The 44,113-nt window shown below is 68.1% G+C and carries 30 protein-coding genes; 21 read left to right on the top strand and 9 right to left on the bottom strand.

All coding sequences use genetic code 11. The features are described from left to right. Window positions 1-417 precede the first annotated feature (417 nt). Window positions 418-2,076 carry an arginine--tRNA ligase gene (argS, locus tag ABD901_RS53805; protein WP_345142819.1) on the bottom strand — a complete coding sequence of 553 codons (1,659 nt, stop codon included), beginning with the start codon at window positions 2,074-2,076 and terminating at the stop codon, window positions 418-420. A gap of 571 nt (window positions 2,077-2,647) precedes the next feature. On the opposite strand from argS, the gene ABD901_RS53800 reads away from it, so the two are divergent. The 15 genes from ABD901_RS53800 (at window position 2,648) to ABD901_RS53730 (ending at window position 23,330) form a co-directional block, all read left to right on the top strand. Then, window positions 2,648-3,529: a sulfotransferase family protein gene (locus ABD901_RS53800; protein ID WP_345142816.1), complete on the top strand. Its 882-nt coding sequence runs from the start codon at window positions 2,648-2,650 to the stop codon at window positions 3,527-3,529. 933 nt (window positions 3,530-4,462) lie between these two features. Next, window positions 4,463-6,487, top strand: a complete 2,025-nt coding sequence (locus ABD901_RS53795; protein WP_345142813.1) for a radical SAM/SPASM domain-containing protein — start codon at window positions 4,463-4,465, stop codon at window positions 6,485-6,487. Then, the gene (locus ABD901_RS53790; RefSeq protein WP_345142810.1) at window positions 6,477-7,748 is read left to right on the top strand and encodes a glycosyltransferase; all 1,272 of its coding nucleotides are present in this window, start codon (window positions 6,477-6,479) and stop codon (window positions 7,746-7,748) included. Before ABD901_RS53795 ends, ABD901_RS53790 begins: the two co-directional genes overlap by 11 nt. Before the next feature lie 46 nt (window positions 7,749-7,794). After that, window positions 7,795-8,781, top strand: a complete 987-nt coding sequence (locus ABD901_RS53785; protein WP_345142807.1) for a radical SAM protein — start codon at window positions 7,795-7,797, stop codon at window positions 8,779-8,781. 55 nt (window positions 8,782-8,836) lie between these two features. Beyond that, window positions 8,837-10,423 carry a pyridoxal phosphate-dependent decarboxylase family protein gene (locus ABD901_RS53780; protein WP_345142804.1) on the top strand — a complete coding sequence of 529 codons (1,587 nt, stop codon included), beginning with the start codon at window positions 8,837-8,839 and terminating at the stop codon, window positions 10,421-10,423. 192 nt (window positions 10,424-10,615) lie between these two features. Beyond that, window positions 10,616-11,506 (top strand): NAD-dependent epimerase/dehydratase family protein, encoded by an 891-nt coding sequence (locus ABD901_RS53775; protein WP_345142801.1) that lies wholly within the window; start codon window positions 10,616-10,618, stop codon window positions 11,504-11,506. Continuing rightward, a complete protein-coding gene (locus ABD901_RS53770) occupies window positions 11,503-13,239 on the top strand; it encodes a hypothetical protein (RefSeq protein ID WP_345142798.1) in 1,737 nt (578 codons plus the stop codon). Before ABD901_RS53775 ends, ABD901_RS53770 begins: the two co-directional genes overlap by 4 nt. Before the next feature lie 35 nt (window positions 13,240-13,274). Continuing rightward, window positions 13,275-14,789, top strand: coding sequence for an amidohydrolase family protein (locus tag ABD901_RS53765; protein ID WP_345142795.1), 1,515 nt, complete (start codon window positions 13,275-13,277; stop codon window positions 14,787-14,789). Between the two features lie 11 nt (window positions 14,790-14,800). Beyond that, the gene (locus tag ABD901_RS53760) at window positions 14,801-15,958 is read left to right on the top strand and encodes an N-acetyl sugar amidotransferase (RefSeq protein WP_345142828.1); all 1,158 of its coding nucleotides are present in this window, start codon (window positions 14,801-14,803) and stop codon (window positions 15,956-15,958) included. Next, entirely contained in the window at window positions 15,955-18,021 is a 2,067-nt protein-coding gene (locus ABD901_RS53755; protein WP_345142792.1) for an ATP-binding protein, read from the top strand. The genes ABD901_RS53760 and ABD901_RS53755 overlap by 4 nt, the downstream gene beginning before the upstream one ends. Continuing rightward, complete coding sequence (gene gntD / locus ABD901_RS53750) at window positions 18,018-19,058, top strand: guanitoxin biosynthesis L-enduracididine beta-hydroxylase GntD (protein ID WP_345142789.1); 1,041 nt, start codon at window positions 18,018-18,020, stop codon at window positions 19,056-19,058. The genes ABD901_RS53755 and gntD overlap by 4 nt, the downstream gene beginning before the upstream one ends. Window positions 19,059-19,106: 48 nt before the next feature. Further along, a complete protein-coding gene (locus tag ABD901_RS53745) occupies window positions 19,107-19,895 on the top strand; it encodes an acetoacetate decarboxylase family protein (protein WP_345142786.1) in 789 nt (262 codons plus the stop codon). A 12-nt stretch (window positions 19,896-19,907) separates the two neighbouring features. Then, entirely contained in the window at window positions 19,908-21,023 is a 1,116-nt protein-coding gene (locus ABD901_RS53740; protein ID WP_345142783.1) for a citrate/2-methylcitrate synthase, read from the top strand. Continuing rightward, window positions 21,016-22,143: an aminotransferase class I/II-fold pyridoxal phosphate-dependent enzyme gene (locus ABD901_RS53735; RefSeq protein ID WP_345142780.1), complete on the top strand. Its 1,128-nt coding sequence runs from the start codon at window positions 21,016-21,018 to the stop codon at window positions 22,141-22,143. Before ABD901_RS53740 ends, ABD901_RS53735 begins: the two co-directional genes overlap by 8 nt. 11 nt (window positions 22,144-22,154) lie before the next feature. Further along, the gene (locus ABD901_RS53730) at window positions 22,155-23,330 is read left to right on the top strand and encodes an acyl-CoA dehydrogenase family protein (protein WP_345142778.1); all 1,176 of its coding nucleotides are present in this window, start codon (window positions 22,155-22,157) and stop codon (window positions 23,328-23,330) included. A 361-nt stretch (window positions 23,331-23,691) separates the two neighbouring features. On the opposite strand, the gene ABD901_RS53725 is transcribed toward ABD901_RS53730, so the two are convergent. From ABD901_RS53725 to ABD901_RS53715, 3 genes are all read right to left on the bottom strand, one after another. Further along, entirely contained in the window at window positions 23,692-24,444 is a 753-nt protein-coding gene (locus ABD901_RS53725) for a sulfotransferase (protein ID WP_345142776.1), read from the bottom strand. A 294-nt stretch (window positions 24,445-24,738) separates the two neighbouring features. Then, window positions 24,739-25,500 carry a sulfotransferase family protein gene (locus ABD901_RS53720; RefSeq protein WP_345142773.1) on the bottom strand — a complete coding sequence of 254 codons (762 nt, stop codon included), beginning with the start codon at window positions 25,498-25,500 and terminating at the stop codon, window positions 24,739-24,741. Next, the gene (locus ABD901_RS53715; RefSeq protein WP_345142770.1) at window positions 25,490-26,290 is read right to left on the bottom strand and encodes a hypothetical protein; all 801 of its coding nucleotides are present in this window, start codon (window positions 26,288-26,290) and stop codon (window positions 25,490-25,492) included. Before ABD901_RS53715 ends, ABD901_RS53720 begins: the two co-directional genes overlap by 11 nt. Window positions 26,291-28,020: 1,730 nt before the next feature. Here ABD901_RS53715 and ABD901_RS53710 point away from each other — a divergent pair. From ABD901_RS53710 to ABD901_RS53695, 4 genes are all read left to right on the top strand, one after another. Further along, entirely contained in the window at window positions 28,021-28,464 is a 444-nt protein-coding gene (locus tag ABD901_RS53710) for a MarR family winged helix-turn-helix transcriptional regulator (RefSeq protein WP_345142767.1), read from the top strand. Between the two features lie 473 nt (window positions 28,465-28,937). After that, a complete protein-coding gene (locus tag ABD901_RS53705) occupies window positions 28,938-29,789 on the top strand; it encodes an SAM-dependent methyltransferase (RefSeq protein ID WP_345142764.1) in 852 nt (283 codons plus the stop codon). Window positions 29,790-30,668: 879 nt separating this feature from the next. After that, window positions 30,669-31,868 carry an IS110 family RNA-guided transposase gene (locus ABD901_RS53700; protein ID WP_345142825.1) on the top strand — a complete coding sequence of 400 codons (1,200 nt, stop codon included), beginning with the start codon at window positions 30,669-30,671 and terminating at the stop codon, window positions 31,866-31,868. A gap of 1,469 nt (window positions 31,869-33,337) precedes the next feature. Further along, on the top strand, window positions 33,338-34,339 hold the full coding sequence (locus ABD901_RS53695) for an oxidoreductase (RefSeq protein WP_345142761.1): 1,002 nt from the start codon (window positions 33,338-33,340) through the stop codon (window positions 34,337-34,339). A 39-nt stretch (window positions 34,340-34,378) separates the two neighbouring features. On the opposite strand, the gene ABD901_RS53690 is transcribed toward ABD901_RS53695, so the two are convergent. After that, entirely contained in the window at window positions 34,379-35,053 is a 675-nt protein-coding gene (locus tag ABD901_RS53690) for a hypothetical protein (RefSeq protein ID WP_345142758.1), read from the bottom strand. Window positions 35,054-35,225: 172 nt separating this feature from the next. Here ABD901_RS53690 and ABD901_RS53685 point away from each other — a divergent pair, with 172 nt between their 5' ends. Together ABD901_RS53685 and ABD901_RS53680 are read left to right on the top strand one after the other, a co-directional pair. Then, entirely contained in the window at window positions 35,226-37,529 is a 2,304-nt protein-coding gene (locus ABD901_RS53685; protein ID WP_345142755.1) for a DEAD/DEAH box helicase, read from the top strand. Window positions 37,530-37,737: 208 nt separating this feature from the next. Next, window positions 37,738-38,853, top strand: coding sequence for an AraC-like ligand-binding domain-containing protein (locus tag ABD901_RS53680; RefSeq protein ID WP_345142752.1), 1,116 nt, complete (start codon window positions 37,738-37,740; stop codon window positions 38,851-38,853). A 246-nt stretch (window positions 38,854-39,099) separates the two neighbouring features. Here ABD901_RS53680 and ABD901_RS53675 read toward each other — a convergent pair whose 3' ends face one another. The 4 genes from ABD901_RS53675 to ABD901_RS53660 all read right to left on the bottom strand — a co-directional run bounded on the left by ABD901_RS53675 (window position 39,100) and on the right by ABD901_RS53660 (window position 43,212). Beyond that, on the bottom strand, window positions 39,100-39,681 hold the full coding sequence (locus ABD901_RS53675; protein ID WP_345142749.1) for a hypothetical protein: 582 nt from the start codon (window positions 39,679-39,681) through the stop codon (window positions 39,100-39,102). Window positions 39,682-39,714: 33 nt separating this feature from the next. After that, complete coding sequence (locus tag ABD901_RS53670) at window positions 39,715-40,914, bottom strand: histidine decarboxylase (RefSeq protein WP_345142746.1); 1,200 nt, start codon at window positions 40,912-40,914, stop codon at window positions 39,715-39,717. Beyond that, on the bottom strand, window positions 40,911-41,597 hold the full coding sequence (locus ABD901_RS53665) for a hypothetical protein (RefSeq protein ID WP_345142743.1): 687 nt from the start codon (window positions 41,595-41,597) through the stop codon (window positions 40,911-40,913). Before ABD901_RS53665 ends, ABD901_RS53670 begins: the two co-directional genes overlap by 4 nt. Window positions 41,598-41,829: 232 nt before the next feature. Beyond that, complete coding sequence (locus ABD901_RS53660; protein WP_345142822.1) at window positions 41,830-43,212, bottom strand: APC family permease; 1,383 nt, start codon at window positions 43,210-43,212, stop codon at window positions 41,830-41,832. Between the last annotated feature and the right edge of the window lie 901 nt (window positions 43,213-44,113).

The following is a 44,113-nucleotide window of genomic DNA, read 5'->3' as shown; positions in this document are numbered from 1 at the left end:
GTCGAGACCTGCACGTCGGTCAGGCCCGATGAGCATCGCCGCAGCTGGGACGTCCGGCTTACCTTGGCGGCATCGACGCAAGCGGTTACGCCTGACGACAAACAGACCCACTTCTCAAACACGCTCTGAGACGCTGACAGAAACACGTCGGGGCGCATCATCTTCACCCATGCGCGCCGCCCGAGTCGCGTTCGATGACCACATGGTCGTGCCAAACGCGAACTCGCCGGGCACCGACGTGAGCAGCGTAGGTGGCGCTGATCCAGGTAACCCGGTACACCGGCGGGCCCGCGTCGGGTTGTCCATCGGCCTCGGCTGTGCAGGTGAAGGTGGCCACTGCGGCCGGATGACATTGGCACCGCTAGCAGGGTGCGTGCCGTCACGGGTGGTGACCAGCCCGGCTAGCTATGGCGTTGCCTACATGCGCTCCGGGGCGGAGACACCGAGCAGCCAGAGCCCGTTGACGAACACGATGCGGGCCGCCTCGGCAAGCCACAGCCGGGCGCGGGTCAGATCCGATGCCTGCTCATCAGCGCGCGGCAGTACCCGGCAGCTGTCGTAGAACTTGTGGTACGTAGAAGCCAGGTCCTCCAGGTATCGCGCGACCCGGTGCGGCTCCCGTAGCTCGGCGGCCATTTGTACCACTCCGGGGAACTCGCCGAGGGACCGCAGCAGGTCACGCTCCTTCTCGTGCGACAACAGGCCGGGGTCGTAGTCGTCTCCCCGGGTGATGCCGAGCTCTTTTGCATTGCGCAGTAGGCTCGCGATCCGGGCGTGGGCGTACTGGACGTAGAAGATCGGGTTCTCGTTGGACTGCCGGGTCCACAGATCGAGGTCCAAGTCGATGGTGGAGTCGATCGAGTAGCGAGCCAGCGCGTACCTGGCCGCGTCGACGCCGAGCATGTCGATGATTTCGCGGAGCGTGACCAGCGTGCCGGCGCGCTTCGACATCTTGAGCTGCTCGCCATCCTTGATGAGGTTCACCATCTGGCCGATGATGATCTCGATGTTCTTGTCAGGATCGTCGCCGAAGCAGGCCGCCATGGCACGGAGTCGGCCGACGTACCCGTGGTGGTCGGCGCCGAGGATGATGGCCACCTTGTCGAAACCGCGACGCCGCTTGTCGAGGTAGTAGGCGCAGTCACCCGCGAAGTACCCCCACTGGCCGTTCGACTTGACGATCACCCGGTCCTTGTCGTCGCCGAAGGCGGTGGTCCGTACCCAGGTCGCACCGTCTGCCTTGTAGACGTGTCCCTCTTCGATGAGCCTGGCCAACGCGGCATCCAATTCGCCCCGGGCGTGCAGCGTCTGTTCGTTGAAGAAGACGTCGAACTGAACGCCGAACTCCGCCAGGGTCGACTTCACGTCATCGAACATCAGCCGGACACCCTCGGTCCGGAAGACCTCTAGGGCCTGGTCCTCGGGCAGTTCCAGCGCAGTGGGTTGTTTACCGACGATGGCACTAGCGATGTCGTTGATGTAGCCGCCGACGTACCCGTCCTCAGGAACAGGCTCACCCCTCGCCGAGGCGAGCAACGACATGGCGAAGCGATCGATCTGAGCGCCGGCGTCGTTAAAGTAGTATTCGGTGGTTACATCAGCGCCGGTCGCCCGGAACAGCCGCGTAAGTGCGTCGCCGACCGCCGCCCACCGGACGCCGCCGATGTGGATCGGGCCGGTCGGATTCGCGGAGACATATTCCAGGTTGAGCTTTCCGCCGGCGAGCGACGTGCTGCGGCCATAGTTAGATCCGTCCGAAACCACGACGCGCGCGACCTCGCCGATGGCGCTGACATCCAAGCGGATGTTGAGGAATCCGGGACCGGCGACGTCCACGGCTGCTACACCGGGAAACTCGACCAGCTTCGCCGAAACCGCCTGGGCAAGGGTCCGCGGAGCGACACCAGCGCTCCGCGCCAACTGCATCGCGATCGTAGAGGCGTAATCGCCGTGCTCGGGGTTCCTCGGTCGCTCCACGCCCGCCGCCGCAGGAACCAGGGCCGGGTCAAGGCCAAGACCTGTCAGCGCCGCCCGGGTGGCGGCAAGAACGGCATCAGCGAGCTGTGTCGGAGTCACGGGCAATAATCGTATCCCAGGCGGCCCTGCGCCGGCGGATCGGGCGGCCAACCGGTACGCCGTACCCCTTGGCCTGGCCTGGCGGCCCTCGAGGGTGTGGCCCGTCCCGATGAGAGATCGGACGAAACGGGGGTATGCGCGACCTCTGGTGGTCCAGCGGAGAGACAGAGATGCGGACAGACGCCGCCCGTTGATGAGACGTGCGTCAACGCGGCACGGGGCCGCTGCTCCGTTCATCGCGTCACCGGGCTGTCGTGACGGTCTGACGCCTCCACGGGCCTTGGGGTATCCGTCGGGCGCCGTCACCAAACCCCCTTCACCAAAGCCACCACCCGGCGGCTCTGCCGGCGACCTAGCGCTGGCGCCACCTGTGGAACCGGAGCGGCAGGCGCGGCGCCAACCGGCTGCGTGCGAGTACCGCCAAGGAGCTAACGCCAACTGCACTCCACTTCGCCACCGGGTCCCGTGAACCCAATTTGTGTCGACCCGTGCCGTGGTACGAGACGCTACCTCTGCTGAGATGAAGTCAGCAGAGGTAGCGTCTCGCCATGTGTACGTTCGGGAGTGGAGCATGACCCACGTCGCAGCCGACTCCGGAGCGAATAGATCATTTCTTGCCGGCATCGTCGGAAAGCGCATCCCCTGGGAGCGCTTCGATAAGATGAAGCGGCCCGGCCGGACACCGCACTCGCCGATCTTCGTCGTTGGGTCACCCCGGTCAGGAACGACCCTGGTAGGGCGGGCGATCGGCGCGCACCCGGACGTGGCCAACGTCGAAGAGAGCCTGTTCCTGACGTACTTCCACGACATGATCTTCGACCTGCACCTAGGATTGGGGCGTTGGCCCATCACTCCGCTCGCCCGATTGTCCACCGCAGACATGATCGAACATGTCGGGGCGTTCGCGGACGCGTTGCTCGCAGGATCCGCCAACAGTCAGCGGCATTCGCGGATCGTAGACCACACGCCCTGGTATGGCGCGATGGCCCCGCTCGTGGACGCGCTGTTTCCGGGCTGCGTCTTCGTGCATGTCATACGTCACGGCGTAGCGGTCGTGAAGTCCCTCGAACATTCCTACGCCGCCGGGCGGAGATGGGCCGGCGGCACTGTGGCCGAACGGGCGATGCTCTGGTCCACGATGGTCGAGCGCTGCAGCGAGATCGGCCAGCACGTGGCGTCGACCCGCTTCGTTGCGGTGCATTATGAGCAACTCTGCGACGATCCCACCAGCACCCTGAAGTCCTTGCTGTCGGCCATCGGGCTGGTGTGGGATCCCACCGTGCTGCTGCCGTTGGCCGAGCCGCATGCGACGCCATCGCGGGTGAACTGGCGTGGGCCGGTTGGCGCGGACGATTCGTACCCTGACGGGTGGAGTGCCGCCGAAGTGGCGGCGTTCGCTGCCATCGCCGGCGACAGCATGGCGCGCCTGGGCTACGACTGCCCCCGGACATAGATGCCGATGTAAGCACTGCCGCGACGCGAACCGGCGATACATTTCGGTTGACGGTGTGCGGACGGATCGCGCGTAGGTATCCGGGACAACGGCGACAACGCTGGTGGATGGCGGAAGACCCGTGCGAGGCAGGCGCCGATCCACATGCCGTTCGGTGTGCGCCGCCGCCAGTGCTCGCAGCTGTCGCGTTGTTCGGGCGGCGCAATGACTCGCTACTGTCCGAGGGGCGTCCACAATGACGATGCGCCCGTTCGGCGCGACCAGGGCTCACGGCATCGCCGGACGGCCGGGCGGGTGACAGTTATCGCCCAGGGATTCTGGATCCGAAGGTATGGCGCGGGCGCACCGCCGCGTGCGGTGGTGCTGGCCGCAACGCCGGGGCGTCGGCGGATCGCCGACCGTTCACCATGGACCCGGCTGCCCTATGGATTGGTCCCACGAGTTGCGCAGCCGGGACTGGTCTGCGGGCGATGGGCGCGCGGATCGACCGGTGCCCAATTAAGTGCTTGGACCGGATATACACCGTTGGTCGAGCGGTGGCGGGTCGGCATCGTGTGGCGTCCGCCGGCGCGAACGCGGCGGTCGCAGTCGGCACACGGGCCGGCCGCACCGAACTAACGGAAGGGCCGTCGGAGGTACAGGCCGCCGCAGCCGCTCCTTTCCATACGCCGCGGCGAGGTAACCATCCGCGGCGTACATGCGGACAACTTAGTTGTCCGCATGTACCTCGTTGCCCCCGCCTTCCCCCTTCGGAAGATTGAGATAGTCCTATTCATGAGTCTCTGGACCGTCGGGCCATACAGACTCGATCTTGCAACGGGGGGCATCGCGTGAGTCGGTTGATCGACGTTGGGCCTCATGGGTTGAGCAGGCGACCCGGCCTGATGGAGCACCCGGGGCGGTGCCGGCGACTTGTCGCGAGGAGGGGCTGCGTTGGTTGAGCAGCTTGTTGAAACGCACGCGGACGCCGGGCATGTCCGGTTCGGGGATGGGGTGGTCTTCCACGTGCGCTCAGGGGAAGTTGATCAAGACGCGACAGAGTGCAAATGTGGCCAGCCGGAGCCGATCTTTCAGATCACGCGCTACCGGGAGCCGGTGCCGCAGCTCCAGCTGTCACTGACCGACGTGTGCAACATGGGCTGCACCTACTGCTCGTTCAGAGACCGCGTACACGCCGACGGCAAGCCGGTAACGATGCCGCTGGAGACCGCCCGGCGCGCCATCGACTTCTACGGTCGTCAGGTCGTGGGGGCGGGCGCTGGCTATGGCCGGATCGATTTTGGGCTCGCGGGTGAGACGATGTTGGTCCGCCATCTTCACGATCAGGTGCAGCGCCTCATCGAGGACGGCTTGGCCGCATCGGACGTCGCCATCGTCTGGAGCGGTCCCAACGTCACCAATGCAACGCTGTCGATGTCCGACAAGCTGGCCGCCACCCTGGGGGCACCGCAGGACATCAGCATCGACGGCCCACGGGACGTGCATGACCGGGTCCGCTTCTACACCAACGACCGGGGCGGAACCTACGACGACGTGCGCTCGGTTCTCGACCAGGTGCTGCAGCGCCACCCAGGCATGGGCGTCTCCGCCGTGCTCACCGCGTACTGCACGGACTTCGCTCGCATCTTCTCCCACCTGTTCGACGAGATCGGCGCCCGCAACATCTACATGAAACCGGTCAACGCGCGTCACGACGTCGACTACGCGCTCAACGCCGAAACGCTCCCCGTTTTCCAGGAGGGCTACCGCGCGCTTGTCGAGCACATCCTCGCCCACCCTCCGCAGGGCATTCTCGATCGGCTGCTGGCGCTGAGCCCCGAGGACTACTTCATGCGGTTCGTGTACCGGGTGAAGGACCGTACGGTACAGACCTACCGGTGCGGTGCCGGCAAGAGCGGCGCCTATGTCGACACGAATGGAAACCTCTACGCTTGCGCGCACTTCATCGGCAAGTCGGGCTGGCACATCGGCCATGTCGACACTGGCTTCGACGAGGAGAAACGCCGCCATTTCACGGAGATGACCGTCGACACGCGCCCCGCCTGCCAGGGCTGCTACGCACGTTATGTGTGCGGCGGCGGCTGCCACTACCAGGCGGTGCTTGCCAACAACGACATCTCGCGCCCCGACGAGGTCAAGTGCGAGCTGATCCGCTTCCTGACCCGCCTCGCCGTCCGGCTCGTCGCCACCCTCCAGCAGATGCACCCCCAAGTGCTTGCCGCCCTGCCGACGCCGTACGGGATTGACCCGGGGCTGGCGACTGCACCGGCAGAGACCGCTTACCGGCCAACCGGAAGGCTGTGCGTCAGCGACACCCTGGACATCCCTGCCCCGATCGCGCTGGACCACGCCGGGCGTGTGCGTGGCGCGCTGCGCCCCGAGGCGTCCCTCGGCCTGACCAGCAGGATGCACGACGGCCGGCTTACGCTCTATGTCGACAGCGCGGCGCTCGATATCGTCGAGGCCGTCCGTGTCTGGCTCCAGCCGTACGGCGAGAGCGGGCTGACGCTCGGCGACCTGCCTGTCCGCGGACCGTCCAACAGCGGCCGGCTGCTGCGGCTGACCAGACACGGCGCCGAGTGGCTCGACACCCCCGGCGATCGATTCCGCCGGGTACCGCACCCCGAAGAGTCGTGGATCTCGGCGCCGGACGTTGCGCTCGAGTTCGGTCCCGCATCCATCCGCGCCACCATCGACGTGCGGGCCCTCGTCGACGCCGAGGCCCCAGTAGGGGTCGAGGCGCCGACGGTCGGCGTCAACGTGCTCGTCGACCTCCGCTCGGGCGGCACGTTGCTGCTGGCCCGATACGAGCCGTTCGTCGACCTTCCCGTCAACGCCGAGGGCTTCCTCGAACTGGCCGGCCCGGAGGCCGACGCGCTGGCCGGGGGCGACGCGGGCTGGCCCGACGGCCTTTTGCCGCTCGGCCGGTGGACCGGCCTCCAGCCAAATGTCTGTTAGCCGAACGGCCACCAGCGGAGCCCCGCAGTGGCGGCACGCACTCCTCGTCAGCAATCGGTTCGAGGTCGATCCGGGCGCGGGCGGCACCGAGATGCTCACCGCCGACCTGGCCGCGGCGTTGAGCGCGCGCCGCGTGTCGGTGACTTGGCTGGCCACCGGTGACGACCGCAACGCGCCGCCGCTGCGACCGGGAGCCGTCACACGGATGCGGGTGCGCGTGCCCCCGGCCGCATCGCCGTCGGCGTCGTGGCGCACGCGGGAGGACGTCGTGGCTCGCACCGTGGAGGACGCCCTGCGCGAGGCGCCGCGGTTCGACGTGGTGCACGTGACCCACTTCAGCCGGCTCGGGCTCGGCTTTCTCGACGTCCCGCCCCTGCGTGACGCGACGACGGTGGCGACGCTGACGGACTACACCGCCGTGTGCGGCGACTACCAGCTGGTCCATAGGCGCGCCGGCCGGCCCTGCGCGCCACCCGTCGCCCCAGGCGACTGCGTCGAGTGTCTCGCCCAGGGTACGGCACGGTGGCGGATCGACGCTGCGGAGTACGACGACTGGCGCTCCCGCAACGTGCGGCTACTCAACAGCCGGTTCAGCGCGTTGTGGGTCCAGACGCCGCATCAGCGCCGCCTGCTGGTGGACGCCGGGCTGGACGATGGCCGCATCGTGTCGGACCGGGCGCAGTACGCCATCCCCGCCTCCTGGCGCCGCCAGCAGGCCGGCACCGACATCCCCACCCTGCTGTTCCTCGGCCGCGCGTCACCCGAGAAAGGGCTGCACGTGCTCCTCGACGCCTTCGCAGCGTGGCCAGGTTCGGCCAGGCTCCTGGTGGTAACGACCGCCGACGACGGCGGATACGAACGAACGGCCCGTGCGGCGGCGGCCGGCGACGGCCGAGTCGAGTGGCTCAACCCGGTCGGGCGCGACGAGCTCGGCGACCTGCTCAACGCAGCGACGGCGCTGGTGGTCCCGTCGCAGTGGGACGAGAACCACCCGATGGTCATGCACTACGCGATGGCGCTCGGTGTCCCGGTCGTATGCTCTGCGGTCCCCTCGCTGACGCACCTGACCGACGTCGCCGATGTGCGCCTCGTTGAGAAACACCACGACCCGGCGTCCTGGACGAGGGCGTTCGACGAGCTGATGAGCGACCCCGGCGCGGGGATCGACCGTACGGCGGAGTTCCGCAAGGCATACAGCGACTTCGTGAAGGCGATCGCCGACACGTACGGGGAAGGAGAGCCCGCTGAGAACGACGGATGAACGAAGCGACCAGGGCCTGGTACCCGAGGACTTTCGCCGGTTCTTGGTGGCGGACGACTTTGCCCGGTACGGGCTGACGCCAGAGCGGCACGCGCGCAGCCCGCAGTACGTCCAGTTGGAGCTCACTGACCGCTGCAACCTTGCCTGCGCCGGCTGCGTCCGGGCGGTGCACGCCAGTACTGGCAGCGAGTTCGGCTACGACGCGTTCGTCGCGCTGCTGGCCGACCTGCCCGCACTCCAGCACGTCTCCTTCGTCGGCGCGGGCGAGGCGCTGATCGTGCGCGACCTCCGCCGCTACGTCGCGGCCTGCACCGAGCGGGACGTCTTCACGTCTTGCAACACCAACGGCCTGCTGGTGCGCCGACGGCTGAGGCCGGCACTCGACGCGGGGCTCGGCCTCATCGCCCTCAGTGTCGACGGGGCCGACGAGGAAACGCTTAGCGACGTGCGCGCCGGGCTGCGGCTCTCGCAGCTGACGACTGCCCTGCGCGAGGCCGTCTCGCTCGTGGCGGAGACCGGCGCCCGCATCTCGGCCGCGGTCACGCTCTCCGCCCGCAACATCGCCGGCTTCCCCGACATCGTCTCGTACGTCGCCGACCAGGGCGTACGCGAGATCACCGTGGAGAGCTTGCACCATTGGGGCAACGACAAGAGCCTCAACGGCGAGTCCCTGTTCGCGATCGACCCCGCCGGTGTCGTGCCGATGATCGAGGCCGGTCTCGCCGAGGCTGTGCGGCGAGACCTCAAGCTGACGATCTTCGACTACAGCCGGCTGTGGACCAGGCCCGAGCGCCTGCTGTGCCCGTGGCCGTGGGACTCCATGTACATCACCCGCAACGGCGAGGTAACGCCGTGCTGCGTCCATATCGAGGCCGACGGGGACAACGTCGTCGGCAACGTCCACGAGGCGCTGATCGCCGAGATCTGGGACGGCTTGCCGCTGCTGGAACTGCGGTCGCTGCTGCGCAGCGGTGATGGCTGGGACTCCTGCCACGACTGCGTCTACCGGAAGGAGTTCGGACGTGTCATCTGATAACGGCGGTGCGGGCGAACTCCTCGGCGATCGGCATCCGGACGAGATCGCCGCGTTGGTCGGCAAGGCGGCGAAGATCGGTATCGATTTCTTTACGGGGCAGGCGCGCGACGATCTTGTGCTGCGCTACGCCCCGGAGCGAGAGTTGCTCGAGCGCTTCGCCGAGCCGCTGCCGCAGACCCCGATCGGCGACGACGCCCTGTTGGACAGCCTCGCCGAGGTCAGCAGATGGTCGGTCGCCCAGCACGATCAGCGGTATCTCGCGTTCCCCGACGTCGGCAATAGCGTCGCTGGCATTGCGGCCGGCATCGTTGCGACGTTTCTCAATCAGAACCTCATAGCCTACGACCGCAGTGCGCCAGCTGGCAGCGTGGTCGAGGCCCAACTGCTGCTCTGGTTACGCGAGCTGGTCGGGTTCTCCTTCTTCCCACTCAACGAATACGCCGGCCTGCGCCACCTCGGCGCAATGTGGACGTCCGGCGGCAACATGAGCAACCACGTCGCCATGACCGTCGCTCTAGCGGCCACGTGGCCCGACGTGCGCCGCCGCGGCCTGCGCGGCCTGCCGGAGCGGCCGGCCGTAGTGCTTGCCCGGGGCGTGGAGCACTTCTCCTACCTCGGCGCGGCCCAGGTCCTCGGACTGGGCTCGGCGGGGCTCGTGTGGTCGGCCGCGAACAGCGACTACACAAGCGACGTCAGCGCCATCGCGGCCTTGCTCGAGAATCCGCCGGAGGGCACGCGGCCGTTCATGGTCGTCGGCGTCGCGGGCAACTGCCGCACGACCGGCATCGACCGGCTGGCCGAGATCGCGGACCTCTGCGCCAAGCACGGGGTCTGGTTCCACGTCGACGCCTGCCACGGCGGCAGCTTGCTCTTCTCGGACCAGCTCCGCGGCGAACTGGCCGGCATTGAGCGTGCCGACTCGGTCTCGCTCGATCCGCACAAGGGCCTGTTCATCACCTACCCGTCGAGCTACCTGCTCGTGCGGGACCCCGAGCACCTAGCCCAGTTCTCCCGCTACCCCGACAAGCTGGACGACCCGAGCTGCCTCGACCTCGGCCTCATCACGCCGTTCTATGGCTCGCGCGGCTTCGAATCGCTGCGACTATGGGCGTTGATCAAGCACCTCGGCCGCGCCGGCATCGCCCGCCTGGTCGAGCAGCGCGAGGAGACGTTCCGCGAAATGCGCGACCTGATCGAGTCGACCGGCTACTTCCAGATGATCGGCGCGGCGGGCTTCTACCGGTGCGCGTTCGTCTACTGCCCGCCCGAGGCGCGCCGGCTCGTCGAGGCGCTGCGGGAGCGTCCCGAGCTAGTGCCGCGGGTGCGTGCCGTCGTGTCCCGCTACACCCAGCGCTTCGTGCAGACGCTTTACGTCTCGGGCCGGGTTGTCTTCGATCTCTTCACCATGCAAGACCTCGGCAACGCCCTCGGGTTGGGCACCGAGGCGAAGATCGAGATGCTGGGCATGTGCATCGGCCACCCCACGATGGACGCCGGCGCCAAGGAGGACATAGTCAAGCACATAGCCGCGGTCGGCGACGACCTGGTAGATCCGATGGTCAATGAGCTGCGGGCGCTCGGCGTCGACGAGGCGCAGGAGGCGTGGACGGCCTCGGTCCACGGACCGGCGGGGTGGTGACCCGGCATGCTAGAGCCGTCCGCCATCCCCGATTTCACCATCGGTCCACGGCATCGGCGACTGGGGCGAGAAGGTAGGGTCTGGGAATATCCAGGCGCCCCGGCCGCCGGCCGCCCGCACCGTCGACGGCGAGCCGGCGGCGCTGTGCCGGCTCTGGGAGTACCCGACCGGCGATCGGTCCTGGGCGGCGCTGTGACGGGGCGGCGGGCGGTCTCGGTCGTGGGTGGCTCCGGGTTCCTCGGCGGCCACCTGGTGGCCGCCCTGCGCTGCAAGGGCCTGCGAGTAAGCGTCTTCGACCGGGGCAGCCCGGCCATACGGGACGGGTGGGCGGCGCCCGAGATCGACGACGTCGCCACCGTCTTCTACGTCGCGGGCGGCGCTACCCCGCTGACGGCGGAATCGCAGCCAGAGCGCCTGCGCGACGAACTGGCAATGTTCGTGCGCCTACTCGGAGCCGCCGGGCGCGGTGCGGTGCGGGCGAGGGTCGTCCTGGCAAGCTCCGGCGGCACCATCTACGCGCCGACCGCCGTACCGCCGTACCGCGAGACCGACCCGGTGTGTCCGAATAACGCCTACGGCGCCTTCAAACTGCAAATGGAGCAGGCGCTGTTCGCGCAGCCCGGCATCGAGCCGGTCGCAGTTCGGCTGTCCAACGTCTACGGGCCCGGGCAGCGGCTGCGGGGCGGGCTGGGCGTCGTCGCGCATTGGCTCGACGCGCTCAAGCGGGGCGAGGCGCCGGTGCTGCACGGCGATCCGGCCGCGACCCGCGACTTCCTCTACGTCGACGACGCGGTGGACCTGTTCGTCCGCGTGCACTCCGCGGTGCGCCCGCCGTCGCTGCTCAATGCCGGCTCGGGCGTGCCGACCAGCCTGGCCGAGCTGGCGGGCGTGATGGCGGAGGTGACCGGCAAGCGGCAGCGCTGGGAACTGCGCCGCCAGGGCCGGGCGCCCGACCGCCTGCACTGCCACCTGTGCGTCGACCGGGCCTGTGAGACGCTCGGCTGGACGCCGGCGACGACCCTGCGCGAGGGGGTGCGTCGGACGTGGCTGAGCCTCGATTCCCGACTCTCGCTGGTCCGGTGAGCCTCCGCGAGGCCGTGGAGCAGGCGTTCACCGCCGGTGGCGCCGACGCGCCCCACCTGCTCGACCCCGGCGGGCGCATCCGTCGGCTCAGCTTCGGCGGCACGGCGATGGTGGCGAAGCGCTGCCCAGCCGAGGCCGCCCGGCGGGAGCTTGCCTGCGCCACCCGGGCCAGGCAACTACTGCGGGCCAATCCGATCGACGCGCCGATAGAGCTGCGCGTGGTGGTACCGGACCTCGTGGACCTGACCGGAGGGGCATGCGCGCTCGTCGCCGCCGACCTCGGCGAGACGCTCGCGGCGCATCGGGCGGACGCGGCGCGGTGGCTGCCGCGGCCGGTCGTCGAGGTGATGCTGCGTGGCCTGCTGGACGCCGGCATCGAGTGGTCCGGCTTCGTGCCGCGCAACCTGTTCGTGCGAGACGCCGGCCTATACGCCATCGACTGGGAGGATGCGCGGTTCTGCGACAGCCCGGCCGGGCCCGACGAGGTGACGGTCGCGAAGTGGGACGTGGGCTGGTCGGACGTGTACCGCTCCGATCCCGGGTTCCGCGCGCGGTTCTCCCCGCGCAGGAGCGTCGACGGCTCGCCCTTGGACGACTTCGAGGTGAACTTGCGTGAGCTCACGGCGCCAGGAGCCACTGGCACGGCGATCCGTACTCGCGGCGCCGAGCTCACGTTGCGCAGCGAGCTGTACGCGCCGGTGCTGACCGGCGACCTGACGCCCGCCGAGCTCGGCCACCTCGCCGACGAGCTGCTGCCCGCTCCGTGGAGCGTGTTCCACACTGCGCTCACGGCGTGGGCCCGGCCGCGGTTGGGCGACGCCGGATACGCAGCATTGCTCAGTACGGTGTGCCGCGCCGTGGGGCCGCTGACCGCCGGCTACGACGCGACCACGGCGCTGCCGACCCGCTGGATCAGGGCACTGCTGCTCTCGGTGGATGAGGCGACGCCGGACCAGCGTGGCGCCGAACCGCTCGGCGTCCTCGTCGAACGGATGACCTCCCTGGCGGGCCACACCGGCTTGGAGGCGGCGGAGCGGCGGGCCGGCGTCGCCGAGGCGATCCTGGTTAGGGTGTGCGACCTAGTGGTCGCCGCCCTCGACCTCGACGGCCTCCAGCTGCTGCTGCGCGGGTCGCTGGCGCAAGGCGTCGTCACCGGCCGCAGCGACGTCGACTTCGAGCTGAGCGGGCCCGCGCACCCGCGCGGCCACGCCGGTGCGGAGGCGCTCGTGGTTGGCGCGCTGGCTTCGTTCGGCATCACCGCCGAGGCGACCGTCGGGCGGCCGGTCGAGGCCGACCTCTGCGACCCTGGCGCCGGGACGACACGCGACCTGCACGAGTGGATGGAGCTGCGCCGACCCGGCTCGGCGGCGCACGACCCCGGATGGCTCGACGCTGTCATCCGGGCCGACCCCGCGGGGCTGGCGATCCGGCAGAGCGAGTACGAGCGAGCGGGGCGCGAGCATTCGGCGAAGTACCTGTGGTTCGAGGCGCGCGCCGCCCTCGCCCGCGTCGTGATGCGCGCCACACCCAGCGTACCGCCGGTCACTGTCCCCGATCAGTTCGCGGCGCTGCCGGAGCTGCTCGGCCATGACGACGCGCGCGAGCTGCGCGCCGTCGTGCTGGGCGCTCTCGACCAGCGCGAGCTGGACCACGCCGACCCGGCCCGCTGCGCCGACCTGCGCGGGCGCCTCGACACGATCCGCGAGCGGCACGGACTGCCGGGCCCGGCTTGAACCCCCGCACGACCGTCCGACCAGAAGGAGCATGTATGCCAACCAGCGGCGTCACCAGCTCGGCGAGAGTTCGCTCCGGCCTTTCCCATCCGGTTATCGACTGCGACGGCCACTGGACCGAACCGATCCCTCTGTGGGCGGAGTACGTCCGCAAGCTCGCAGGCTCCAGCGCCGCCGACAAGTTCCTGGCGATGCAGGGGACTCGGGGGAACGCGTGGTACGAGATGTCGCCCGAGGAGCGGCAGCGGCGGCGCTACTGGCGTCCGGCGTGGTGGGGCTTCCCGGCGAACACGCTGGACCGGGCGACCGCCATGCTCCCGGGCCTCATGTACGAGCGGCTCAACGACTTCGGCATCGACTTCGCTCTCATCCTCGCCACGCGCGGCAACACGCCCGACTACATCCGCGACTCTGAGCTGCGCAAGGTCGTGGTCCGAGCCGCCAACCTCATGCACGCCGACGTCTTCGCGCCGTTCTCGGACCGGATGTTGCCGGCCGCGACCATCGCCACCAACACCCCGGACGAGGCCATCGAGGAGGCCGAGTACGCGGTCAAGGAGCTCGGCTTCAAGGTCGTGGTGATCAACGGCAGTCTAGTCCGCACGGTCCCGGCGTACGACTCTCCGGATTCCGACCCGACGAGCGTGCCGTTCTACGTCGACAGCCTCGCCTTGGATAGCCTGTACGACTACGACCCGCTCTGGGCGAAACTGGCCGAGCTGAAGGTGTCTCCAATGACCCACAGCGGCAGCCGAGGCTGGGTCGACCGCTCGTCGGTCACCAACGATGTATTCAACCACATGGGGCACTTCGCGCAGGCCGCCAACTCATTCGCCCGCGCGCTGTACCTGGGCGGCGTGACGCGCCGCTACCCGACGCTAAAGTTCGCCTTCCTGGAGGGCGGCGTCGCGTGGGGCCGCAGCCTCTGCGCCGACCTGGTCGGTCACTGGGAGAAGCGCAACACCGAGGCGCTGCTGAAGAACCTGCGGCCGAGCAACCTCGACCTCAACATGCTCCGCGAACTCATCGCCAAGTACGGAGGGGCGTGGGCGGTCGGGCGTACCGAGGAACTGCTCGACAACATTGACATCCTGTTTCCCGGGCTCAACGCCCAGCAGCTGACGGAGCGCGAGACGGACCTGGACGACTTCGCGGCCGTCGGCGTCGACTCGGCGCAGGAGGTCGCCGACGCGTTGGCCCGCAATTTCTACTTCGGTTGCGAGTCGGACGACCCGCTGGTGTCGCTGGCCTTCGACACAAAGCTCGGCCCGCGCCTAAAGCCGCTGTTCAGCTCGGACGTGTCGCACTTCGACGTCACCGACATGACGGAGGTGCTCAAGGAGGCACACGAGCTGGTGGAGCACGGCCTGATCGACGACGGCGAGTTCCGCGAGTTCGTCTTCTCCAACACGGTGGAGCTGCACGCCGGGCCCAACCCGGACTTCTTCCGGGGCACCGTCGTGCAGCAGGCCGTCGAGGAGGAACTGGCGCGGACCACCCCGACAGGCGCACCGGCCACGACCGGCGAGGAGGAGGACCGAAAGCCGTGACGGAGCCCCGGATGTGCGAGCGCTGTGGCCTGCCGGACACTAGGCGCAGCGTGACGTTCGACGACGCCGACATCTGCTCGGTCTGCCGGCATCACGAGATCAAGCACAACGGAATCGACTGGGCAGAGCGGGAGCGCGCGCTCGTCGGCATCGCGGACGAGATCCGCGGGCGTGGCCCGTACGACGTCGTCGTGTCATTCGGCGGCGGCAAGGACGGCTCGTACGTCCTCTACTACCTCACGCGTGTCCTCGGGTTGCGCTGTCTCGCCGCCACCATCGACAACCGCTTCATCCGCCAGCAGGCGTGGGACAACTGTCGGCGGGTGATCGACGGGCTCGGGGTGGACCAGATCGTGCTGCGCCCGCCGATGCCGATCGTACAGCGGCTCATGCGCGCCGGGCTCGGGCTCGCCGGCACGGTCTGCTGGCATTGCACCGCCGGAATCGCTGCATTCCCGCTGCGCACCGCGATACAGATGGGCATACCTCTTGTGGTGTACGCCCACAGCGTCAGCGAGTACTACAGCTACCCCGGCCGGACGTACGCCGACCCGCCGGAAGCCGACGTCATGGACGACGACTGGTACAAGCTCACGACCGGTGTGAGCTTCGAGCGGATGACGGCGGCGCTCCCCGACGTCGATCCGCGGACGCTTGCCCCGTTCGCGTTCCCGAGCCGCGAGGAGATCGCCGCCGCCGACGTGCGGACCCTCTTCATGAGCAACTACGTGCTTTGGGACGAGCGGCGGCAGGTCGAGGTCATCAGCCGAGAGCTGGGCTGGCAGGGCGCGATCCAGGAGGGCGTCCCGGCCGGCCACGAGTACGAGAAGTTCGACTGCTTCCTTGTCGGCACTCACGACTACCTGCGGTTCGTGAAGGAGGGATACGGCCGCGGCGCCCGCATCGGCTCGCTGGAGACCCGCCTGGGCCGCATGACCAAGGATGAGGCGGTGGCGCTGGGCCGTTCCAGCGACGGCCGGCGGCCGGCGAGCCTCGACACCGTGCTCAACATGCTGGCGGTGGACGAGGAGGAGTTCCTCGACCACGCGTTGGAGCGCGCGCAGCCGGGGCGGGATTTCGACCTGGAGGTGGTGCGGCGGGGCGAGCGGCTGCAGGACGCCGAGCGCATGCCAGGGTGGCGCTCCGACGAGCGTGAGGTGTCGATATGAGGCAGCGCGACGCCGGGTCGGCCGGTGGGGGCCCGCCGTTCAGCGGCATGGTCGGGCAGCTGAGCCTGCGTACCGCGCTGCTGCTGACCACCGTGGATCCGACGATCGGCGGGGTGCTGATCCGCGGCGAGCCGGGCACCGGCAAGTCGACCGCTGTCCGGTCGTTGAGGTCGCTGCTGCCGCCCATCGACGTGGTCGAGGGCTGCGAGTTCAACTGCGACCCTGCGGTGCCGGCGCAGCTGTGCGAGGCGTGCCTGGCGCGGCGGGACGACGGCGGGCAGTTGCCGGTCGTACAGCGGCCAGTGCCGATGATCACGCTGCCGCTGGGTGCGACGGAGGACCGGCTGCTCGGCACGCTTGACCTCGAGGCCGCGCTGCACGACGGCCGCCGACGGCTGTCGCCGGGCATCCTGGCCGAGGTCAACCGCGGTTTCCTCTACGTCGATGAGGTCAACCTGGCCGCGGACCACCTCATGGATGCGATGCTCGATGCGGCGAGCTCGGGCGTGCACCACATTGAGCGCGACGGCGTGTCGGTGACGCACGCGGCGCGGTTCTCGCTGATTGGCACGATGAACCCGGGCGAGGGTGGCCTGCGGCCGCAGATCCTTGACAGGTTCGGGCTGAGCATCGACGTCGAGGCGATCCGCGATCTGCGGCTGCGGGTCCGAGTGCTGGTCCGCCACCTGGAATTGGAACGCTCACCCGAGCGACGGCGCCGCTACCAGGCCCTCGACCGGGACCTTGCCGAGCGCGTCGTCAAGGCGAGGGCGGTGCTGCCTGGCGTGACGTTACCGGACCGGCTGCTTACCGAGATCGGCTCGCTGACCGCGGGGCTCGGCGTTGCCAGCCACCGCGCGGACCTCGTCATCCTACGCGCGGCGAGTGCCTGCGCCGCGCTCGGGCTGCGCACGGAGGTGACGGCGCGCGACATGGCGCTGGCGGCCGTGTTCGCGCTGCGGCACCGCACGAGCGACGCCTGCGAGCTGCTCGCCGAGATCGTCGCGCGCCTCCTGCCGAGCGAGGACCTTGCGTCGGTGGAGGATCTCCTACGCGCCAACGGTGAGCCGTGGCCGACCCTCGACGGCGGCGAGGACCCGCCGGACGGCGGGGTCGACGGACCCGACGGTGGCGGGCGCCTCGATCCGCCGGACGGGGGCGGTAACGGCGTCGCCGGCGGGTCCGGCGGCCCGAAGTACGTGCTCGCCGACGACGCCGAGCCCCACGTCGGAGTGGTCGAGGCAAGGGCCGATGGCGGCGGCCTGACCAGACCCCTGACCTTTCCCGGCCACCACGCCGCTGTCACCGCTACGCCCCTGGCCCGGCTCGGCGCGGCGGCTTCGACACTGGTGATCGAGGCGGAGGGGCGCACCGGCGGGTCGCCCGGCCGGACCTCCCGGGCAGCGCACGGGCTGGTCGCGATGGTGCCGACGATAGTCGCGGCTACGCTGCGCCTGCTGGCATCCGGCGTCGGCCGGTCCGAGCTGCTGCCGCTTCGGCTGAGGTCGACGGACCTGGTGCGCTCCGTGCGGACCGGACGGCCGAGCGTCGGGCTCGTCATCGTCTTGGACGCGTCCTGGTCGATGGCGATGGACGGCACGTTCGCGCGTGCCCGCGCGCTGCTGTGCGAGGTCCTTGACGCCACACGGCGCGGCGACCGTACCGCGCTGGTCGTCGTTGGCGGCCGCCGCGCGCACGTCGCAGTGCCGTTCAGCCGGCAGACCCGGCAGGCCGCCGACCTGATCATGTCGCTGCGCCCGAAGGGCCGCACGCCGCTGGTCGACGGCGTCCAGCGCGCACTGTCGCTGTGCGCGGACCGGTGGGCGTACAGCGGCTGCGCCACACCCCTGGTCCTGGTCGTCACCGACGGCCGCGACAACCTCCACGACGGCGCGGCTGGCGACCGCACGCGGATCGCCGCGCTGGCCGCAGCGGCACACCGCCTGGGGGTACCCGGGGCGATCCTTGCCCTGCGCGGTGGCGGCGAGACCCGGTTCGTGCGCCTCGTCGCCGAGCAACTGGGCTGGCAGATCCACGAACTCGAACCTGGTGAGGGCGCATGACAACTCCGCACATGGACGTCGTCGAACTCGACGAGGGCGAGCGGTCGGCGGCCACAGCGCTGGTCGCCGAGTTGGCCGGCCGCCACGGCGGCGTCGAGGACCCGGCGTTCCAGGACTCGGCCGATACCTGCGCGCAGGAGCTGCCCCGCACGCTGCGGGCCCGGCTCAACCGGTTCCGGATGCACGAGTCCGCCTGCATCTGCCTGGTACGCAACTACCCGGTCGATGACGCAGCCCTCGGGCCGACGCCGCAGCATTGGCGGGAGCGGCCGTCGACGCCAGCCACCGTCGCCAGCGACATCTTCTTCTTCCTCTGCGCCAGCCTGCTCGGCTCGCCAATCGCGTGGTCGACCAAGCAGGCCGGCCATATCATGCACACCATCGCGCCGATCCCCGGCCACGAGACCGAGCAGCTGGCCTCCGGCAGCGAGGCGCCACTGACCTGGCACACCGAGGACGCCTTCCACCCGCTACGCGCGGACTACCTCGGGCTGATGTGCCTGCGCAACCCGGATCGCACCGAGACCACGTTCGCCTGCGTGCACGACGTCGACCCGGACGTGCGCGGCAACCCGGTGCTGTTCGAGCCGCGTTTCCGCATTGTGCCCGATGGCTCGCACCTGTGTGGCACGTCGGAGGCCCCGAACATGGAGATCCCGGCCGAGCTGCGGGAGCGGGCCCGGCAGCGGATCGCGCGCATGCTCCAGGAGCCGGAGCCGATCCCGCTGCTGTTCGGGGAACTGGCGTCGCCGTACATGCGGCTCGACCAGCACTACACGTCCACGGCCGACGGCGACCGGGATGCCGCGGACGCGCTCGCGGCGCTGAGGGCCTCGGTCGGCGCGGGCCTGAAGAGACTCGCGCTGGCCCCGGGCGACCTCTGCTTCATTGACAACTACAAGGTGGTCCACGGCCGATCGGCGTTCCGGGCAAGGTACGACGGCACGGACCGGTGGCTTCGGCGCCTCAACATCACCCGGGACCTGCGCAAGTCGCGCGACTTGCGGTTGGCACCGGGTTCGCGGCTCATCGTGTGAGCCCGCAGTTGTTCCTCAACGATTCCCTCCGCTGAATTGGACAGCCACGTGACGCTTTTCGGGTACACCCTTCCGCTCTCGCCATCGGGGCGATCATCGCTGGTACCGCCGCCGCCGTGGCACTTCTCCGGCGAGGTCGTCATGGTCGAGTACCTCGCCGACCCCGACGTCGTCACCTCATTCATGCCACCGGGGCTCGAGCCGGGCGACCGTCCCGGCCTTGCCGCCGCAATCTTCGGGGACTGGCAGTCCTGCACGGACGACGCCACGGAACTGCTGGATCCCGTCCGCTCGCAGTACCGCGAATGCTACGTCGCCCTCGCCGCGACCTGGCAAGGTGAGCCGGTGGCACGCTGCCCATTCTGTTGGGTCGACAAGGACTTCTCGCTCGTTCGGGGGCTGATCCAGGGGTATCCCAAGAAGATGGGCAGCATCGGCATCACGCGTGCGTTCGGCATCGGTCGCGCAACCCCGCAGGACGGTGCCGGGGCACAGTTCGCTGGGACCCTTGCGGCCGGCGAGCGGCGTCTTGTGGAGGCGCGGGTGGCCCTCACCGCGCCGGCCCCGGCCCCGGCGCTCATGCTCGCGCCGCTGGTGCACAGCCGGTGTTTCCCGTCGTGGGACCCGGCCACAGCCGGGGTGGACGAGCTGGTGACCGGCGGCAGCACAGACCAGTGGATCGACAACGTCTGGGCCGGCGACGCGGAGCTGACGATCTTCGACTCGCCGCACGACGAGGTGAGCCTGCTCAAGCCCGTCGAGGTGCTCGGCGGCTACCGGTTCTCGTTCGCCGAGACTATCGCCGGGGGCCGACTGCTGTCGGCCACTGGTCGGTAGGCGGGTGCAGGCATGGACACCCCGTTCAAGTCAGGGCTGGAGGGCGTCATCGTCGCCGAAACGGAGATCAGCCACGTCGACGGCGCCAACGGCCAGCTGATCTACCGGGGCGGGTACCACATCGATGAGGTCGCGGACCGCGGCTACGAGGAGATCGTCTACCTGCTGCTGCAAGGCCGACTGCCGGACTCCGCGGAACTCGCGGGGACGACGGCCGAGCTGACGAAGCAGCGCGAGCTCAACGCCGCCGCCCTGACCGCGCTCGCAGGACTTCCGGCGAGCGCCGATCCGATGGACGCGCTGCGGACCGTGCTGTCGGCACAGGGCGCGCAGCGCAACGTCGTGCGGCCGACCGCGGCCGAGGCCGTCGCTGTCACGGCCACGGCGGCGACCGCGGTCGCTGCGTACCACCGGCACCGGCAGTGCCTGCCGCTCCCCGATGCCCGCGCGGACCTCGGGCACGTGGCCAACTTCCTGTACCAGCTCCACGGCCGCGAACCGGACCAGGCCCAGGTGCGCTGGCTGGAGACGTACTTCGTCGTGACGGCGGACCACGCGTTGAGCCCGTCGACGTTCACTGCGCAGATCGTCGGTTCCACCGGTAGCGACTTGTGGTCGGCGATCGTCGCGGCCGTCGGCGCGCTAAAAGGCCCCGCGCACGGCGGGGCGACGGTCGAGGCCACCCGAATGCTGGAGCGGGTTGGCGGCCCCGAGCACGCCGAGTCCTTCGTTCTGGACCTGCTGAGTCGCAGGGGCCGGCTTATGGGATTCGGCCATCGAGAGTACCGCCGTTACGACCCCCGCGCGCGGATCCTGGCCAACGTCTGCCAGGACGCGAATCCCGAGTATCACGCCGTCGCGCGCGCGGTTGAGGAGGTGGCGCTACGCGAGCTCGCGCGTCGGCACGCCGACCGGCCCAACCTCACCAACGTGGACTACTTTGCCGGCGGCGTGCTGTCCGGCGTCGGGATCCCGCAGGACCTCTTCGCCTGCACGTTCGCCGCCGCCCGGACGGTGGGGTGGGCAGCGCATGTGGTCGAGTACGTCGAGCGGCGCGAGCGCATTGTCAGCCCAGCCTCGCGCTGGATCGGACCGAATGTGAGCAGCGCGGGGGGCAACGGTGAGTGAGCGGCGTACCGCCCTGAACCTGACCGAGCTGGAGCAGCGCGCCATCGACTCGCCGATCAATCTCTCTGACGGCCATCCCCGGCAGGACCCGACCGGGTCGCAGGCCAAATTGATCTGCCGGCTGCCGGAGTTCTTCGAGATCGCCGCAGTAGAGCCCTTGGCCGAGATCGAGCGACGGGCGCAGGCCGCGTTCCTCGGCACGCTCGGCCAGGCCCGCGCGCCGCTCGACAGCGGCCGGGTCTTCAGCGTGTACTCCTCGTCCGTGGCCACGATGGCGGTCGCGAACGTGCTGACGGGGCATCGCGTGGCGCTCATCCACCCAACGTTTGACAACATCCACGACATCCTGGTCCGGCAGGCCGCGATGATCCCGATGTCCGAGGACGCATGCGCCGAGGCCGACCTATCCCAAGCGCTGGCCGAAAACGCGACGTGCGTCTTCGTCACCACGCCCAACAACCCGACCGGACGGGTCCTCGACGAGCCCGCCCTGCGCCGCTTGGCGGAAGCCTGTGCCGCCAACTGCCTACTCCTCTGCCTCGATGTGTCCTTCCGCGGCTTCGACCTCCGGGCGCAGTTCGACCACTATGCAGTGCTGGAGGACTCGGGCGTCGACTACGTCGTCATCGAGGACACCGGCAAGCTCTGGCCGATGCAGGAGCTGAAGCTCGGCTTCGTGGCGGTGAGCGAGAGCATGCGCGCCGAGGTCGAACACGCCCTGAGTGACGTGCTGCTCGCGGTGTCGCCGTTCGTGCTGACGCTCATCGAGATGCTCGCCGTCGACGCCGCGCAGGGCGGGCTCGCGGAGCTCCACCGCCTCATCGCCGAGAACCGGCGAATCGTCTCGGACGCAGTCGGCGGCCTAGACCGCGTGGAACTGCTCGACCCGCGGTCGCGGATCAGCGTCGGCCGGCTGCGGTTCCGCTCACCCGCCGACGCTGACCGGACCCGGCGCGGGCTGTACGAGCGCGGCGTGCACGTGCTGCCCTGTCAGCAGTTCCACTGGGCGGATCAGCAGGAGGGCGCCGCCCTGCTGCGGGTGGCGCTGGCCCGCAACGGCGCGACCCTGGCCGAGGGAATGCGCCGTCTGGCTGCGGCCCACGCGAGCCTGGCCGCCTGACGGGTATCGACATGCGGGAGGAATCTGTGGCGTTGAGGGTCTTCGACCGCATTCGCGAGGTGCTGCCCGAGGTGAGCCGGCGGGGCGACGAGATCGAGAAGTTGCGCACGTTGCCGGACGACCTCGTCGCCGATCTCACCGCCGCCGGCTGCTTCCGGATGTTGGTGCCGCACCGGTATGGCGGGGAGGAACTGACCCTGGCCCAGTCTCTGGAGCTGATCGAGGACCTGTCGCGCGCCGACGCCTCGACCGGCTGGGTGGTGATGATCGCCTGCAGCAACCTCATGGTGCTCGGCCTGCTGCCGGCGGCGACGTTCGAGTCGGTGTACGCCGCAGGCCCCGACGTCATCCTCGGCGGCTCGCATGCGCCTAAGGGGACGGCGGTGCCGGTGGACGGCGGGTACCGCATCTCAGGGCAGTGGCCGTTCGCCAGCGGCTGCCAACACGCCGCTTGGCTGGTCGGGCACGCGGCCGTCCTGCGCGACGGCGAGCGGCAGTTCATGGCCAACGGCATGCCGCTCATGCGGCTGGCGATGATGCCGGCGTCGGAAGTCGAGGTCGTCGACACCTGGCACACCGTGGGCCTGCGCGGGACGGGTAGCCATGACATCCGCGTCAGCGACGTGTTCTGCCCCGAGGAGCGGACCTGCCAGCTCTTCGGCGCCGTGCCGACGGTCGCCGCGCCCATCTTCTCGATCCCGCCGATCGCCCCGCTGGCGTTGTTCATCGCAGCCGTCGCCGTCGGCTGCGCGCAGGCCGCGATCGATGACTTGGTGGCGGTGGTCGTCGGCGGCAAGCGGCCCGCGTACGGCGCCCGCCGAGTCGCCGAGTCGCTGCTCCTTCAGGCCCGCCTCGGCGAGGCTGACGCCGAGCTGCGCGCGGCCCGGGCCTTGATCCACGACGAGGCCCACAAAGCGTGGTCGAAGGCCCTCGCTGGTCAGGAGTTCTCCCTGCTGGATCGGGCCCGGATGCGTACTGCTAGTTCACACGCGGTCACGGCAGCAACGACGGTCGCGGACACGGCGTACCGGCTAGCCGGCAGCTCCTCGCTGTACGACGGCTCAGTCCTCCAGCGGCGGATGCGCGATATCCATGCGATTACCCAGCACGCTGGCGTAGGTCCCGACTTCTTTTCGCTAGCGGGGGCGCTGCTGGTCGGCGAGGAGATCGACTCTATGCGCATCTGAGTGCGTGTGTGGTCGCTTTCCGCGCAGCGGAAGACACATTCAGGCTGGTTTGTGCGTACAAACGCATCGGCTGCTCCGTTCACCGTTCCCTCCCGTGAGATGCACTAACCCTGACCGACGCGGGTGTGGTCGCACACTCGGCCGCTTGGCGTACAGTGCGGCACGCCGACGCCGCGTGCGTCCCGCCTGAGGACGCTGAACCGCCAGCGCGGCCAGGTCCGGCGAACACTGCGCCGGATCGTCCGTCAGACGGCCTGGACGGGTAGCGATCGAGGGAGTCAGCGCTGGCTGCGCGACGAGTAGGTACGGCTCTTCGCCGCTATGCGCCGGTCTTGACAGTCCCTACAAGAACGGCTGCAGATCACAGGTGGCCGGGCCATTCGCCGGAGGTCACAGGGCCACCGCTAGCACCTTCCTGGCGCAACTCCCATCCGCGCAACTCTGCCTGCGGCCGACCGCCACCGGCGTGTCGACGGCAAAAGACCTGCCGCAACGCCAGCTCCGAAAAGGATGCCCCCAGAAAATCGAATAGAGGGACGAGATTATCCATATTTTGAGCATAGTCGTTGTAGTGGATGTGGAATGATGGATAGGCGCCGCAGGCGGCGGCCTCCCGTATCCTGCGATCACTCTCGGTGAGTATTTCTTCTGCCTGCGGCAGTGATGACCACCAGGCGCTCGCTAGTACCTCATTCAGGTCCCGAGTATTGAAGATCAGGCAGGCATTCGAAAAAGAGTCCACTAAGAAGTTAAGGTAGTCAAAGAAGTTGGTTCTCGACATGTCCTCAGGACCGTACCTGATCTCTTTGAAGCCGATGAGCGTGGCTGCACTCGGAGGTTTCAAAACTGCGTCAATGAAGGATCTCGTCAGTTCACTGCGATATGCCGCATCGTCCACAATTTCAATTCCGTGCCAAGGATCCGCAGGCCCTAAATCCTCTCCTTCGAACTGCCACTTGCGATCCCTGACCGTGCACCAAGAGCGGTATAGATGGTACAGAGTGTTTCCGTTTTCACCTCGAACACACGCCCCCGGTATCGAGTTCAGAATCTCACGGAGCAGCGTAGAGCCTGATCTCCCATAGGTGATAATGAAAGCGTAACTATACTTCATAGGGAAGGCAACTTCCTCATCGATCGCAATCGCTCTCAGCTTCGCCGGGCACCATCTTTGGAAGGACGAGCGCGTCCGAAGAACCGAAGCCCACTCGAATCTGCATCGATCGATCTGCCAGCCGCGAGCGGCGTCCCACCAACGGATAGAAATCGGAACCTGTGCAAGCAGGCTGGGTGGTCACGTGGACGTCAATGGCCTCCGCTATAGGATGCGACACCATGCAAGCCGGTTCCGCGAAGCCGGTTAGCACCCGCGCTGCCGACGCGCAAGTCTCGTGGGGAGTGCATCCCATCATGTCGTTGCCCTGGAGCGTTCGTCGACAGCATAGCCCCAGCGCCGACACATCGACGCCAGGTCACCCGTCGCTTTATGGCCGGCAGTACTCGAAGGCGCGCACACCTTTCCTGAGTGGATCTTTTCGCCCCAGTCGCCGATGCCGTAAATCAGCGGCCCATGATCGTAGCGTCCGTAATTGAGCATTTCCTCGTCGAATGGAACGTCTAGAAATCGGCACAGCACCCGGCACACAGCCGCTGGGTCGCGTGTAAGGTCCTCATACCGGACGACAGGAGTGCCGGGAACTTCGTCGACGACGGCGTCGAGCGCAACGCCATATCGAAGTACGAGATTCGTGGCGGTGGCCTCAACCCGGCCGTCGCCGGCGTTAACGATGGACGTGACGATGTCCGCCGGATGGCGTCGCAGGATAATAAAGCGCGCTCCGGGCCAGCAGCGGCGGAGATCGTCATGGATGAACACGTTGCCAGGCGACTTGTCGACGAAAACCGACTTGCCGCTTCGCCGAAGAAGGTCCGAGAGCACGCCGTCCCAGAGCAGAAACCGCAACTGCTCGTCCGAGTATCCCAGCGTCGCCATCGCAAGCTTGGTGTACTCGCCGTCAGTCTTCGCGTCGAGACGCCGAAGGTGCAGCTCGTGCGGAGCGTATATCAACGGATGCGAGTTCAGAATGCAACGCAACAGCGTGGAGCCGGATCGCACCGACGACAGCAGGAAGACGGGATGGGGCACAAGCCGCATCGGATCAGCTGTCATGGGCATACACACACTCCGCGCGTCGTTGCTCGAAAACCCTTAGGCGTACCTCCAGGTCCTGGGTGTAAACGGAAGCACCCGGGGCCACCTTCTCGTCGCAATGGAAGACAGCAATCGGCAGGTCATCGAGGTATCCGATGCCCGGCCCATCGGGGGCGGCGAACGTCTCCGACAGCCAATCCTCATAGTTGAACCAGCGCTCCGGACTGTCGTAGAACCGGTCCGCTGGCGGACCGCCGGCCGCCCACATGTGGCTGGTCGCTCGCGGCAGATCGTACACGAGGAAGTGGGACGCCACCCGGTTAACGGACCGGATGCCAGGCGCCATCGGAGGAGCAACGTCGGCAAGTGGCCACTGCCAGCATTCGTGATCATCGATACGTGTGGCAAGTTGAAGGTCCTGGCACCGTTCAAAGGAGGCTGCGAGCATGTCGAGCACGTCGCCAGGGCCGGAGCGGAATGCGACGACATCGCCCTCTACGCTGATAAAATACCGGCCCTTACCCGGCATCCAATTGACGTGACCGTTGTTGGGCGGATCACCGCCTGCAGTATGGCGTGATCGCGTCCGCAGCCTCACCTCGTCGAAGCCCCATTGCGTCGAGAGTGTAAGTAGATCGTTGAGCGGCGTCGTCTGCGTAACGTCGATGACGAGAACGAGATCATAGGTTCGACGCGAGGCTGCGGTCAACGTCGCGATTGTGGTGGGAATGGTTCGTTCGAGCAGCGGCAGGTTCGAATGTACTAGGAATGCGATAGTGAACTCCGGCACGCGAGATGGCTCAGGCATCCCTGTCACCACCGCGCCGGTCCGCTGATCGATGCCAGCCGTATCTTTCTGGATTCGTTGCTTTCCAAGACCAGCGGCTCGCCGATCGCATTACCGGGTATCGGGTATCCGGGTGGCGGACGCCCGGCTCATCCGTTGTGGGCAACATACTCTCCTTTGCGGTAGCCGTAACCAATGGTGCGTCCACGAGGCCGTAATGCGCATTTCGGAACATCGCATGCGGTCCAATGCGGCGCGCGGTCGCGGAGCACGAAGTGCGCCAGCTGCATCACGTGGACCTGGAGGGGCTGTTGGGCGGCGCGTCGTCTGTGGCGCAGGCGATGGGCCAGACTCTAGGACCGCCACGACGCTGACGGTCACAGCTAGACCGCGGGCGCCCGCACCTAGCTAGGGGCGATCGTTCTCGATCCCGGCGCGGCTCGTTTGCGTAGTCGCCGGCCGCCTGATACGTCGCGAACACGCGCCGATCGCTCAAGCTTAGGCAGCGATTCGCGACCGACTACAAGTCCCTCATGCGGACAAACGGTTTGTCCGCATCAAGTCCCATGCGGCAAACGGACAAGCACGCTGTCCGCTTGCAGTTCGTAGACACATTTGGCGCCATCGGCGAGTCTGAAAAACGGGCCGTGGTGGTTCCCGATCGGCCTCCACGCGGCCACGAGCACTGACCACCACAGGCCGTTTGGGGGCTGAAGAGAGCCGAGCCCAGTACGTCCAGCTCTGCGTCCGCCGCATCGGACCGTAACGCCAGTCGGCCCATGCCGGAACGCCGCGCCGCAGCTTGCATCGAGCGCCGGTTCATGTCGGGCGACATGGACCGGCTTGACAGTGCCGACCGAACGAAGCTCGTGCGGACGGGAGAGTTGATCAGGATGAATCAGGGAGCTGCTGCGGTGCAGCAACGGTGCGCCTCTCAGCGTCCTGCCGCATCCATTCGCCAAGCTGGCCGGGAGCGGGTGCCTGCGACAACGCCGCTCGCTTCCGGTCGCGCACCATGGCCGGATCTTGTGCCGCAGCGCGACCGGCTCACCTGCTCGGCGCTCACGCTGCAGTTCATGGGTATCCTGATCGCGTGTAACCGGGTCGAAGAGGCACTGAACGTCTTCGTTGAAACCAGGGCTAGCGGATGGGCCGCAAGTAGGCCGGCCATGAGGCCCGACTGTCGCTCGGGCGCGCGGCGAGGGTCATCGGCAGCCGCGCTGCCGCTTCTGACACGTGTGTCCGGCACCTGGTGCACTCGCCTCACGTGCCGGCATTGCTCGCGATGGCCGTGGCATGAGGCGACCAGCCGATTGCTGCGTGATCGGGTCTGGACACTTTCCCCGCACTCACGCCGCAGTTACGCAACGCGGGTTCCCATCGATGCCGTTGCGCATCCATGCCAACACGTTGTCTATCGGGGTCAACCTAGCATGCGCCTGTTCCGGCTCCGCTGCCAGTTGCCGACAATCGTTTCATGTCTGACATCGTTGGACCGTGCAATCGGGAAGCGATCGGGGAGCATGGTAACGCCTCAGCCCAATCCGAGTGCGTTGACGGCATCTGGCTGACGAACGTGAGTACGCCGCCAGCCAGGGCATTGGCGGTCCGGGACGGCTCGGCACAGTGGGCGCAGCTTGATATGAACGACGGCGGACCGGCGCGGAGGTCGATGAGCTCATGAGGGCACCTGGCCGTACGAACCCCAAGCGGTGGATTTTCACTGCACCAGTCGTGGAAAGCTAACCGCCGTGGACCTCGCTCCAGCCCCGGAAACGGCCGCAGGGCGGTCACTGATTCCTGCCATGGTGCGCGTCGCTCAATTGGCACAGACATATCTAAAAAAGAATGCTCTCACGCCGCATGCGCTCGACTGGAACGAGTTTCTGGTGCTCCGCGTTGTGGCGGTAGAGCCCGGCATTCGGAGTTCGCGGGCGGCGAGCCGGCTTGGCATGAATCGCGCGACGCTCAGCGGCGTGGTTTCTCGACTTGAGGATCGAGATTTGATCCGTCGCGAGTCGGTCGACGACGGTGTCCGAGTCGAACTAAACCTCACTCAGACCGGGATTGAGGTTTGGCGTGGCGTGAGTCGTGATGCGGCCGAGGCCGAACGAAGCTTTACACGTGCTCCGGCCGGGCAGCGGACACTCGTCGCGCTTGCCCGGCGTATCGGCGGCTTGGTGGGCCCAGTCTGAAAGATCTTCATGCCAACGTCGGCCCAGCCACGCCGGGCGCAGCCCTGCGCGGTCGGCCACTGCTGACAGTCACCCGACGTCGCCTGACCCAGCCTCGTAGGTATGGACGCTTTAAAGCGCTGAATTCGCCGGGCCACTGAGACATAAGCAGGCATTTAACCACCAGTGTGTGGCTTGTTCTGCCGCCTCACGGCTAAGTGGAGAGTCAATCGAGAACTGAGAATGTTCACGCATCACCTTACTGACGCGGCACCCGGCTGGCTTTCGGGCTCGCCAGGCAAACACTGGCCAGTGCATACCGACCGACGTTGAAAGCGCCGCGGCTGCTGGGTGTCAGCGTACGACACCCGGTCATTGGCCCGATGAACCAGCGACGCGCTTGCGATGTCGCCGACCAGTTCTGCACCACCCTATAGCGTGATCGCTCCAGCCGAGGGTTGACAGATGCGCCGAGTTTGCTGCGCGCGGCAACGATGCAGGAGGACGAGATGGCATTACCGCAATGGCTTAACGACGTCGACTGGAGAACGCCGAACGCTGCACGGGCATTTGATCACCTGTGCGGCGGTGTCCATAACTTCGAGGCGGACCGACGTTTCGCCGAGCAGGCGTATCGCGAGTGGCCAGGCTTTCACTCGCTAGCGAACGACCACCGTGCGTTCCGGGGACGTGCGGTACGGCGGCTTGCCGCCGCGGGCATCCGCCAGTTCCTCGACCTGGGCTGCGGTGTCGTAGGACGCGACGACGTCCACGAAATTGCGCAGTCAGCCGCCAGCGACGCAGACGTCAAGGTCGTCTACGTCGACCTCGACCCAGTCGTTGTGGCGCACGCCCGATACGTCACGGCCGCAAACCAAAACGTCACCGCGATCCGCGGTGACGTCCGGCAACCGCGGTCGATCCTACTCCAATCTGAAGTCACCGACCTGCTGGACCTTGCCAAGCCGATCGCCGTACTGCTGGTGGCAGTGCTTGAATACCTCGCCGACAACGACGATCCTGCCGGCATCGTCGCGCAATTCGGCGCGGCGGCCGCCGCCGGCAGCTTTCTCTGCGTATCGCACACAATCCCTACGCCCTGCGACGCTGATCGGCAGGACCGGGTCCGCCGACTGTACGAGCAAATCGCAGCCCCCATGCACCTGCGCACCGCTGACCAAGTCCGGGGACTGCTCGAGGGCTGGGAACCGGTCTCGTCTGGTCCGGTTCCGGTCACGTCCTGGCACCCAGACCCGAACGAGCCGTACCTGGGTCACCGGTCCCATGCCGTTGCTGCTGTTGCTGTGGTAGCTGCCAAACCACCGTTCCGGCTCGAGGTGGCTTGAGAATGTGCGCCGTCCACGAACGTCCCGACTCATGGAAGGAAACCTGCAGTGAGCGCGGATTTCGCGGCGTCTGCCGCGGCGACGGGTAACGACCCGCTGCTGCGGGCGGGCGGTGGTTGATCACGAAGGTCTGGCTCGGTGTATTTCGTTGGCCGCGTAAGCCGTGGTGCACAAAGTTCGGCTCGCCTAAATTGGAGTCGAGTGTGGCCGTGGTCGGAGGAGCGGTGCCGCTGACGCTGCCGACGCTGGTCCTTCCTCGCTGGACGGTGGAGCGTCAGTGGCTCGGGACAGGCATCCCGGTCGTCGGCTCGGGTTGTGGGTAGTGGTCTGGTTGGGTCTGACCACGGCTGTCGTGTCGCTGCCGATCAGCGCTCGCACGGTCGCCTTCCGGCGCGCTCTGGATCAACATGGCAGTGCGCGCGTTCGAGCTGGCTGTACGCGACCGTATCGGCCCCGTCGCCAGCGGCGCTGCCCTTCGAGCGATTTGAGTGCTGCGTGCTCGAGCGCTCGCCGAGGGTGGCGGCCGGGTAATGCGCCACCGCGTGCCCTGCAGGTCGGTAGCCCCTCGCCGTACTCAGCCCTTACCATCCCGCTCCGCAGCGCCGGATGTTGTCAACGACGCCTGAAAATTGACCCCTTTTCGACGCAGAGGGTCAGTTTTCCCTACCCTTTTGATCGTCCGGCCCTGTCGTAGTGTCCGGGCAGCCAGGAGCAACGGGCATGGCTCTCAGTTTTCTGCCCTCGATGGCTTCGCGTGATTGGCCACCCGGTGCTTCGCGACGTCTTGACCGCTGATTGAGATCTGCGACATCGATCGCTGCGTAGGGAATGGACGGCGAGCACGTCGACGGCGCTTCGAACACTGACCAGGGAGGCTGGATGCAGCGAGTCGCGCGAGCGTGGGCCGGGATCGACGCCGGCAAGGGCCACCACCACGTGGTGGTCATCGATAGCGAAGGGCAGCGGCTTCTGTCGCGCAAAGTGGCCAACGATGAGCCTGCGCTGGCCGCGTTGATGGCCGCGGTCCTGACCCGGGCGGAGACGGTGACCTGGGCCATCGACCTGGCCGACGGTCCGGCGGCACTTGCCATCACGTTCCTGCTCGACCGCGGCCAACGGGTGCTGTTCGTGCCCGGTGTCGCGGTGAACCGCATGTCCGGCGCCTACCGGGGCGAGGGCAAGACCGATGCCAAGGATGCGGCGGTCATCGCCGACCAGGCGCGTATGCGACGTGACCTGCGCGAGTTGCACCTCGATGAGCCGCTCATCGCTGAACTGCGCATGCTCACGGCACACCGCGCCGACCTGGCCGGCGACCGCACCCGGAACATCAACAGGCTCCGGATACGACTGCTGGGCATCTTTCCGGCGCTCGAGCGGGCGCTCGACTTCACCAACCGTGGCCCGCTCGTGCTCATCAGCCAGTTCCAGACGCCCGCCGCGATCCTTGAAACCGGACAACGGGACCTGGCGCTCTGGCTTCGCCAGCGCCAGGTCCGCAACGCCGACAAGCTCGCCACCGTGGCGATGCGCGCCGCTGAGACCCAACAGACCAGGGTCGCCGGCGACACGACGGCCGGCGAACTCATCGCCCAGCTGGCCACGACCGTCCTCGAGCTCGACCGGCAGCTCGCCGAGCTGGACAAGCTCATCGCCGAGCGCTTCCACAGTCACCGTCATGCGAAGGTCATCACCAGCATGGTCGGCATCGGTGACCTGCTCGGTGCAGAGTTCCTCGCCGCCACCGGCGGCAGTCTGGACGGCTTCGCGTCCGCCGACCAGCTCGCCGGCTACGCCGGACTCGCACCCACCCCGCGTGACTCGGGCAAACGCGTCGGCAACCTCCACCGCCCGAAGCGATACAACCGTCAGCTGCAACGCGTCTTCTACACATCAGCCCTGATCAGCATCCAGCGCAGCCACGCCTCCCGAACCTTCTACGACCGCAAACGAGCAGACGGCAAACGCCACACCCAGGCCGTCCTCGCCTTGGCCAGGCGGCGCGTGAACGTCCTCTGGGCCATGCTGCGCGACAGTCGCCCCTATCAAGAACGGCACTCAACCAGCCTCGCCGCTTGACAAACCGGATTGAGAATCACGCGTCGTCGACAGATGTCCGTCGGCGTGGTTGGCGCTGGCGGTGGCTGATCGCGATGCCGTATGCGGCGCAGCTGACGAGCACTGCGAGTGAAAACGCCAATACGGCTCCGAGGGACAACCGCGTGTCCGTGTTGTCCCCGACCAGTAGCCCCGCGCCGCCGCAGAAGGCGCCAACGACCGCTACGATCGTCGCGGCCCATAGCCAGGCAGCGGCAACGGTGATTTGCTGCAGGTCGGCTAGCGGATCCCGGACCAGGCGCAGGACCTTCCCGGTCGGGACGGTTTGGCGGCGCGGTAACGGGTTGACGCGGTCGTCGTCATGGTGGTGACCCCATCCTTGTCGGTCCCGCGAGCAAGAGCATCCGAGTCGTTGATCGGGAATACGGCACCGATCTGGGCCGATACGCCGGGCGCACTGAGTCCGGCTGGCATCGACAGGCCCGCGTTGATCGGGGCACGTGTTTCCAGTCCGTTCCGGGCCGATCCCTGATTGCGCAGCATCCACTCAGGTCGGTCGTTGGGCCGATGTTGTTGGTGTGGGAGTCGGGCCTCGTCGACCAGTCGCCGGGCCAGGGCCACCGCGTGCCGACTAGGGCGAACACGACGTGCTCGGAACGCGATGGTATGGCGTGTGGGGTCCTTCCCTCACCGTCGTAAAGGTTGGCCCGGCGTGGTGTGCGACACGAGGAACTCCTCGGCGCACCGGCCTGGACCACTTGAGCGTGTGGACGGCTACCACCGGTCGGCGACGCTGAGGAGGGCCTGGCGCAAATGGTCAACGTCCTGGCAGAAATCGTCAACACGAGGCCCGTAAATCCGCGGCACGCTGTTGGCGATCGGAACGATCAAGCCCAATCCGGCACGTGAACGGGGGATGCGGCAAGGCACCTGGCGTCTTCGCCTCGCCGCATGTTGGCCGAGCCTGTGGATCGCCCGGCCGCATGGTCCTGGGTTCGTTCGGCTCCGCATGGTCCTCGTCCCGGGAGTGCTGCCATTCCCGAGGCGGGACATGCATCTGTCGTCCGGATCGCTGTGAGCGGCTGGCGCTAACAGGCAAGACGGGGAGGCCGCCACCAATGTCCAGCACGACTTCGAGCGGGAGTCGAGACCGGTCCGCGATGCATGCCTGCGCCGCCGGTACGTCATTGAGCGAGCCGCCGTGCCTGATATGGCCGCTGAGGCTCGCATCGCCTGGATGACGATCTACCGCTGGCGGCATGAGCCGCAGCACGATCGCCTCGACCAGGAAGCTGCTAATGGTCGGTAGATGGTGATCCAGCGCGCACGCACGTCCGTGCCATGGTCGCGGAGGGCGTGGTCACCGTCGCCGATGGCCTAAACCGCGCGGTGTTCGTGACCGCAGCGGGCCTGGCTCCGGGCTGCAGGCCCCGCCGCCATTGCGTGTCGACGCAGCACAATGCGTGCCAGGTTCTGCGTCGCTCAGCCACGTGCCCAGAAACGGCGAAGAAGATTCAACAGCAGAAGACGATGAGGGAGTCGGATTGGGCTTCGTTGCAGACGATATTCCTGACTTGACGGGCAAGACCGCGGTGGTGACCGGCTCGACCTCAGGTATCGGATTTGAAACAGCGAAGATGCTGGCAAGCCGCGGAGCGCGGGTGGTGTTGGCGTGTCGCGATCCGGAGGCGATGCACGCAGCAGCCGATCGGATTCGCACCCAGGTGGAGACCGCAGAGGTCGTCGAGGTCGTCCTCGACCTGGCCGATCTGAGCTCGGTCAGCGCTGCTGCAGACCGAGTCTGCGGCCAGTTCGCCTGCGTCGATCTCTTGATCAACAACGCCGGCGTCATGGCTCTGCGCCAGCAGCGGCTTACCGCCGACGGATTCGAAATGCAGCTCGCTGTGAACCATCTCGGTCACTTCGCGTTTACTGGGCTGTTGCTGGTGCGCCTGGCCGCGTCGAGGGCTGCCCGTGTCGTCACGGTCTCCAGCAAAGTGCACCCGCGGGGCCGAATCGGCATCGAGGACCTTCCGGTGCCACCGCGGTATGACCCCTGGGCGGCATACGCCGCCTCGAAACTCGCGAACGTTCTGTTCGCGAGCGAGCTGAACCGGCGTCTCAGCGCAGCCGGTCTGCGCGTGATCAGCCTTGCATGCCATCCAGGCTTCTCGTCAACCAACCTCTCCCGCGAACTGGTCTCTTCCCGCATCGGCACAACCCTGCTCGGAATGCTGAAGAAGATCACGACACAGCCAGCGGCACGCGGCGCTCTGCCCACTCTGTGTGCCGCCACGGCCCCGGACATGCAGGGCGGCGAGTACATCGGTCCAACGCGGATGGGCCACACTCGGGGGCCAGCCGGGCTGGACCGCATGAAGGGCGACTCGTCGGACCGCGATCTTGCTCGGGGGCTGTGGTCGCGATCCGAGGAGCTGACGAACGTCAGGTACACCTTTGATGCCGCGGCATCCGTGCCGGTCGCTTCCTGAGGATGACGACGCCGCTGCTGGTCAGGGGCCTGGAAGCCCTCAGGGCTCCTGCAGTGGTGCTATCGTCCGATCCGTCACCGACGGAGACATCGGCCGATGCCCGTAGCGGCCCAGGCGACGGATGAGCGCCGCACGGCTGACCCCGACCAGCCCGGCGAGGTATTCCATGGTCAGCCCAGCCGCCAAATAGCCTGCGAGCAGGTCAGCATACTCCCGACTCGTGCGCCGGTCGGGGTGATCGGCCGGCATCGTTGCCCGTACGCCGGCCGCAACCGCCTGCATCCGGCGGAGCTGGTCGATTTCACCGGGCCTGAGCGATCGGCGAATGCCGTCGCTCTTGACCTTCCTCGGGCTGTTGGGTCTGCCGCCGGTCGTTGCTGGATCCAGGACGGCGTAGACGCCCGCCTTGGTCGTTCCGAACCGCTCTGCGATCGCCTCGACGGTCAGCGTGCCGGCGCTGTAGAGCTGTTGGATTGCAGCGGCGTCGTCGCCGGTCGGCGCTCGTCTGCGCCGAGGGCGGCCGAGGTCCGGGGGCGGACCGACTGAGATGATCTTCGATGGGTGGCCGATATCGACGCTTTCCAGGCGTCTGAGTATTCGGCGCACGGCTTCCGCCGACCACCGTGCGGCACCCTGGCTTGTGGGCACGCGGTCGCGGTTCAGGCTCTCCGCGATCTCAGCGTTGGTCCAGTCGGCGGTTCGCTGGGCGCGCATCCGGTCGAGGATCGCCGGCGGTAGCGTGGACGGCCGTCCTAGCCGACCTTCGCTGCGTGCCCGGTCGAATCCAGCCCGCTGAGCGGGAGACATGGGCATAGCCGCGAATCTTAGCGTGGGTTTATCGTGGTCGCGTGGCAGACACCGGGTCCTCGCAGCGCGCCGCGTAGACGTGCCCGCCACATCCATCGCGCCCCCGCTGTGGCAGCACCAGGCCGACGCTGCCGCCGCGGCGGTCGTCGAACTGCGACACAGCGGTCGGGCGACCTTGGTCGGCGCGTGTGGATCGGGCAAGACCCGCAGCGGCGCTGAGGTCGCGCGTAGGCTGCGTGCTCGTCGCGTTCTGGTTGTCGTGCCGACCCTCCAGCTGCTTGCGCAGACGATCGACGCCTACCGCCTGGCCATTGGCGCTGCCGGGCTCGGTCGGGTTGTCGCCGTTTGCTCCGACCGGGCACTCACCCGCCGCCACGCGCTCGATCTGCATGCCGAGGTGACGACCGATCCGCAGCACCTGCACCACCTTGCCGCCGGTCGCTGCACCGTGTTCACCACCTACGCCAGCCTGGCCGGCCCGGTGGCTGCCGCGCACCGCGACCACGCCATGCCGCCGTGGGACCTGGTGGTTGTCGACGAGGCGCATCGCACAGCAGGTGACCTGGGCCGGCCGTGGTCGGCTGTCCACGCTGATGCGCAGATACCGGCCCGGCGCCGGCTGTACATGACCGCCACACCCCGCTTGATCACCGCCAACATCGGCCGCGAAATCCAGGTCGTCTCCATGGACGACCCCGACGTCTACGGACCGGTGGTCCACCGCTTGTCGTTCGCGTCGGCTATCGACCTTGAGCTGCTGGCCGACTATCGGGTGCTCGTCAGCGTGGTCGCCGAAGCTGAGGTACGCGACCTGATCCACCAACACCCGTTTCTCGAGCTTGCCGGTCGACCGGTCGACGCCGGCGCGATCGCGGCGCACATCACGTTGCTGCGCGCCGCGGACCAGTACGCGCTCCGCCGGGTGATCACATTCCACACCCGCGTTGCCCGCGCTCAGCACTTCGCCACGACCTTGCCGCTCACCGCGCGGGCCGTCGGCCGTGATCCGCAGCGGTTGTCGTCCATGCATCTCGCGGCGGCGCACAGACCTAGCCGACGCCGCGACGTGCTGGATCAGCTGCACGGCGACGACGATCGGCTCGTGGTGGTAGCCAACGCCCGCCTGCTCAACGAAGGCGTCGACATGCCAGCCGTTGACGGGCTTATGTTCGCCGATCCTCGAGGTTCAACCATCGAGACGATTCAGGCTGTAGGCCGCGGCCTTCGGCGCGGAGACCAGCCCGACAAGATCGCCACCATGATCATCCCGGTGCTGGTTCTCTCCGGCCAAGAGCCTGACCTGCTCGGCCACCGTTCTCCCTACGCCGGCGTGTGGGAGGTGCTGCGAGCGTTGCGGGCGCACGACGCACGTGCCGCCACAGCGCTCGACGACCTCCGCGGCCGGCACCGTCTGCAGCAGCCTGGCCAGAGCCGCCCCGCGCTGCCTGGCTGGTTGCACGCCGAGGGCGTGCCGCTGCCTGACGGTTTCCTTGACGCCATCACCGCGGCCGCGGTCGAGGTCGAGGGCACCTTCGAACGGCAGTGGCAGCGGTACTTCGCAGCGGCGGCTGCGTATCGCCACCAGCACGGGCATCTGCGGATACCGCAGCGGTGGGTCAGCCAGGACGGCCTGGCGGTCGGCGCATGGCTCAACACCCAACGTCGTGCTCGAGCCCAACGGCGCCTGCCCGACCATCGCGTCGCCATGCTCGACGACATCGGCATGATCTGGCACGTCCGCGACGATCTGTGGACCGCCGCCTATGCCGCCGCCGAGGCGTACGTCGCGGAACATGGTCACCTGCACCCGGTCGGCACCTACACCACCGCGGACGGAGTCAAGCTGGGATGGTGGCTGACCAACTTGCGCGCGCGCAGCGATGCCATCCCGCCGGAACGCCTGGCCTCGCTGGAGCGCCTCGACCCGGACTGGAACCCGCCGTGGGACCGGAGCTGGCACCGGGCACTTATCCACGCCCGCCGCTTCCGGCAGCAGTACGGTCACCTCAACGTGCCGTGGCGATACAAAACGCCCGACGGCTACGGCCTGGGCGAGTGGGTCAGGATCCAGCGCCAGCGATCAGTCAAGTTGACCGCCAAGCAATGCGACGCGCTCACCGCCATTGGCATGAACTGGGGGGCGTCAGCAACGCGCGAGCAACTCTGGACCCGCGGGTACACCGCTGCAGCGAGCTACGCCCGCGAACGTGGCCACCTGAACGTCCCGAGGGGCTATGTGACTCCATCCGGCTTCAAGCTCGGCGAGTGGATCAGCAATATCCGGCAGCGCTACAAGGCCGGCAAGGTCCCAGAACACCGCTGGCACGCGTTGCGGGAGCTGGGCATCCTCGCCACCGTCTCCTCCGATGAACAGCCCGGATAGGCTGCCTTCATCTCGACCGTGATCTGGTGCAGTGGCCCCCGCCGGATCGCGCTTTGGCGCACTAGGGCAACGACGTGGCACGGATTGTCAACTCCTGGGCACAATCGCCGGGACATCATCGGGGCCGTCCATCAATTCGTCTGTATTGTCGCGGCGGGATTGACGACATTCGAAACCGAACGGGATGCTAGTGGAGGGTGGTGCCGCGTTGCTCACGACGCAAACAGTCGACCTGTCGGAGCTGCCTGCCAGGGATCGGTTCGACTATTGGTCAGACCTTATTGCTCGTGACGCGTTACCGCAGCGCTTCGAGAGCGAACACGCCGCGGACTTCAACGCCTGGCTGCGCGTGACGTCACTCGGCAGCATCCGGGTCTCATCGTTCAAGTACCCGTCGCTGTATACCCAACGGACGCCAAGACAGATCCGTCGCAGTGACCCGGAGTTGTACCAGCTGTCGTTGCCTACTACCGGCCGCAGCGTGATCGCGCAGGGCCGTCGCGAGTCGGCGTTGCAACCCGCCGACTTCGCCCTGGTCGACTCCTCCCGCCCGCATGAGGCATCGCACAGCGCCAACTCGCCAACGGAAGCTGGTGGGCGGGCAGCGTCGATTACCGTCCTCGTCCCCTACTCCCTGATACCTCTGCCTCGCGCGAAGATCGGCCAACTGTTCGCGGCTCGTCTGCGCTCCGGGGAAGGCTTGGGGGCGCTGCTGGCGCACTACCTGCTCCAGATCGCAAAGCATCCCGAGCAGTACCAGGAGTCCGACTCGGTGTTCCTTGGCAACACCGCACTCGACCTGATCGTCGCAATGCTCGCTCAACAACTCGACGCCACGACCAGCCTCCCGCTGGAGGCTCAACACCGTGCACTACGCACGCGCATCAAGGCGTTCATCGATGAGCACCTCAGCGACCCGAGGCTGAGCCCGAAACTGGTCGCCGACGCCCACAACGTATCCGTCCGTACGCTGCACCGACTGTTCCAGGACGAGCCGTCGACGGTCGCCGAACTGATTCGGACACTTCGCCTTAACCGCTGCAAACGCGACCTCGTTCTCTTGGAGCGCTCGGTCTCCGGCATCGCTGGCCAGTGGGGGTTCCCGAGCAAGGCCCACTTCAGCCGGCTGTTCCGGTCGCAGTTCGGGGTGTCACCGCAGGCGTACCGCGAACAGGCTCGGCACCCAAGGGTGGCCGACGATCGACCGGGGCACAGAGATCCTTGGGTGAAGCGCCACGGCGACGACACCTCCGTCGACGTCGACCTGCTCGACGATCAGCCGGGTGAGCTTCGGTTTCTCGTCGACGGCCAAGCACGCGAGTAGCCCGCCGTAGCCCGACGCGCTGGCGCACCGCGCCGAGGCCATGCCGACTATGGCGAACTTCTGCACGGCTTGCGGGGTTTCTTGCCGAAGATGCGCCCGGCGGGTGGGCTCAGAGACGGTCACGGGCAGCGCGGCTATCCGAACACCAGGCCGCCGATAACGGCGCAGGCGACGCCAACGACCGCCACGTTGTTGGCGTCGGTCCAGGCGTACACGCCGAACGCCACCCAGTACACCGCCGCCAGCTCATCGTGCGCCGCCGAACCGGCCGTTGTCTGAGAGCCGAGCGGCGGGCCGCGGCTCCTCCAGCCCGCGGTCGGCGGCGGCTGCCAGCCGCTGGGCGGGCCATCCCGCGGGAGTCGGCAGACGCAGTGCCCACCTGACCGCCGTGGAGTGGATCATGCCCGCCGCGGACAGGCGACGCATGACGGCGCGCAGCCCGACGACGCTGCGGAGGTGGCAGGCGACGGCAAGGTCGCGGGCCGTCTCAGCGTCGGTGTTGATCCACCCGGCCCAGCCCGCGAAGCGGGCGATCGCCGTGGCGGCGTGCGTGTGTCGGCGCAGGCCGGCGTCGAGCCAGAACTGGCTCTGCCACGCGGCCAGGAAGGCGTCGGGGTAGCGGTCGAACGCCGGTGTCGCGGCGGGGCTCGGCGGCCGGGAGCGCCGTTTCGACGTCGAGCGGCTCGAGCCGGATCGGGGTCCCGCAGCAGAGGCACGGTGCCTGCCAACGGCCGTCGGTCCTGGCCCAGGTGACCACGGCGGCGAGCCGGATGCAGTAGACGGGAAGGTTCGGGTGGCGGCTGGCCTCGCGCAGGGTGCGATGCGCATCCAGCGGATACAACAGTCGAACGGGGGCGAGGGTCAGCACGCGAGGGCCTCGGGCAGCGCATCGGGGTCAGAGACGGCGAGGCTCAGGTCGTCGACGAACGCGTCGACCGTGCCGCGGGTCTTGCCGGGCATGCACACGACATGGGCGCGGCCGTGCTCGTCGGTGGCCAGGGGCCACCGGTCCAGCAGCGGCTGGGGCGGGCGGGGGAACACGACAGTGAACGCCTGCGTCTGGGCGCGCCATGCCGGCACGCCTACCCGGTGCAGCTCCTGCTCGGTGTAATGGGCGAGGTCACGGGCGGCCTCGGCGCGGGCACGCAGGCCGGGCAGCCCCCAGTGGCGCAGCAGGTACCACAGCCAGAGCGGGGCGTGCCCCGACCGGGAGCCGGCGATGGTGCTGTCCGGCGCCGCGGTGTAGGTGATGTTGCCCCGCCCGGTGTGCCGGTCCGCGAGCGCGACGACGATGCCGCAGGGAAACGGGGTGGCCAGGAACTTGTGGCCGGAGACGGCGACCGAGTGGGCGCCGGCCGGGAAGCTGTAGGCTGGCCGGTCCGCGGGGTCGACAAGGGCCAGTGGGATGCCGGCGAGGGCCGCGTCGGCGTGGATCCACCGCTGGTCGGGGTCGGCGCCAGCGGCGTCGAGCGCCTGGCCGATCCCGGCGACGTCGTCGAGGGCCTCGGTCATCGTGGTGCCGATCGAGGCCACCACGATCACCCCGGTACCGCGCCGCTGGCGGCGGTGGCGCTCGACCGCGGCGTGGAGCAGGTCGTAACGCAGCTCGCCGCGCTTGTCCGTGGGAATGATCTTTAGGCGCATCCGCAGCAGCTCCGCCGCCTTGGCGACGCTGTAGTGCGCGGCGGCCGAAGTGAAGACGGTCGCCGCGGGCAGCTGACGGCGGGCCTGCCACAGCGCCCACATCGTGCTTTCGGTGGTGCCGCTGGTGATGTAGCCAGTGCGGTTGTCCAACGGCGCCTCGAACATGTCGGCGACGACCCCCACAACCTCGTACTCGAGGTGTCTGGTGTGCAGCCGGTATGCGCCGCCGGGCGCGAAGGGGTGGCCGACGTTGTTCAGTAAGAGCCCGTCGAACTGGCTGAGCGCCGACATGTCCGGCAGGTCGGTCGCGCCGGGGAAGCCGAGGTCGAACCGACCGTGCTCGAGCAGTGCCACATGGAGCTGCTCGAGCCGCCCCAGCACGGTGGGATCGTCTGGCACCGTGTTCGTGACGCTCACCGCGACCGTGATCCGTGGTCGATGATGCGCCCAAGCTCACCTATCCATCGCCAGACGTGGAACGTCGGATCGGATTCGGCGGTCTCGGCAAGCACGGGGTTCCACCGCCAGAGCATGCTTGGCGTGTCGTACTGTGTGTTGCCGTCCTGGACGGAGCACTCCACCGTCAGCGCGTTGAACTGCGGTTCGCCGCCGCGGTCCATCAGCAGCATCGTGCCGTCGATGAGCCGCGCATAGCACCGGCCCGGCAGATCCTGCTCGCCACGCGCCCGGTGCTGGGCGTCCCGCCAGCTACCGTGCGGCGTGTCGAGCGAGACGACCCCCACGCCGGCGAACACTGCGCTGCGCGACATGCCGTCGACCCGGTTGGCCATAGCGACGCGCGGGTCGAAGGTGGGATCGGTGGAGAAGCCGTCCCGGGCGTGCCGGGCCAGCCCGTACAGCAGGTGGGGCAACGAGGCAGCCTCGTCGTCGCCTAGGAGAATCCTGGTCGCGGTGCGCAGCTGGTCGAACTGCGGCGCTTTCGGCTCGAGATAGAAAAACGCGACGCCGTGCGGGGCCAGGGGGTCGCTGCGGCGCTGCTCCCACGCGTGCCGGGCATGCAGGAAGGAGAACTTGCGCAGGCGAGAGGCGACCGCTCCCCGGAACGACGGCGTGACGTCGACCGCCGGCCGGTCCGGCACGGGCGGCGCGCTGGTGTCAGGTGGCGGGACGGCATACAGACGCCGCCCGGTGCCCGGGCGCGGGTCGCCGGCCAACCGTCGTGCCGGCGTGGTCGGCATCTCACTGGTGGGCGCCTGTCTCCACCACGGCGGTGACGGGTCGGCTTCGGTACGAGGCCCGTGCGCGGTGGAATCGAACGGCCCCGCGGCGTGCTGGCCGCCCGGACGCCCATCTGACGCTGCCGTACGCGGCTCAAACATCGAGGTCCTGCAGGCGCTGGTCCAGCACGCGCAGCGGGTCGGGTCTACCCTTGCCGACATCGTTGAGCACCCGGGCGCCCCGGGCCTTGAGCACGCTGCCCCAGATAACGCCGACAACGAGCGTGCCGACCACGGCGGCGGGGATGATCAGCTGTCGAGGTGAGTCGGGTGGGATCTGCAACAGCGAGTCCAGGTGCAGCACCATGATGACCAGCACCCCAGCGCCGGCGACCACGCCCAGCGCGGGCAGCACGGTGGTAACCAGCAAGCCCTCGCTGGTGCCGCCGCCGCGGCGGTAGAACCGGATCGCGCCGGCGGAGATGAGCACCAGCATCACCAGGATTCCGGCGGCACCGGCGGCAGAAAGCCAGGTGAAGACGACCCGCATTGGATCTGCACCGGCCAGCACGAACACGCCGACCACCATCAGCGCCGAGGCGCTCTGCACGATCGATCCGCCGGTGGGGGCGCCCTGTGCCCGTCCGCTGGTTCCGGTGCGGGCGAGCCACCCGGGCAGGACGCCCTCCCGGGCCATCGAAAACAGGTACCTGGCGATGGTGTTGTGGAAGCTGAGCATGGCCACCGTCACGCTCGTGATCAGTAACAGCGTGGCCAGCAGGCTCAGCCCGCTGCCGTACCACCGATCGAACAACGCGAACGGCAAGCCGGCGCTTGGGTCACCGGCCGTCGCAGCGACCTGGTCGGGACCGACCGCAATCGCCAATGCCCACGCCGACGTGCAGTAGAACAGCGACATGAACAGCAGCGCGGCGAGCGTCGCGCGGCCGATACTGCGGCTGGTGCGCACCTCTTCGGAGTAGGCCGGGGCGGTGTCGAAGCCGATGAACGCCGCAATCCCGAGCGCAAACGCGCCGCCGATACCGGGCGACCATAGCCCCGTGAACGTGACCGGCGTCACGCTGATCACCCCGCCGGCGGGGTGAGCAAACCCGGCGATGTCGAACAGCGTGATCACCGCCAGCTCGACGAACAGTACGGCGCCGACGACGAAAGCGCTCATCGACACGTGCAGCAGCCCGCACACCGCCACCGCCAGCCACACCACGGCCGCCCACAACACCCAGCTGCCACCGAGCAGCGTGGCGACGGTGAAGCCGATCAGCCCGTACAGGCTCATCTGAATCGCCGAGTAGAACACCAAGGCAAGGGCACCGCCGGCGAGCCCGGTCACCGGCCCGAAACTGTGTGCGAGCAACGCGTAGGCGGGCGCCGCGTTCGGCACCGCCCGCGACATCGCCACATATCCCACCGCCAGCAGACCCAGCAGTGCGCCCAGCAGCGGGAACGTCAGCGGGGTGGCCACGACCGCGGTGCTGGCGTAGGTGGCGACGATGCCGCCGGCCAGCACCGCCATCGGCGAGCTCGCACCGACTTGGAACAGCCACACCCCGCCGCCGGACATCTGCCGGCGGGTCAGCCCCTGCGTCGTCATCGCGCATCACCGCCAGTACCGAGCCCGGCAAGCACACATGACACATCCGGGCACCGTCCGTCATGCGCCCGGTAGGACCGCAGGTCGACCGGGACCACATGCCAGGCCACCGGCCGTATCGGTCCCCGCTGCCAGCTGCGCATGTCGCGCGCGAGCAGCCGCTCCACCCGCGCCTGACGACTGCGGAAACACAGCAGCTCGTGCAAACCGTCGGGCCAGGTGCGCCGCACGGCGTAGCCCGCCGTCTCGGATAACAGCCAACCGAGGGCAGTCATATCGGGATCGGGCTCGGAGTCCGACCGACGGGATAACCAACGTTGGGCGGTGTGAGGCACGGGAGGTCGCATCGCGGCGCGTACTCCAAGATTAAGAGTCGATTCCAAGGTCCACGCGGTCGTCATGGGTGCGGCTGGGCTGGCCGGCGCGTCGTTATGACCTCGCCTGCTTGCCCAGCCGCCCCGCGTCACCGCCTGACCTGTTGTATTCGCGGTGATCGTCGTGATCGGCATCAGTCTGCTTCGGCGGCAGAGGACTGTGGTTGACTGCGAGCACCAAGGGCTTGCCAATCAGTGCCAATCTGGCTTGTCCGGGTGCACTCGCTCCGCAAGATGCGGCTGGAGGTAGGCGGTTACTGCCGTCCCGACCAGCCGAGCCCCGTCCTGTGCGGCGGCAGCGTGACCAGGACCGGCCTTACCGCTCAGCCCTGATCCACCGACGAGGTCTCGGTGCCCGGCCGGTCCAGCCCGATGATCTTGGACGCGGGTCAGGGCGTGTGGGAGTGACCGGCCGGGTTGCCGGTGCGCTCGATGGTCGAGGGAAGTCT

The sequence above is a fragment of the Dactylosporangium darangshiense genome (genome assembly GCF_039537565.1).
GTDB lineage: Bacteria > Actinomycetota > Actinomycetes > Mycobacteriales > Micromonosporaceae > Dactylosporangium > Dactylosporangium darangshiense.
The sequence above is the reverse complement of the archived record's forward strand: the minus strand, read 5'-3'. Positions and strand labels throughout refer to the sequence as shown.

What these genes read in the sequence shown, in the direction of transcription:
- ABD901_RS53800 (WP_345142816.1), top strand. Translation starts at nt 2,648, where the DNA reads ATGACCCACGTCGCAGCCGACTCCGGAGCGAATAGATCATTTCTTGCC.
- ABD901_RS53790 (WP_345142810.1), top strand. Translation starts at nt 6,477, where the DNA reads ATGTCTGTTAGCCGAACGGCCACCAGCGGAGCCCCGCAGTGGCGGCAC.
- ABD901_RS53765 (WP_345142795.1), top strand. Translation starts at nt 13,275, where the DNA reads ATGCCAACCAGCGGCGTCACCAGCTCGGCGAGAGTTCGCTCCGGCCTT.
- ABD901_RS53760 (WP_345142828.1), top strand. Translation starts at nt 14,801, where the DNA reads ATGTGCGAGCGCTGTGGCCTGCCGGACACTAGGCGCAGCGTGACGTTC.
- ABD901_RS53755 (WP_345142792.1), top strand. Translation starts at nt 15,955, where the DNA reads ATGAGGCAGCGCGACGCCGGGTCGGCCGGTGGGGGCCCGCCGTTCAGC.
- gntD (WP_345142789.1), top strand. Translation starts at nt 18,018, where the DNA reads ATGACAACTCCGCACATGGACGTCGTCGAACTCGACGAGGGCGAGCGG.
- ABD901_RS53740 (WP_345142783.1), top strand. Translation starts at nt 19,908, where the DNA reads ATGGACACCCCGTTCAAGTCAGGGCTGGAGGGCGTCATCGTCGCCGAA.
- ABD901_RS53730 (WP_345142778.1), top strand. Translation starts at nt 22,155, where the DNA reads ATGCGGGAGGAATCTGTGGCGTTGAGGGTCTTCGACCGCATTCGCGAG.
- ABD901_RS53725 (WP_345142776.1), bottom strand. Translation starts at nt 24,444, where the DNA reads ATGAAGTATAGTTACGCTTTCATTATCACCTATGGGAGATCAGGCTCT.
- ABD901_RS53720 (WP_345142773.1), bottom strand. Translation starts at nt 25,500, where the DNA reads ATGACAGCTGATCCGATGCGGCTTGTGCCCCATCCCGTCTTCCTGCTG.
- ABD901_RS53715 (WP_345142770.1), bottom strand. Translation starts at nt 26,290, where the DNA reads ATGCCTGAGCCATCTCGCGTGCCGGAGTTCACTATCGCATTCCTAGTA.
- ABD901_RS53705 (WP_345142764.1), top strand. Translation starts at nt 28,938, where the DNA reads ATGCAGGAGGACGAGATGGCATTACCGCAATGGCTTAACGACGTCGAC.
- ABD901_RS53700 (WP_345142825.1), top strand. Translation starts at nt 30,669, where the DNA reads ATGCAGCGAGTCGCGCGAGCGTGGGCCGGGATCGACGCCGGCAAGGGC.
- ABD901_RS53690 (WP_345142758.1), bottom strand. Translation starts at nt 35,053, where the DNA reads ATGCGCGCCCAGCGAACCGCCGACTGGACCAACGCTGAGATCGCGGAG.
- ABD901_RS53675 (WP_345142749.1), bottom strand. Translation starts at nt 39,681, where the DNA reads ATGCGCATCGCACCCTGCGCGAGGCCAGCCGCCACCCGAACCTTCCCG.
- ABD901_RS53660 (WP_345142822.1), bottom strand. Translation starts at nt 43,212, where the DNA reads ATGGCGGTGCTGGCCGGCGGCATCGTCGCCACCTACGCCAGCACCGCG.